55 protein-coding genes (2 of these 55 running past the window's edge) are annotated in these 55,534 nt (G+C 74.7%); 31 read left to right on the plus strand and 24 right to left on the minus strand.

The genetic code is table 11. From position 1 onward, the window contains the following. From AB0469_RS09085 to AB0469_RS09095, 3 genes are all read left to right on the plus strand, one after another. A protein-coding gene (locus AB0469_RS09085; protein WP_366450673.1) for an aldo/keto reductase crosses the window boundary here: on the plus strand, positions 1-646 show its 3' portion. 269 nt of this gene lie to the left of the window's left edge; the window shows 646 of its 915 coding nt (coding positions 270-915); the start codon falls outside the window, past its left edge; the stop codon is at positions 644-646. 63 nt (positions 647-709) lie between these two features. Continuing rightward, a complete protein-coding gene (locus AB0469_RS09090) occupies positions 710-2,767 on the plus strand; it encodes a prolyl oligopeptidase family serine peptidase (RefSeq protein ID WP_366450674.1) in 2,058 nt (685 codons plus the stop codon). Between the two features lie 101 nt (positions 2,768-2,868). Continuing rightward, positions 2,869-4,068 (plus strand): PP2C family protein-serine/threonine phosphatase, encoded by a 1,200-nt coding sequence (locus AB0469_RS09095; protein WP_366450675.1) that lies wholly within the window; start codon positions 2,869-2,871, stop codon positions 4,066-4,068. A gap of 6 nt (positions 4,069-4,074) precedes the next feature. Here AB0469_RS09095 and AB0469_RS09100 read toward each other — a convergent pair whose 3' ends face one another. The 3 genes from AB0469_RS09100 to AB0469_RS09110 all read right to left on the minus strand — a co-directional run bounded on the left by AB0469_RS09100 (position 4,075) and on the right by AB0469_RS09110 (position 7,236). Next, complete coding sequence (locus AB0469_RS09100) at positions 4,075-6,183, minus strand: SpoIIE family protein phosphatase (protein ID WP_366450676.1); 2,109 nt, start codon at positions 6,181-6,183, stop codon at positions 4,075-4,077. Positions 6,184-6,318: 135 nt separating this feature from the next. Continuing rightward, positions 6,319-6,819 carry a hypothetical protein gene (locus tag AB0469_RS09105; protein ID WP_366450677.1) on the minus strand — a complete coding sequence of 167 codons (501 nt, stop codon included), beginning with the start codon at positions 6,817-6,819 and terminating at the stop codon, positions 6,319-6,321. Between the two features lie 165 nt (positions 6,820-6,984). Then, on the minus strand, positions 6,985-7,236 hold the full coding sequence (locus AB0469_RS09110; protein ID WP_366450678.1) for a hypothetical protein: 252 nt from the start codon (positions 7,234-7,236) through the stop codon (positions 6,985-6,987). Between the two features lie 154 nt (positions 7,237-7,390). Here AB0469_RS09110 and AB0469_RS09115 point away from each other — a divergent pair, with 154 nt between their 5' ends. Next, positions 7,391-8,023, plus strand: a complete 633-nt coding sequence (locus AB0469_RS09115; RefSeq protein ID WP_366450679.1) for a pyridoxamine 5'-phosphate oxidase family protein — start codon at positions 7,391-7,393, stop codon at positions 8,021-8,023. A gap of 52 nt (positions 8,024-8,075) precedes the next feature. Beyond that, entirely contained in the window at positions 8,076-8,822 is a 747-nt protein-coding gene (locus AB0469_RS09120; protein WP_366450680.1) for an SOS response-associated peptidase, read from the plus strand. A gap of 43 nt (positions 8,823-8,865) precedes the next feature. Here the strand turns inward: AB0469_RS09120 and AB0469_RS09125 are convergent, their stop codons facing one another. Both AB0469_RS09125 and AB0469_RS09130 read right to left on the minus strand, forming a co-directional pair. After that, the gene (locus tag AB0469_RS09125; protein WP_366450681.1) at positions 8,866-9,483 is read right to left on the minus strand and encodes an HAD family phosphatase; all 618 of its coding nucleotides are present in this window, start codon (positions 9,481-9,483) and stop codon (positions 8,866-8,868) included. Positions 9,484-9,487: 4 nt separating this feature from the next. Continuing rightward, entirely contained in the window at positions 9,488-10,243 is a 756-nt protein-coding gene (locus AB0469_RS09130) for a DeoR/GlpR family DNA-binding transcription regulator (RefSeq protein WP_366450682.1), read from the minus strand. Between the two features lie 72 nt (positions 10,244-10,315). On the opposite strand from AB0469_RS09130, the gene AB0469_RS09135 reads away from it, so the two are divergent. Next, complete coding sequence (locus AB0469_RS09135) at positions 10,316-11,530, plus strand: MFS transporter (RefSeq protein WP_366450683.1); 1,215 nt, start codon at positions 10,316-10,318, stop codon at positions 11,528-11,530. 99 nt (positions 11,531-11,629) lie between these two features. After that, on the plus strand, positions 11,630-12,007 hold the full coding sequence (locus AB0469_RS09140) for a hypothetical protein (RefSeq protein WP_366450684.1): 378 nt from the start codon (positions 11,630-11,632) through the stop codon (positions 12,005-12,007). Between the two features lie 92 nt (positions 12,008-12,099). Here the strand turns inward: AB0469_RS09140 and AB0469_RS09145 are convergent, their stop codons facing one another. The 6 genes from AB0469_RS09145 to AB0469_RS09170 form a co-directional block, all read right to left on the minus strand. Beyond that, on the minus strand, positions 12,100-12,522 hold the full coding sequence (locus tag AB0469_RS09145; RefSeq protein WP_366450685.1) for a GntR family transcriptional regulator: 423 nt from the start codon (positions 12,520-12,522) through the stop codon (positions 12,100-12,102). Positions 12,523-12,599: 77 nt separating this feature from the next. Then, positions 12,600-13,589 carry an ABC transporter permease gene (locus AB0469_RS09150; protein WP_366450686.1) on the minus strand — a complete coding sequence of 330 codons (990 nt, stop codon included), beginning with the start codon at positions 13,587-13,589 and terminating at the stop codon, positions 12,600-12,602. Further along, positions 13,586-14,530 (minus strand): ABC transporter ATP-binding protein, encoded by a 945-nt coding sequence (locus AB0469_RS09155; RefSeq protein ID WP_366450687.1) that lies wholly within the window; start codon positions 14,528-14,530, stop codon positions 13,586-13,588. The genes AB0469_RS09150 and AB0469_RS09155 overlap by 4 nt, the downstream gene beginning before the upstream one ends. 104 nt (positions 14,531-14,634) lie before the next feature. Beyond that, a complete protein-coding gene (locus AB0469_RS09160) occupies positions 14,635-16,539 on the minus strand; it encodes a GAF domain-containing protein (protein ID WP_366450688.1) in 1,905 nt (634 codons plus the stop codon). Positions 16,540-16,552: 13 nt separating this feature from the next. Further along, positions 16,553-17,920: an MFS transporter gene (locus tag AB0469_RS09165; RefSeq protein WP_366450689.1), complete on the minus strand. Its 1,368-nt coding sequence runs from the start codon at positions 17,918-17,920 to the stop codon at positions 16,553-16,555. Between the two features lie 906 nt (positions 17,921-18,826). After that, positions 18,827-19,252: an NUDIX domain-containing protein gene (locus AB0469_RS09170; RefSeq protein ID WP_366450690.1), complete on the minus strand. Its 426-nt coding sequence runs from the start codon at positions 19,250-19,252 to the stop codon at positions 18,827-18,829. 188 nt (positions 19,253-19,440) lie between these two features. Between AB0469_RS09170 and AB0469_RS09175 the strand changes: the two genes are divergently transcribed. The 7 genes from AB0469_RS09175 (at position 19,441) to AB0469_RS09205 (ending at position 26,579) form a co-directional block, all read left to right on the plus strand. Then, a complete protein-coding gene (locus AB0469_RS09175; protein ID WP_366450691.1) occupies positions 19,441-19,887 on the plus strand; it encodes a hypothetical protein in 447 nt (148 codons plus the stop codon). Then, complete coding sequence (locus tag AB0469_RS09180; RefSeq protein ID WP_366450692.1) at positions 19,875-20,321, plus strand: hypothetical protein; 447 nt, start codon at positions 19,875-19,877, stop codon at positions 20,319-20,321. The genes AB0469_RS09175 and AB0469_RS09180 overlap by 13 nt, the downstream gene beginning before the upstream one ends. A 79-nt stretch (positions 20,322-20,400) precedes the next feature. Then, positions 20,401-21,726 (plus strand): MFS transporter, encoded by a 1,326-nt coding sequence (locus AB0469_RS09185; RefSeq protein WP_366450693.1) that lies wholly within the window; start codon positions 20,401-20,403, stop codon positions 21,724-21,726. A gap of 11 nt (positions 21,727-21,737) precedes the next feature. After that, the gene (locus AB0469_RS09190; RefSeq protein WP_366450694.1) at positions 21,738-22,409 is read left to right on the plus strand and encodes a metallopeptidase TldD-related protein; all 672 of its coding nucleotides are present in this window, start codon (positions 21,738-21,740) and stop codon (positions 22,407-22,409) included. Positions 22,410-22,929: 520 nt separating this feature from the next. Then, positions 22,930-23,616 (plus strand): CatB-related O-acetyltransferase, encoded by a 687-nt coding sequence (locus tag AB0469_RS09195; RefSeq protein WP_366450695.1) that lies wholly within the window; start codon positions 22,930-22,932, stop codon positions 23,614-23,616. A gap of 229 nt (positions 23,617-23,845) precedes the next feature. Next, positions 23,846-24,703, plus strand: a complete 858-nt coding sequence (locus AB0469_RS09200; protein WP_366450696.1) for a MerR family transcriptional regulator — start codon at positions 23,846-23,848, stop codon at positions 24,701-24,703. Positions 24,704-25,070: 367 nt separating this feature from the next. Then, on the plus strand, positions 25,071-26,579 hold the full coding sequence (locus AB0469_RS09205; RefSeq protein ID WP_366450697.1) for a CehA/McbA family metallohydrolase: 1,509 nt from the start codon (positions 25,071-25,073) through the stop codon (positions 26,577-26,579). A gap of 38 nt (positions 26,580-26,617) precedes the next feature. Here the strand turns inward: AB0469_RS09205 and AB0469_RS09210 are convergent, their stop codons facing one another. Then, positions 26,618-26,833, minus strand: coding sequence for a hypothetical protein (locus AB0469_RS09210; RefSeq protein WP_366450698.1), 216 nt, complete (start codon positions 26,831-26,833; stop codon positions 26,618-26,620). Positions 26,834-26,964: 131 nt separating this feature from the next. Here AB0469_RS09210 and AB0469_RS09215 point away from each other — a divergent pair, with 131 nt between their 5' ends. The 9 genes from AB0469_RS09215 (at position 26,965) to AB0469_RS09255 (ending at position 35,698) form a co-directional block, all read left to right on the plus strand. Beyond that, complete coding sequence (locus AB0469_RS09215; RefSeq protein ID WP_366450699.1) at positions 26,965-27,915, plus strand: SagB/ThcOx family dehydrogenase; 951 nt, start codon at positions 26,965-26,967, stop codon at positions 27,913-27,915. A 3-nt stretch (positions 27,916-27,918) separates the two neighbouring features. Next, positions 27,919-29,007, plus strand: coding sequence for a hypothetical protein (locus AB0469_RS09220; RefSeq protein WP_366450700.1), 1,089 nt, complete (start codon positions 27,919-27,921; stop codon positions 29,005-29,007). Next, the gene (locus tag AB0469_RS09225; RefSeq protein WP_366450701.1) at positions 29,004-30,368 is read left to right on the plus strand and encodes a YcaO-like family protein; all 1,365 of its coding nucleotides are present in this window, start codon (positions 29,004-29,006) and stop codon (positions 30,366-30,368) included. Before AB0469_RS09220 ends, AB0469_RS09225 begins: the two co-directional genes overlap by 4 nt. After that, positions 30,343-31,056, plus strand: coding sequence for a CPBP family glutamic-type intramembrane protease (locus AB0469_RS09230; RefSeq protein ID WP_366450702.1), 714 nt, complete (start codon positions 30,343-30,345; stop codon positions 31,054-31,056). The genes AB0469_RS09225 and AB0469_RS09230 overlap by 26 nt, the downstream gene beginning before the upstream one ends. Further along, positions 31,053-31,814, plus strand: a complete 762-nt coding sequence (locus AB0469_RS09235; RefSeq protein ID WP_366450703.1) for a CPBP family glutamic-type intramembrane protease — start codon at positions 31,053-31,055, stop codon at positions 31,812-31,814. The genes AB0469_RS09230 and AB0469_RS09235 overlap by 4 nt, the downstream gene beginning before the upstream one ends. Next, positions 31,811-32,815, plus strand: coding sequence for an ABC transporter ATP-binding protein (locus AB0469_RS09240; RefSeq protein ID WP_366450704.1), 1,005 nt, complete (start codon positions 31,811-31,813; stop codon positions 32,813-32,815). The genes AB0469_RS09235 and AB0469_RS09240 overlap by 4 nt, the downstream gene beginning before the upstream one ends. A 1-nt stretch (position 32,816) precedes the next feature. Beyond that, entirely contained in the window at positions 32,817-33,566 is a 750-nt protein-coding gene (locus AB0469_RS09245) for an ABC transporter permease (RefSeq protein WP_366450705.1), read from the plus strand. Positions 33,567-33,631: 65 nt separating this feature from the next. After that, on the plus strand, positions 33,632-34,435 hold the full coding sequence (locus tag AB0469_RS09250; RefSeq protein ID WP_366450706.1) for a class I SAM-dependent methyltransferase: 804 nt from the start codon (positions 33,632-33,634) through the stop codon (positions 34,433-34,435). A 93-nt stretch (positions 34,436-34,528) separates the two neighbouring features. Further along, the gene (locus AB0469_RS09255; RefSeq protein WP_366450707.1) at positions 34,529-35,698 is read left to right on the plus strand and encodes a serine hydrolase; all 1,170 of its coding nucleotides are present in this window, start codon (positions 34,529-34,531) and stop codon (positions 35,696-35,698) included. 30 nt (positions 35,699-35,728) lie between these two features. Here the strand turns inward: AB0469_RS09255 and AB0469_RS09260 are convergent, their stop codons facing one another. The 5 genes from AB0469_RS09260 to AB0469_RS09280 all read right to left on the minus strand — a co-directional run bounded on the left by AB0469_RS09260 (position 35,729) and on the right by AB0469_RS09280 (position 40,214). After that, positions 35,729-36,709: a 1-phosphofructokinase family hexose kinase gene (locus tag AB0469_RS09260; protein ID WP_366450708.1), complete on the minus strand. Its 981-nt coding sequence runs from the start codon at positions 36,707-36,709 to the stop codon at positions 35,729-35,731. Beyond that, positions 36,706-37,170, minus strand: a complete 465-nt coding sequence (locus tag AB0469_RS09265) for a CBS domain-containing protein (RefSeq protein WP_366450709.1) — start codon at positions 37,168-37,170, stop codon at positions 36,706-36,708. The genes AB0469_RS09260 and AB0469_RS09265 overlap by 4 nt, the downstream gene beginning before the upstream one ends. 15 nt (positions 37,171-37,185) lie before the next feature. Beyond that, positions 37,186-37,788 (minus strand): CBS domain-containing protein, encoded by a 603-nt coding sequence (locus tag AB0469_RS09270; protein ID WP_366450710.1) that lies wholly within the window; start codon positions 37,786-37,788, stop codon positions 37,186-37,188. Positions 37,789-37,974: 186 nt separating this feature from the next. Next, entirely contained in the window at positions 37,975-39,474 is a 1,500-nt protein-coding gene (locus AB0469_RS09275; protein ID WP_366450711.1) for a HAMP domain-containing sensor histidine kinase, read from the minus strand. Then, positions 39,471-40,214, minus strand: a complete 744-nt coding sequence (locus AB0469_RS09280; protein WP_366450712.1) for a response regulator transcription factor — start codon at positions 40,212-40,214, stop codon at positions 39,471-39,473. Before AB0469_RS09280 ends, AB0469_RS09275 begins: the two co-directional genes overlap by 4 nt. 184 nt (positions 40,215-40,398) lie before the next feature. Here AB0469_RS09280 and AB0469_RS09285 point away from each other — a divergent pair, with 184 nt between their 5' ends. Genes AB0469_RS09285 through AB0469_RS09295 form a run of 3 tightly spaced genes read left to right on the plus strand, consistent with a single transcriptional unit; the run spans position 40,399 to position 43,035 of the window. Beyond that, the gene (locus AB0469_RS09285; RefSeq protein ID WP_366450713.1) at positions 40,399-41,769 is read left to right on the plus strand and encodes a ferredoxin reductase family protein; all 1,371 of its coding nucleotides are present in this window, start codon (positions 40,399-40,401) and stop codon (positions 41,767-41,769) included. 38 nt (positions 41,770-41,807) lie between these two features. Further along, positions 41,808-42,257: an FMN-binding protein gene (locus tag AB0469_RS09290; RefSeq protein WP_366450714.1), complete on the plus strand. Its 450-nt coding sequence runs from the start codon at positions 41,808-41,810 to the stop codon at positions 42,255-42,257. Beyond that, complete coding sequence (locus AB0469_RS09295) at positions 42,250-43,035, plus strand: FAD:protein FMN transferase (RefSeq protein WP_366450715.1); 786 nt, start codon at positions 42,250-42,252, stop codon at positions 43,033-43,035. Before AB0469_RS09290 ends, AB0469_RS09295 begins: the two co-directional genes overlap by 8 nt. Positions 43,036-43,059: 24 nt before the next feature. Here AB0469_RS09295 and AB0469_RS09300 read toward each other — a convergent pair whose 3' ends face one another. Continuing rightward, a complete protein-coding gene (locus tag AB0469_RS09300) occupies positions 43,060-43,638 on the minus strand; it encodes a hypothetical protein (protein WP_366450716.1) in 579 nt (192 codons plus the stop codon). 10 nt (positions 43,639-43,648) lie between these two features. Further along, complete coding sequence (gene htpX, locus AB0469_RS09305) at positions 43,649-44,563, minus strand: zinc metalloprotease HtpX (RefSeq protein WP_366450717.1); 915 nt, start codon at positions 44,561-44,563, stop codon at positions 43,649-43,651. A gap of 342 nt (positions 44,564-44,905) precedes the next feature. Between htpX and AB0469_RS09310 the strand changes: the two genes are divergently transcribed. Together AB0469_RS09310 and AB0469_RS09315 are read left to right on the plus strand one after the other, a co-directional pair. After that, entirely contained in the window at positions 44,906-45,154 is a 249-nt protein-coding gene (locus AB0469_RS09310) for a three-helix bundle dimerization domain-containing protein (protein ID WP_366450718.1), read from the plus strand. 121 nt (positions 45,155-45,275) lie between these two features. Further along, positions 45,276-47,108, plus strand: coding sequence for a glycoside hydrolase family 15 protein (locus AB0469_RS09315; RefSeq protein ID WP_366450719.1), 1,833 nt, complete (start codon positions 45,276-45,278; stop codon positions 47,106-47,108). Between the two features lie 171 nt (positions 47,109-47,279). Here AB0469_RS09315 and AB0469_RS09320 read toward each other — a convergent pair whose 3' ends face one another. Beyond that, a complete protein-coding gene (locus tag AB0469_RS09320; RefSeq protein WP_366450720.1) occupies positions 47,280-47,837 on the minus strand; it encodes a TetR/AcrR family transcriptional regulator in 558 nt (185 codons plus the stop codon). Positions 47,838-47,842: 5 nt separating this feature from the next. Next, positions 47,843-48,205, minus strand: a complete 363-nt coding sequence (locus AB0469_RS09325; protein ID WP_366450721.1) for a DUF1304 domain-containing protein — start codon at positions 48,203-48,205, stop codon at positions 47,843-47,845. Between the two features lie 213 nt (positions 48,206-48,418). Here AB0469_RS09325 and AB0469_RS09330 point away from each other — a divergent pair, with 213 nt between their 5' ends. From AB0469_RS09330 to AB0469_RS09340, 3 genes are all read left to right on the plus strand, one after another. After that, the gene (locus AB0469_RS09330) at positions 48,419-50,035 is read left to right on the plus strand and encodes a metallophosphoesterase family protein (protein ID WP_366450722.1); all 1,617 of its coding nucleotides are present in this window, start codon (positions 48,419-48,421) and stop codon (positions 50,033-50,035) included. A gap of 128 nt (positions 50,036-50,163) precedes the next feature. Then, entirely contained in the window at positions 50,164-51,660 is a 1,497-nt protein-coding gene (locus tag AB0469_RS09335) for a histidine kinase (RefSeq protein WP_366450723.1), read from the plus strand. Between the two features lie 8 nt (positions 51,661-51,668). Beyond that, entirely contained in the window at positions 51,669-52,319 is a 651-nt protein-coding gene (locus tag AB0469_RS09340; RefSeq protein ID WP_366450724.1) for a response regulator transcription factor, read from the plus strand. A 318-nt stretch (positions 52,320-52,637) separates the two neighbouring features. Here AB0469_RS09340 and AB0469_RS09345 read toward each other — a convergent pair whose 3' ends face one another. The 3 genes from AB0469_RS09345 to AB0469_RS09355 form a co-directional block, all read right to left on the minus strand. Beyond that, positions 52,638-53,501 (minus strand): sugar-transfer associated ATP-grasp domain-containing protein, encoded by an 864-nt coding sequence (locus AB0469_RS09345; RefSeq protein WP_366450725.1) that lies wholly within the window; start codon positions 53,499-53,501, stop codon positions 52,638-52,640. Further along, positions 53,498-54,688 carry a 7TM domain-containing protein gene (locus AB0469_RS09350; protein WP_366450726.1) on the minus strand — a complete coding sequence of 397 codons (1,191 nt, stop codon included), beginning with the start codon at positions 54,686-54,688 and terminating at the stop codon, positions 53,498-53,500. The genes AB0469_RS09345 and AB0469_RS09350 overlap by 4 nt, the downstream gene beginning before the upstream one ends. 171 nt (positions 54,689-54,859) lie before the next feature. Then, positions 54,860-55,534: the 3' portion of an agmatine deiminase family protein gene (locus AB0469_RS09355; RefSeq protein ID WP_366450727.1), read on the minus strand. 474 nt of this gene lie beyond the right edge of the window; 675 of the gene's 1,149 nt are visible here — the last part of the coding sequence; its start codon lies off the right edge, out of view — the gene reads right to left on this strand; it ends in the stop codon at positions 54,860-54,862.

Raw genomic sequence — 55,534 nt, forward strand, 5'->3', positions numbered from 1 at the left:
CCCCGACGACCTGGTCATCGCCACCAAGGTCGGCCCCCGCCGTGACGCCTCCGGGGAGTGGGCCGAACACGCCCGCACCCCGCGCGAGCTGCGCGGCCAGGTCGAGGAGAACCTCCGCCAGCTCGGCCGCGACCACCTCGACCTGGTCAACCTGCGCGTCGTCGGCACCGACTCCGTCGCCGAGCGCTTCGGCGCGCTCGCCGAACTCCGCGACGCCGGGCTCATCCGCCACCTCGGCGTCTCCAACGTCACCCCCGAGCAGCTCGCGCAGGCCCGGGCCGTCGCCCCGGTCGTCTGCGTGCAGAACGGATACGGCATCGGCACAGGGGTCGGGCAGGACGCGTTCGTCCGCTTCTGCGGCGAGCAGGGCATCGCCTTCGTGCCCTTCTACTCGATCGCCGCCGCCGGCGGCGAACACGGCGCCGGCCCCGAGGAGAGCGAGGAGCTGGCGGCCGTCGCCCGGGCCCACGGGGCGAGTACCGCACAGGTCCGCCTCGCCTGGACCCTGCACCGCGGCCCCCACGTCCTGGCCATCCCCGGCACCGGCAACCCCCGCCACCTCGACGACAACGTGGCCGCGGGCGCCCTGCGCCTGACCGAGGACGACCTGGCCCGCCTGGACGCCCTCCACCACGCGCAGGCCTGAACCCTCCCCGGGAAGGGCGGGCGGCGGGCCGTCCTCCCCGGCGGCGTCCGGCACAATCGGCGGATGAGTGATGAAGCCCCCCACCACCCCGCGCCCGGATCCCCCGACGACCCCTACCTGTGGCTGGAGGACGTGACCGGCGAGGCCGCCCTGTCCTGGGTGCGGGAGCGCAACGCGGAGACGGTCGCCGCACTGACCGCCGATCCCGCGTTCAAGGTCCTGGAGCGCGAGGTGCGCGAGGTCCTCGACGACGACGGCCGGATCCCCTACGTCGTCCGGCGCGGCCCCCACCTCTACAACTTCTGGCAGGACGCCGACCGCCTGCGCGGCATCTGGCGCCGCACCGGCCTGGAGGAGTACCGCACCGACCACCCGGCCTGGGAGACCGTCCTCGACCTGGACGCGCTCGCCGCGGCCGAGGGCGAGAAGTGGGCCTGGGCCGGCAGCAGCGTCCTGGCCCCCGGCCACCGCCACGCCCTCGTCATGCTCTCGCGGGACGGCGCCGACGCCTGCGTGGTGCGCGAGTTCGACCTGGAGACGCTGGAGTTCGTCGAGGACGGCTTCACCGTCGAGGAGGCCAAGACCCGGGTCGGGTGGATCGACCGCGACCACCTCTGGATCGGCACCGACTTCGGCCCCGGCACCCTGTCCTCCTCCGGCTACCCCCTCCAGGTCCGCCGCTGGCGCCGCGGCACCCCCCTGCACGAGGCCGAGCTCGTCTACGAGGGCCGCCCCACGGACCTCTCCGCCTCCGGCTGGCGCGACCACACCCCGGGCTTCGAACGGGACTTCGCCGTCCGCAGCGTCGACTTCTGGAACCAGGAGCTGTTCCTCCTCCCCGAGGAGGCCTCCGCCCCGCCGGAGAAGATCGACGTACCGGACGACGCCGTCACCGACGTCCACCGCGAGTGGCTCCTGGTCAACCCCCGTTCGCCGTGGCTGGGCCACCCCGCCGGCAGCCTCCTCGCCTTCGGCTTCGACGCCTACCGGGCGGGTGACAGGAGCCCGCAGGTCCTGTTCACCCCCGACGAGCGCACCGCACTCGCCGGCCACAGCTGGACGCGCAACCACCTCATCCTGCGCACCCGCGCCGACGTCTCCTCCCGCCTGGAACTCCTCACCCCCGGACCCGACGGCTGGACCCGGGCGCCCCTGGGCGGCGTACCGCCCCTGTCGACGGCCACCGTGACCTGCACCGACCCGGACGAGAGCGACGAGTACCTCCTCGACGTCACCGGCTACCTCCAGCCCTCCACCCTCTACCGCGGCGAGGCCGGGACCGCCGGCGGCGAGGTCCTCAAGCAGGCCCCCGCCCTCTTCGACACCGCCGGCCTCACCGTGAGCCGGTACTTCGCCACCTCGCCCGACGGCACCCGCGTGCCCTACTTCGTCATCGGCCCCGAGGACCGCCCCGGCCCCGGCCCCGCCCTGCTCTACGGGTACGGCGGCTTCGAGATCTCGATGGTCCCCCACTACAGCGCCGTCACCGGCCGCGCCTGGCTCGCGCGCGGCGGCACGTACGTCGTCGCCGGGATCCGGGGCGGGTGCGAGTACGGGCCCGCCTGGCACCAGGCCGCCCTCGGCGCGAACCGGGTCCGGGCCTACGAGGACTTCGCCGCCGTCGCCCGCGACCTCACCGCCCGGGGCATCACCACCCCCGCCCAGCTCGGCATCGAGGGCGGCAGCAACGGCGGCCTCCTCATGGGCGCCATGCTCACCCGTGAGCCCGGGCTCTTCGGCGCGGTCGTCGCCCACGTCCCCCTGCTCGACATGCTCCGCTTCCACAAGCTCCTCGCCGGGGCCAGCTGGACGGCCGAGTACGGCGACCCCGACGACCCCGCGGACCGGCCCCACCTCGAAGCCCTCTCCCCCTACCACCGGATCCGCACCGACGGCCCCCCGTACCCGCCGCTGCTCCTGCTCACCTCCACCCGCGACGACCGCGTCCACCCCGGGCACGCCCGCAAGATGGCCGCCCGGCTGCGGGAGGCGGGGCACCCCGTCCTCTTCCACGAACACCTCGGCGGCGGCCACTCCGGAGCCACCGACCACCAGCAGACCGCCTTCAACGAGGCACTCGTGCACACCTTCCTCCGGGAGCGCCTGACCCCGCCGAGGTGACCGACCGGCGCGCTGCCCCGCCCGCCGCGCCCGGCCTGGTGGAATGGACCCGGCCGACGGCCCGCACCGGGCCGCCGGCCGGCGACGGGAGCGGAGGACACGTGTCGGAACGCGACGGCCACCCCGCCGGCCGGGCCCCGTACCGGGCGCCGTCGCCGGCCGAGACGCTGGAGGCGATCGGCACGGGCGACGACGAGGCAGCCACCTGCCGGGAGCTGGCCGCACACCTCCTGGGCACCCTGTGCGACGCGGCCGCCGTCGACCTGACCGCCGGGGGCCGCACCCGGCGCGTCGCCGCGGCCGGAGACGTCCGCCTGCTCCGGGCCCCCGTACCGGTGCCGTCCGGACGGCCCGCCGTCCGCGCGGTCGACGAGGGCCACCCCCTGCGCAGCTGGACCCTCGGCCCGCACGCCGCCCCGGTGCACGGCCTCTGCGCGGCGCTGGCCCGGCACGGCACCTCGTACGGGACCCTCCTCGCGGTGCGCGCCGGCGCCGCCTTCACCGACCACGAGGCCGCCGCCGTGCACTTCGCGGCGCGCGTCGCGGCCGTGCACCTGCGCCACGCCCGCCGGCTCGCCGCCACCGAGCGCATCGCGCTCGACCTCCAGAGGGCCCTCGTCGCCGACCCCGGCCGGCCCCACCCGAACCTGCTGATCGCCGGCCGCTACCTGCCGGTCGGCACGAGCGCCCTGGTCGGCGGCGACTGGTTCGAGACCGTCCGGCTGCACTTCGGGCGGACCCTGCTGGTGGTTGGCGACGTGATGGGCCACGGCCTGGAGGCCGCCGTTGATATGAACGCCTACCGCTCCACGCTGCGCGAGGTGGCCGCCACCGAGCTCGCCCCGCACCGGGTACTGCGCCAGCTCGACACCCTCGTCGCCGACGACGCGGCCCGCCGCCCCGCCACCTGCCTGCTCGCCCGCGTCGACCCGGCGCGCGGCACCGCCCTCTTCGCGAGCGCCGGCCACCTGCCGCCCGCGGTGTTCTCCGCCGACGGCACCGGCCGGCTGCTGGACGTACCGGTCGGCCCCCCGCTGGGCACGGGCCTGGGCGGGTACGAGTCCGTGGCGCACCCCTTCACGGAGGAGGAGACGCTGGTCCTCTACACCGACGGGCTGGTCGAGCGGCGCGGCGAGGACATCGACGCCTCCCTGGCCCGGCTGACGGCCCTGCGCCTGCCGGCCTGCGCCGGGGCGGCGGAGGCGGCGGACGCGGTCGTGGCGGGCCTCGACGCCCGCCACGCCGAGGACGACGTCGCCGTCCTCGCGGCCCGCATCCGCGTCCGGGCGGCGCACCCGTGAGGCGCCCTACGCGTGGGCGCGGGCGATGAGGAGGGCGACGTCGTCGTGCGTGTCGGGGCGGCGCAGGGCGGACAGCAGGAGGTCGCAGGTCTCCTCGATCGGGCGGTGCGGGCCCGCCAGGAGGTCGGTCAGGGTCAGCAGCCGGGTGTCGATGTCCTGGTCGCGGGTCTCGACCAGCCCGTCGGTGTAGAGGACCAGCTCGTCGCCCTCCTCCAGGGTGAAGGCGCTGGTGTGGAAGGGGATCCCGCCGACGCCCAGGGGCACGGCCGTCGTCAGCTGGAGCAGCCTCGGATGGCGCCCGCTGCGCAGGTGCACGGGCGGCAGGTGGCCGGCCGTGGCGATGTGGCACAGCCGGGAGTGCGGGTCGTAGACGGCGTAGACGCAGGTGGCCATGGCCTCGCCGAGGTCGGCGGTCGCGGCGTCGAGGTGGGTGAGGACCGTCGCCGGATCGAGGCCGAGACGGCCCAGTGCCCGGGCCGTGGCGCGCAGCTGCCCCATGGTCGCGGCGGCGTTGATGCCGCTGCCCATCACGTCGCCGACGACCAGCGCGGTCCGGTCGCCGGTGAGCGGGATGACGTCGAACCAGTCGCCGCCGGTCTCGTCGGCCGCCCAGGCAGGCTGGTAGCGGTAGGCGATGTCCAGTCCGGGGGCGTCCGGCGGGTGCTGCGGCAGCAGGTGGCGCTGGAGGGCGAGGGCGGCGTGGCGCTGGCGCTGGTACCAGCGGGCGTTGTCGATGGACACCGCCGCGTGGGCGGCCAGTTCGGAGGCGAGCAGGACGTCGTCCTGGCCGAACGGCGCGGGGTTGCGGGCGCGCTTGAGGTCGAGGGTGCCCAGCACCTGGCTGCGGGCGATCAGCGGGACGGCGAGGTACGAGTGGACCCCCGCCTCGCCCAGCAGCCGGGCGGCCTCCTCGTCGCGGGCGATCCGCGGCAGGTCCTCCGGCGTGACGTGCGGTACGAGGACGGGCCGGGCGGTCCGGGCGCAGCGGGTCACCAGCCGGTCGGTGCGGTACAGCGACACGTCCCCGACGGGGTCGGCGGCGTCCTCGGCGGGGGTGCGGTAGCCCGCCTTCACCGCCAGCGCCCGGAAGCGTACGGCCCCCTCGTCCGGTCCGTCGCCCGGCCGGCCGCCGGTCAGCACGGTGTCGAGGACGTCGACGGCGGCGATGTCGGCGATCTCGGGGACGGCGACGTCGGCCAGCTCCCGGGCGGTGATGTCCAGGTCGAGGGTGGTGCCGATGCGCACCGAGGCGTCCGCGATCAGCGACAGCCGGCGCCGGGCGTGGGCGGCGGAGACGGCGGCCCGGTGCTGCTCGGTGACGTCCACGACCGACACGGCGACGCCGATCACCCGGGAGGACTGGTCCTCCAGCCGGTAGATCGACACCAGCCAGGCGCGCTCGCCCGCGTCCTCGGAGATCCGGCCGGTGGTGAAGTTGTCCAGGACCGGCACGCCGGTCTCCATGACCTCGTGCATCCGGGCCTCGACCGCGGGCGCGTCCAGGAAGGGCAGTATGTCGCCGATCCGCTGGCCGATGTGCCGTTCGGACGGCACCCCGTTGATCCGCTCCAGGGCCGGGTTGACCAGGACGTAGCGCAGGTCGACGTCGAGCACGGCCAGCCCGATGGGGGACTGGTCGACCATCCGCAGGGAGAGCGCCAGGTCGCGCTCGACCCGGCGCAGGGTGGCCTGCTCGGAGGCGAGCCCGAGCGCGTACGTCCCGCCGTGGTCGGCCTGGAGCCGCATGTTGCGGAACTCGACGACGACCGTGTGCCCGTCGCGGTGCCGTATCGGGAAGGACCCGGCCCAGGCGCCCTCGCCCGCCATCACCCGCGCGAACAGGCCGAGGACCTCGTCGCGGTCGTCCTCCTCCACCAGCAGCGTCGCCGCGAACCGGCCCAGCGCCTCCTCGGCCGGGTAGCCGAACAGGGTGGCGGCCTGCGGGCTCCACAGGCGGATGCGGCCCTCGTCGTCCAGCACCACCGCGGCCACTCCGAGGACGTCCAGGAGGCCGCCCGCCGAGGGGGTCCCGGCCGGCGGGGACGGAGCCGGCCCGGCGGCAGGGGGCTCCACCCCGGGGCCGTCGGCCGGCGGGGCGGGCTGCGCATCGGCCATCACCGGCCTCCTCACCCGGACGGAGCTCCTTCCATGCTGGGCCCCCGCATCCGGCCCGGCGACCCGGCGGGGGCCATCGGGGCCGCCGGTGGGGGCCGGGGCACCGCCGCGCCGTGCGGTGTCCCGGCCGGCCGGTCAGTGGAAGAGCATGGAGGCGCCCCCGGCCGCCGTGGTGACGGAGCCCGGGCACAGGAAGCTGCCCGAGACCTTGGTGGCGGTGAAGGCGCGGTTGACGTACTTCCTGGTGGTCCCGTCGCGGTCCCAGACGAGGTTCGAGGCCTTGTAGCGGCAGGAGACGAAGCTCTGCTGCCCGGTGATGTCGATCAGGTCCGTCCGGGCGGTGGCGGCCGCGTCGTCGAACGTGAAGGCCGGGTTGTTGTTGAGGGTGGCGGTGATCCCGCCGTTGCAGGCGAGGTTTCCGCCGGGCTTGTTGATGCTGGTGCGGTCGACGGTGAGGGCGCTGGGGGGATTGGCGCTGGTACGGGCGTCGGTCCAGGTGCAGGTGTTGCCCGAGACCACGATGACGCCGTCGGCCTGCTGGCCGGCGGCGGGGCCCAGGGCGGCGGCGCTGGTCACACTGCCGACGGTGGCCGCGAGGGCCAGGGCCGCTACGGCGAGTTTCGCGCGGTGCATCATGTCGCTCCTCCGTGACACGTCCTTGTGGGGGTGTGGTGCGAGGGCGGTACCGAGTGCGCCAGGGAGCGTCCCACAGGGTCCTCGAGAAGTCATGAGTGATGTCATGCCCGTGTCAAGCATGGCCGGAATGCGGCGGTCCCCGGGTGCCGGGCCGCGGCGCGGGGGTCAGGGGACGTCGGAGTCCGGGGGTTCGGCCTCGTAGGCGTGCGGGGCGTCGCCCTGCCACTCGATCAGGTGCGGTGCGCCGCCCAGGACCACCTCGTCGGGGTCCGGCACCTCGGCGCGGCGCAGGAACTCGATGACGTCGGGGTCCGAGTGCGCGACGCCCAGGACCGACTCGCGGCCCCCGGCGCGCAGGCTCACCCGGCGGCCTCCCGACGGGGAGACGCGGTGGACGACGATCGGCGCGTGCTCCACCCCTCCACCCTGGATCCGGCCCGGGGCGACCGCATCCCGACGCGCGGCCGTCCGGTGGGACGCCCCGAGGAGTGATCATGGGATAGTCGGAGTGCCGCGCCGGTCGTCCGGCGCGCAGAGCCGGCCGTGCGGTCCGACCAGGGGGAGACAGGCAGTGGGGACGACGGGAGCCGTGGAGATCACCTCCGAGGCCGAACTGAGGGAACTGCTCGGCCCGGTGGAGCCGGTGGCCGCCGCGAAGGCGCGGCCGGCCCTGCACGAGCACCACCGGCAGTGGATCGCCCGGTCCCCGCTCTGCCTGATCGGGACCTCGGCCGCCGACGGCAGCTGCGACGTCTCCCCGAAGGGGGACCCGCCCGGCTTCGCCAAGGTCCTCGACGACACCACCCTCGTGATCCCGGACCGCCCCGGCAACCGCCGCGCCGACAGCTACCGCAACGTCCTGGCCAACCCGCGGGTCGGCCTGCTCTTCCTGGTCCCCGGCCGGGGCGACACCCTCCGTGTCAACGGCCGCGCCCGGCTGCTGCGCGACGCGCCGTTCTTCGACACGATGACGGTCAAGGGCCACCGGCCCTCGATCGCCCTCCTCGTGGAGACCGAGGAGATCTACTTCCACTGCTCCCGGGCCTTCCTGCGCTCCGGGCTGTGGCGGACGGAGACCTGGGACCCCGACGCCGCGCCCTCCCGGGCGAGGATCTCCAAGAGCCTGGAGAAGACCGACCGGCCGCTGGAGGAACTGGAGCGCTACTACGGCCCCCAGTACGCCCGGAACGACCTGTACGCCTGACACCGGCCCCGGGCCCGTGCCCGCGGGCGGGGCCGCGTGGCAGGCTGGAGCCATGTGCGGCCGCTACGTCTCCACCCGCAGCCCCGAAGACCTGACGGGCCTCTTCGGTGCCACCCCGCCCGGCCCGGACCTGGTCCTCCCGCCGAGCTGGAACGTCGCCCCCACGGACCCGGTCTGGGCCGTACTGGAGCGCGCCGACCGCGAGAGCGGGCTCGTGGAGCGGCGGCTGCGGCCCCTGCGCTGGGGGCTGGTGCCCTCCTGGTCGAAGACCGCGGACGGCGGCGCCAGGATGATCAATGCCCGGGTCGAGACGGTGGGGGAGAAGCCGGCCTACCGCCGCGCCTTCGCCAAACGCCGCTGCCTGCTGCCCGCCGACGGCTTCTACGAGTGGGAGGCCGTCCCCGCCACCGCGACCGCGAAGGCCTACAAGCAGCCGTACTTCATCAGCCCGCAGGACGGCGCGGTGATGGCCATGGCGGGCCTGTACGAGTTCTGGCGCGACCCCTCCGTCGCCGACCCGGACGACCCGGCCGCCTGGTGGGCGACCTGCACCGTCCTCACCACCGAGGCCACCGACGCCGCCGGCCGCGTCCACCTCCGCATGCCGCTGGCCCTCGCCCCGGCCCACTACGACGCCTGGCTGGACCCCGCGCACGAGGACCCGGCCTCCCTGCGCGCCCTCCTCACCACCCCGGCCGACGGCCTCCTGGAGGCCCGCGCGGTCACCACGGCGGTCAACAGCGTCCGCAACAACGGCCCCCGCCTCCTCAGTGACGCCCCCGCCCCACCGGGCGCGTAGCCGTTCCGCCCGCCCGGTGGGCGCCGGGTGGGTGCCGGGTGGGTCAGGACGGGCCGAGTGCCCCGCGCAGGGCGGCCGCCGAGGTGAAGACGTGGCCGTGCAGGCCGAGGGCGCGGGCGGCGCGGACGTTCTCCTCGCGGTCGTCGACGAACAGGACGGCGTCCCCCGCGACGCCGAGCGCGCGCAGGCACCACGCGTAGGCGGCCGGATCGGGCTTGGCGTGGCCGATGCGGCAGGACAGGGCGCGCACCCGGAAGTGCGCGAGCCAGGGGTGGTGGCGCTCGTAGTGGGCGGCCAGCTCTTCCGGGATGTTCGACAGCAGGGCGACCGTGCGCCCGGACGCGGCCAGCTCCCCGATCAGTTCCACCATCTCCTCGTCCACCGCGCTCCAGCTCGCGACGTCGGCCTCGACGAGCGCGGCCGTGCGGGCCGCGTCGAAGCGGGTGCCGAGGGCGTCGGCGACCAGGCCCCAGTAGCCGGGGCCGGTCACCCGCCCGGCGTCGTAGGGCGGCCGCAGGGACCAGTAGGCCTCCCAGAACGGCGCCTCGGGCACGGCGGCCGTCTCGACGAGCCGGGCCTTCCCCGCCGGGGACTGCACCCGGGCGATGACGCCGAAGAGGTCGAAGAGCAGGGTCCCGGGGGTCACGTCCGTCGCGCTCATCCCGTCACACCTTCCGTACGGTCACGCCGGCCGCCGCCAGCGCGTCGGTCGCGTCCTGCGGGGCCGCCTCGTCGGTGACGACGGCGTGCAGCGCGGAGGCCGGCAGGACATGGGCGAGGGCGGTGCGCGAGAGCTTCTGCGACTCGGTGACCGCGATGACCCGGCGGGCCGAGGCGACCGCCGCCCGCTTGACGGCGGCGTCGGCCAGGTCGTAGGCGGTGAGCCCGTCGGCCGCCGTCAGGCCGCAGCAGCCGATGACCGCCGTGTCGAAGCGCAGCGCCGCCAGGGAGGCCTCCGTGAGCGGACCGGTCAGGGCCAGCTCGCCGCGGCGCGGCGCCCCGCCGGGCAGCAGCAGCGTCAGGCGGGGCGCGTCGGCCAGGGCGTTGGCGGCGTGCAGCGACAGCGGCATGACCGTCATCCTGCGCGGGTGCAGCGCGCGGGCCACCTCCAGGCAGGTGGTCCCGCTGTCCAGGACGACCGACTCCCCGTCCGCCAGCAGGGCGGCGACCTCGGCGGCGAGGCGCCGCTTCACCTCCAGGCCGTCGCGGGCGCGCAGCGGGAAGGGGGTTTCCTCGCCGCGCAGCAGCAGGCTGCGGGCCCCGCCGCGGTAGCGCTCCAGCACCCCCTGTTCGGCCAGGGCCTCCAGGTCGCGCCGGATCGTCATCTCGGAGGCGCCGGTGAGCTCCGCGAGCTCGGCGACGCTACGGCTGCCACGGGCGCGCACGGCGTCGGTGATCTGCCTCAGGCGGTCTGCACTCATCCCTCGATTGAACATTCGGTGTGTTTGAAAAGCAAGTTTCGAACATGCCTGATGTTTGTTATGTTCGAAACCATGGAGATCGGGAACGTCGTGAAGGCCGTGCCGACGGCCGCCGCACTCAGGAGGGCGCGGGGGGCCACCGCCGCCTGCTTCGCCCTCAACGGATTCGTCATGGGGATGTGGATCGTCCACATCCCCGCAGTGGAACGGCGCACCGGCGTCGGACACGCCCTGCTGGGCTGGCTCCTTCTGCTCCTCGGTGCCGGTGCCTTCGCCGGGATGCGGCTCGCGGGCCCGCTCACCGACCGCTTCGGCGCCCGCCTGGTCGTCCCCGCCGGTGCGGGACTGTGCAGCGCCGCGGTGGTCCTGCCCGCCCTGGCCGCCGACGCCCCGGCGCTGGGCGGGGCCCTGCTGCTGCTCGGATTCGGCAACGGCTGCCTGGACGTCGCTATGAACACCCACGCCGTCCAGGTCGAACGCGGCTACGGGCGGCCCGTCATGTCCGCCTTCCACGCCGTGTTCTCCGTCGGCGGCGTGCTCGCCGCCCTGGCCGGGGCCCTCGCGCTCGGCGCCGGCCTGCCCACCGCCGCCACCCTGGGCGCCACCGCCCTCGCCGGACTCCTCGTCGCGCTCCTCCTCGCCCCCGCCCTCCTGTCGAAGGAACCCGCGCCCGGCCCCGCGCCCGCCGCCCGGACCCGTCGCCGTACGCCGCCGCGCATCCGGACGCTCGCCGTTCTGGCCTTCCTCCTGATGCTCTGCGAGGGCGTCGCCAACGACTGGAGCGTGCTCCACCTGAGGGACTCCTTCGACGCTCCCCCCGCCACCGCCGCGCTCGCCTACGGGGCCTTCGCCACCGCCATGACCGCCGGCCGCCTCCTCGCCGACCGCATCGCCGCCCGGACCGGCCCGGTCGCCGTCCTGCGCCGCGGCGCCGCTCTCGCCGGGAGCGGGCTGGCCCTGGCCGTCGCCGCGCCCGCCGTCCCCGTGGCCCTCGCCGGCTGGACCCTCTTCGGGGCCGGCCTCTCCGGCTGTGTCCCGCAGCTGTTCAGCGCCGCCGGCCACGCCGACCCGGACGCCGCCGGAACCAACGTCTCCCGCGTCGCGGGACTCGGCTACCTCGGCATGCTCGCGGGCCCGGCCGTCATCGGTCCGCTCACCCGCCTCGTCCCGCTCGGCCCGACCCTCCTGCTGCCCGTGGCCTGCTGCGCCTTCGCCGCCCTGGCCGCGCCCGCCCTCCGTCCGGTCCCCACCCCGAACTCCTGTATGTCAGGCAATAGTTCGACTTGAGAGTTGTTTCAACGAAAGTCGGACAATCATGTGGCCGGTATGGGAGGGTGCTGCACGCGGCGGCGCACCATCGAGCGCAGCCGTCACTGGGGAGGTCACATGCGTGGATCACTGCTGCGTAAGTCCCGGTCCGTCCTGGCGGGCTCGCTCATGGCGCTGGGGATCGTCGGCCTCGGCGCCGCACCGGCCAGCGCGTGGTCGGGCGGGAACGTCTGGGTCAACTTCGGCAGCTGGAACTGTCCGGCCGGCGGGTCGGTCGTCGGCGTCTACTGGGCCGTCGACACCTATTCGAGCGGGCCGGCCGGCGGGGACTGGGGCGACAACGTCATCTACCCGCGCGTGCGCGTGGGTTCGGGCGCGTTCAACACCCTGAGCTACCAGACGATGTGCAAGAAGTGGGGCTGGTACACCTACCGCGGCGTGGTGTCCCAGCGCACCCTGACCCCGTACAAGTCGGGCCTGAGCTACACCTACTGACGCGGGGCCCCGAGGCCGGCGGCGGCGTCCCCTGTCCGAGGAGGGGGCGCCGCCGTCCTGCCGTCCGGGGGGGGGCAGGGGCCGGGGGCGGGTCATCCCGGAGGCGGGGCGGCGGCTGCGGGGGGAGGCTCGGCGGTCGGGTAGTTCTCGCCGAGCACGGTGTCGAACAGGGTGCTCACGTCGCGGGCGGTCAGGCCCTGTTCGCGCGCCTCCCGCATCCACTCCCCGAGCCGGGTCCGCAGCGGGGACTCCGGTGCGGTCTGCGGGCTGGCGAGGGAGCGGGTGATGAACGTGCCCGAACCCTGGCGCACCTCGACCAGGCCGGAGCGCTCCAGCTCCCGGTAGGCCTTGAGGGTGGTGTTGGGGTTGACCTTCGTGGTGGCGGCGACCTGCGCCGCGGTGGGCAGCTTGTCCCCTTCGGCCAGCGCCCCCATGCGCAGCGCCTGCTCCACCTGCCGGACGATCTGGAGGTAGGCGGGCAGGCCGCTGCGGCGCTCGATGCGAAACACGACCACGGTGCCGCCTCCTTGATCATCGGGGGTGTCGGTCCAGCCTAGGGGGTGTCCGGGCGGTGCTCAGCGCCCGCTCCGGCTCACAGGGCGCCCTTGCGGGTCCACCCCAGGAACACCCCCACGAGGACCGCGGTGAGCCCCAGCAGTACCCCGGCGGCGATCCACTGCATGCCCGCCATCTGGTCCCGGCCGAAGTACTCCCAGACGGTGTTGACGATCCCGTGCGCCGCCCGGCAGTTGTCGGGCGAGGCGTCGTGGACGCAGGTGCTCCATCCGTAGAGCCGTCCGGAGGCGGTTCCGACCCACTGGTCCACCTGCACCACGTCCCACATCCTCGGCGGCGGCCCGTCGAGCGGGGTGACGAGGCGGCGCGGCGTGGCGAGGCCCTCCTTGAGGACGTCGCCGGCGAAGAGGGCGACGCCGGAGACCACGAAGGTGAGGGTCATGGCCGGCACGGCCCGGCGCAGCAGGGCCCCGACGGCGATGCCCAGCGAGGTGGTGAACAGGGCCGTCGCCACCAGGACGGGCCCGCTGGAGGCGAACAGGCCGCCGTTGAGCCAGTCGGCGGCCGCGAGCGGTCCGGCCGACCGCCACCACCAGCCGTACACCAGGCCGAGGACCCCCGTCGTCAGCGCCGCCAGCGCCAGCGCGAAGCCCAGCTTCCACAGCAGCCAGCGGCCCCGGGTGACGGACTGCGTGGTGACGAGCCGGGCGGTCCCCTGCTCCCGGTCGGCGGCGACGAGCGGGGCGCCGAGGAAGACGCCGAACAGCAGGGGCAGCCACCCCAGGGCGTTGCCGAAGGAGTTCAGCTCCTCGGCTGCCCGGGTGCGGACCACCGGGTTGATGTCGGTGTCGGGTGCGGTCGGCCAGTGGGCGGAGTGCAGGATGTCCAGCGCTGCCGAACGCCGGTAGAGCATCCAGGCCGTACCGAGGACGATCGCGGCGGCGCAGAGGACCAGCGCGGTGCGGTGCTGGCGGGCCAGGAGCCAGGCGAGTCCGCGCAGCCGGCGTGCGCGGCCGGGCGCGGCGGCGGGGCGGGTCGCGGCCGGGGCGGGGGAGTGCGTGCTCATGCGGAGGCCTCCTTCCGGTGGCAGGGGACGGCGGTGGGGGAGAGCAGCGCGGGAGCGTCCGGGGAGCGGAGGTAGGCGAGCAGGACCTCCTCCGTGCTCGGCTCCGACAGCTGCCACGCGGGGTCCAGCGGTCCCTCGCGCCGCACGAGGGCGGAGAAGTGGCGCCCGGAGGTGCGCACTTCGACGACGGTGTGCGCGTTCAGGGCGGACGGCGGGCCGTCGTCCGCCGCCACCCCGCTGACCAGGGTGTGCATCGGCACCAGCTCGTCGGTCTCGCCCGCCATCCGCATGCGGCCGCCGTCGAGGACGAGGACGTAGTCGCACATGTCCTCGATCTCGGTCAGCAGGTGGGAGGACATCAGCACGGTCGTCCCGTGCCGGGCTGCCTCCGACAGCAGCAGCGCTCCCAGGTCCTCCCGGGCGACCGGGTCGAGGTCGGCCATCGGCTCGTCCAGCAGGAGCAGTTCCGGCCGCTTCCCGAAGGCCAGCGCGAACGCCACCCGCGTCCGCTGGCCGCCCGACAGGTCCCCGGCGCGCGCCCGGAGCGGAACCTGCCCGGAGAGGACGACCCGCTCGGCCGCCTCCTGGTCCCAGCCCGGGTTGAGCTCCTGGCCCATCCGCAGGTGCTCCGCGACGGTGAAGCGCTTGAACAGCGGCTTGTCCTGCCCGAGGTAGGCCCATCTGGCCATGGTGGCCGGCTCGGTGACGGGGGCCCCGAAGACCCGCACCTCACCGGCCGAGGGCTCCAGAAGGCCGGCTGCCAGGGCCAGCAGGGTGCTCTTGCCGGCCCCGTTGGGCCCCACCAGGGCGGCGACCCGGCCCGCCGGGATCCGGAAGGAACAGTCCTTCAGCGCCCAGTCGCGCCGGTACCTCCGGCCCAGCCCGCGGGCCTCCAGGGCCCAGCGGGTGCCTGCCGCGGCGGATGCGGTCGTATCGCGCACGGCTCCCCCTTTCCGTGAATCCACTAGGGAACTAATGGAATCATGGAGTCATGGTGCGGCCCTGTCAAACAGCGGCCGGACCGCCGGGGTGTCGCGCCGGGAGCTCAGGAGGACGCGGGCCCCGGGGGCCGCGGGACGGACACCTGGTGCAGGCGCAGGGCGAGCTGGAGCTCCAGGGCCCGGTCGGGCGACTGCCAGTCGGGGCCGAGGAGGCGTCCGATCCGCTCCAGGCGCTGCACCACGGTGTTCACGTGGACGTGCAGCGCCTCCTTGGCCCGGGCCTGGCTCATGCCCGAGGCGAAGTAGACCCGCAGCGTGTGGAGCAGGTCGCTGCCGCGCCGGGCGTCGTAGTCCAGGACCGGCCCGAGCGCCGCCCGGACGTACGCCGACAGGTCCGGCCGGTCGCCCAGGAGGACGCCGAGGAACCCGAGCTCGGAGAGGGTGCTGCCGTCTCCGGCCCGACCCAGCGCGCACAGCGTCGTCAGGCAGCGCAGGGCCTCCGCGTGCGCGGCGGGCAGCGCCGCGGGGCCGTCCTCCGCCAGCGCCGCGCCGACCGTCACCGGTCCTCCCACGGCCCGGCCCAGCGCCGCCGCCAGCCCGGCGGCGTCCGCGCCCGGGGTCTGCGAGGGGGCCAGCAGTACGGCGTGGTCGTGGTGCACCCCGGCCAGCCCCCGGCGCTCCCGGGCCTGGTGCGCGGCGGCCGCGAGCAGCCGGGTGCGCGGGGCGGTGTCGCTGTGCAGGACGAACAGGGCGTGCGGGCGGGCCAGGTCGACCCCCAGCCGGCGGGCGCGTTCGGCCAGCCCCGCCGGATCTCCGGACGGGCCGAGGAGGTCTCCGAGCAGCTCCCCGCGGATCCGGTCCTCGGTCTGCGCGACCGACCGCCGCAGGAGCAGCAGCAGGGCGGTGACCATCGCGGCCCGTTCGAACAGGCGCCGCCCGGCCTCGTCCAGCCCGGGCCGGCCGGTCAGCGTGACGCTGCCCAGGAGTTCGGGACCGGCCAGCACGGCGCACACCCAGGACCCGCCCTCCGCGACCGCCCGCCCGCTGGTCCGGGAGGCGGTCACGGCCCGGGCCGGGGGCGCCGCCAGACGGGTCCGCGAGCGGGCCAGCTCCGACCCGTCGGCGTCGTGGACGAGCGTGCCCCCGTCCAGGAGCGCGCCGATGGCCGCGGCCACCTCGCCGAGGTCCCCGCCGCGCAGGACCAGGCCCGTGAGCCGGTCGTGCGCCTCCTCGGCCCGGCGCAGCGCGTCGCTGCTCTCCTGGATGGTGCGGGAGGCGACGCCCAGTTCGGCCAGCGCCCGGCGGGTCTCCTCCAGCAGCCGGGCCCCGTCGATGGCGATCGCGGCGTGGTCGGCGAGCGAGGACAGCAGCGCCACCTCCCGCGGGCTGAACTCGCGCGGGCTGCGGTCGGCGGCGAACAGCACCCCGATCACCTTCGCGCCCAGGCGCAGCGGCACCCCCAGGATGGCGTGCAGGTCCTCCTCGCCGACCGCGCTGTCGATGGGACCGGTGTGCCGGAAGCGCGGGTCGCGCTGGTAGTCGCCCGTGGCGTACGGGCGGGCGGTCTGCGCGACCAGCCCGCCCAGCCCCTCGCCCATGCCGAGCCGCAGCTGCTGGAACGCCGCCGAGACCGAGCCGTCGGTGACCCGCATGAAGGTGTCGCCGGCGGCCTCGTCGTTGAGGGAGAGGTAGGTGACGTCGGTGTGCAGCAGCTGCTTGGCCCGGTGGGTGATGGCCCGCAGCACCGCGTCCAGGTCCCGCAGCGCCGCCAGGTCGCCCGCCGTGTCGAACAACGCGGTCAGCTCCGCCTCGCGCGTCCGGTGCTGGGCCAGCGTCCGGTGGACCTCCAGGGCGACCCCGGTGGCCTCCTCCAGGGCGGCCAGCTCGGCGGCGGAGGCGCCCGCCGCGCGCGCGGACGCCGCCGGCCGGGAGAACTCCTCGGCCGGCGCGCCCTGGGCCAGCAGCCCGAGCAGCTCCCGCAGCCCCGCCTCGCTCACGCCGCCGAGCATACGGGCCCGCCGCTCAACGCCCGCCGGAGGAGCCCGCCGTGGCCGCCGGAACGGCCTGGCGGGATCCCGTGAGGCTGCGGCCCCTCGTTTCACGGGCGGCGACCGCGGCGATCGTCGTGACCAGCGCCGCCGCGCACAGGTAGACGGACACCGGGACGGACGACCCGTACGACTTCAGCAGCTCGACGGCCACGATCGGCGCCAGCGCCCCGCCGAGGAGCGAGGCCAGCTGCGAGCCCATCGAGGCGCCGGAGTACCGCACCCGGGTGTCGAACATCTCCGAGATGAAGGCCGCCTGCGGACCGTACATCGCCCCGTGCAGCAGCAGCCCGGCCGTCACGGCGACGGCGATCACGGCGAAGGACCGCGAGTCGAGCAGGGCGAAGAAGGCGAACGCCCACCCGGCCATTCCGACCGACCCCACCAGGGTCACCGCCCGCCGCCCGATCCGGTCCGACAGCGCCCCCCACAGCGGGATGGTCACGAAGTGCACGGCCGAGCCGATCAGCACGGCGTTGAGGGCGTCCGACTTGGGCAGGTGCAGGTGGACGGTGACGTACACGAGCAGGAACGCGGTGAGGACGTAGTAGGAGACGTTCTCCCCCAGCCGGACCCCGATGGCGGTGACCACGTCGCGCCCGTGGGACCGGAACACCTCGACCACCGGCGTCCGCGGCCGCCGCCCCGCGGCCTCCTCGGCCTCGGCCCGGGCCCGCGCCTCCAGGAACGCCGGCGACTCGGACACCGACACCCGGATCCACAGCCCCACCACCACCAGCACCCCGGACAGCAGGAACGGAACCCGCCACCCCCAGGCGAGGAACGCCTCGTCCGACTGCACGGCGGCCAGCAGCGCCAGCACCCCGGTGGCCAGGAGGTTCCCGCCGGGCGCCCCGGCCTGCGGCCACGACGCCCAGAACCCGCGGCTGCGGTCGTTCCCGTGCTCGGCGACGAGCAGCACGGCCCCGCCCCACTCCCCGCCCAGCGCGAACCCCTGCACCAGCCGCAGCACGGTCAGCAGCACGGGCGCGGCCCCGCCGACGCTCGCATGGGTGGGCAGCAGCCCGATGGCGAAGGTGGCCCCGCCCATCATGAGCAGGCTCACCACCAGCAGCCTCTTGCGCCCGATCCGGTCCCCGAAGTGCCCGAACACGACCCCGCCGAGCGGCCGCGCGGCGAACCCGACGGCGTAGGTCAGGAACGCCAGCAGGGTCCCCACGAGGGGGTCGCTGGCGGGGAAGAACAGGGTGTTGAAGACGAGCGCGGCGGCGGATCCGTAGAGGAAGAAGTCGTACCACTCGATGGTGGTCCCGACGAGACTGGCGGCGACGATCCTGCGTATGCCGGACGGGCTGGTTCTGCTCGCTGCGGGGGAGGCCATGTGCACCACTTCCAGGGGGTCTGCGGGGACGTCGGGTGTCGCCACAACGTAGAAGTCCGCCGATCAGCGGCATATGTGGCGGGCCATCACAATCAACCGCCGTCTTGTGTGCAACGACACCACAGGGCCATGGGTGGCTCATTCACACCCCCGGAGCGACCCCCTCCATATCGCGCCGGATGTGCAGAATTCCACCCGTTTTAGAGGGTCGGTGCGTACTCTCGTGCTGGTTCGGTGCTGGTTACGGAGCGTTGAGGGTGCGGCATTCGTTGGCAGAGAGGGGTACATGGGGATCCGGTCCGGAACCGCAAGGCGGTGCGACTCGGAGGCCCGTCCCGGTGTGAGGTGTGCGCCTCGGTGCCAGCAGTTCTGTGCGGCCGCCGGGTGTCGGCGCGCGGTGGGACGCTTGAGCGTCGACACCGGGGAGGGCGCACGCACGGCGATCGATTGGGTCGTCCACGAGGGCGCTGGAGCACGATCCGGATGGCTGGGTGCTGGTCGGCCCCTGTGTTCCGACGCCGTCGGTGCGAACCTGCGTCAAGGGCCTCGGTGGGGAGTCGGGCGGCCCGTCATCCGTGTCTCAGACGGGGCCTGGCTGGACGACAAGCCCGCATGCGGATTCGGAGAGGGCGCCTCCGGGAGGGGCTGCGGGAGGCTGCCAGCGACTACAGGGGCGGAACTGACCTTTTTCTGGGCGGCATTGACGACATCGACCAACGCGTTGGTGCACTGGGTTGGCGAATCGATGGCCTCGACCTGCACTGGTCCTTCGACGTCGCCTCCAGCAAGGGCACGGTGGTGAAGACCCCGCAGCCGAAGCACCCCCGCGAGGACTGCGGCGCACCACGCTCCCACGACTGCTGCTGCAGGGCGCCTCGGCATTCCGGTCCCGGTAGCAGTGGTCAGTCAAAGGACGACGTCGAGATAGTGCCGGACCGGATCGAAGAGCCCGTACGGGATGTACTGCGGGATCTCCGGCAGCGTCACCCACGCGACCTCGGCGACTTCATCGGAGGCCGCCACATGCGCGGTTCCACCGGCCGCCTCGCAGGCGGTGTACGACACTCGCCAACCGGTGATCGGATGGACCCGCTCGCCCAGTCGAACAACGGCGACCACGTCCAGGCCCGTCTCCTCCTTCGTCTCGCGGACGGCGGCTTCCTCACAGGACTCGCCCGGTTCGACTTTGCCCGCTGGGAACTGCCAGGAGAGTTGGCCCTCAGGGGCTCGTCGCCGGATGAGCAGTACTCGACCCCCGTGAACCACGACGGCCCCGGCGACCCGGCGCACCCATCGGGAATTGCCGCTTGGCGATGTCTCGCGGTCGCTCACGTCAGCCTCCGTCGTTTGGGCCGAGGAGCCGTGGGAGCATCTTTCTGGCTTGCTCCTGTCAGCCCGTGAGGGGCCGCTGTCGTCTGCGCGCATCAGATGCCGGACTCGTCGGACCGCGGTCGAGGCATTCGGGTGAATGTGCCTGCGGCTCCATGTACGCATAGGCGCAGGGCCGGGATTCTTTGTGGATGATCACTGCTTCTTTACAGCGGGCGGCCGTGCTGGTGGCGAGCGCGGCTCTGCTGGGTGCCGCTCCGGCCGGTGCTCCGCGCGAGTCCTGGGACACGACGGAGAGGTGCGTTCAGACGGATTGGGACAGCCGCCGCATCCCCACGCGGACAGGGAACTCCGAGCTCGGATGGCAGCACTTCTCCCGTCCGCACGGCATCACGAGCTGCAGGCTCATCGACGCTGCCCTCAACGGCAAGCCCGACAAGCTGTCCGACCAGCAGCGGAACCTTGAGTACTGGGGGTCGGCGATCAAGAACGGCCGTCAGGTCGACTTCGTGGTCAAGGTCCGCTACGCCAAGACCACCGACGACGGCAGGTACGAAGCGCCCGGAGCGAAGGGGAAGGTCGGAGTCATCACGGCCTATTGCCGGGGGATGCAGAAATGTCCGTCATGGGTCAACTGACCTGCTCCGAGGGCTGCCTCTCCCGCGCGCAGAGTGCCGTTGCCGCGGCCCTGTGGCACTACACGGACACTCCCATTGCCAGGCCGTACTACGTCCGAGGGTGCGTACCCGAGCCGGACGGCGCGGCAGTGATCGTCGCGCTGTGGACCGGCCCGATTGCTCGGGAGAAGAGGAACCTCGTCCTGCTCGTGCCGCTGGTGTCGGGCGGACTGCCTGTCCCGCCGCGGGGCGTGGTCGCGGGGCTGATGCGGCTCGGCCGCGGGACGCACCTGTTCGGCTCCGTCGGGCGGCGTTTCGACGGCAAACCCCTCCTTGACGGCAGTGCCCTGGTGGAAGGCGAGGGCCGGCCCTGCCTGTGTGACGGTGGCCCGGAACCCGAAGGGCCGCGGGGCTTCTACTTCGAGCGCCCCGGCGAACCGAGGCGCTACCCATGACCGACGGACCAGGCTGAGATCGCCCCCCGCCCTGCGGGCACTGCTCCACCACTGGGTCGGTACACGTCGGCTTGGGGCCATGACGCCCGGGCCTCGGACGGACGGCTCACGGAGGGCCTCCTGCACCAGGTTCTGCGGGAGCATGGCGACCCGCTGCCTGGAGATCGCGGTGGCGTGGTGGGTCCTGGACAAGACGGGCAACAGTGCCCTGCTGGGCCTCGTCATGGGGGTCGGCATCGGCGCGGACGTGCTCTCCCGCGGCGCCTTGGGCTGGGTCGGCGACCGGTTCCGTCCGCAGCGGGTCGTCCTGTGCTGCTTCCTCGCCTCGGCCGTCGTCAGCGCGGTGCTGACCGCGCTGGCCTTCGCCGGCGTCTACCACCTGTGGACCGTGCTGCTCGGGGTGGTGCTGCTCGGCGTCAGTCTCGGGCTGCGGGAACCGCTGCTGATGTCCACGATCCGCAGCCTGATGGACGCCTCCGCCGTCGCGGGCGCCGTACGCGTGCGCAGCGCGATGATGTCGCTGTCGTCCTTCGCCGGACCGGTCGTGGCCGGCGTGCTGATCGGCCCCCTCGGCTACTCGGCCGTCCTCGGTGCCACGTGCTGCGCCATCCTCGTCTGCGCGGCTCTCGCGGCCCTGCTGAGGGTGCCGGAGGGCGAGCGGACCGACGCGTCACGGAAATCCGGCCCCACCGGCTGGGCGACCGAGGCCAAAGCCGGGTTCCGGGCGATCCGCCGGGTCGTGCCCGAGTGGCGGCTCGCCCTGCTCACGATGGTGGTCGACTTCGCGCTCTTCCCGGTCTTCGCGCTCGTCGTTCCGGTACTGGTCGCCGCCCACTACCCGGGCAAGACCTGGGTGCTGAGCATCGTGGAGTCGGCGTTCGGCGTGGGAATGATCGCGGGCAGCGCCGTCCTGGTCCGCAAGAGCAACTCCCTGCTGGGGCGGCGCCGTACCGTACCGGCCGGGTTCGCGCTGCTCGGGGCCGGGTTCATCGGGACGGGCCTCGTCTTCGGCGCCACCGGTCCGGCCATGCCCGTGGCCTTCACCGTCGGCAGCTCCGCGCTGTTGATGCTGTCCGGCGCGGGCTTGTGCATGGTCACCGTCAACACCGGTACGGTCCGCCTGCTGGCCACTCCCTCGTCGCACCGCAACCGGATGGTCGCCGCGGCTTCCTTCCTCTCGGGCATCGTGATGCCCCTGGGCTCGGTCAGCAGCGGCCTGATCTCCCGAGTCCCGGGAGAGCGCTGGGCGCTCCCCGTCCTCGGGGGGGCCATCTGCCTCTGCGCCGGCGTCGCCGCGTGCGACAAGGCGCTCACCCGTTTCCTCGCGATCCCGGACGAGGAGCTCGACGGCGCCTACCTCCGAGAGTTCCCGCACGCCTTCCGGGTCTCCGAGCCCCGTACGTAGAAAGCCCGCGCATGAAAGCCTCCTCCCTGTCCTTCCTCCGCTGCCCCGCGAGCCGGTGCGGCCAGTCCCCCCTGACCGCCGACGTCTGGGCCCGGACCCAGCTGCCCACCGGTGAGGACGACGTGCTCGAAGGCATCGTCTCCTGCGCCGACTGCGGGGTGACCCTGCTGGACGACCCCACCGACCCCACGGGCTTCGGCGCCGCCCGCTTCGACGCGGAGGGTCTGGCGACTCGCCGCAACCTGCTCGTCGCCGCGGGCCGCTTCGTCGGCCGCCTGCACGACGCGGCCGGCGGACACCGCGCGGGCGCGGCCTCGAACGGGGCGGCGGTGCGGGCGGGTTACAAGAGCCTGCCGAGGGCCGGGGCCCGCGCCCTCGCCCTCGTCCCTGGGGACATCGACCCCGCAGCGGTGGTCGCGGGCCTGGACCACGGCTTCCTGGTCCAGGGCGTCGGCGGGCTCCAGGCCGGAGCCGGGCCGGGCGGCGCGTTCTCCGCCGCGGTGAGCGGCCGGGTGGTGCGGGGCGGCGAACTGGCGGAGTACGTACCGCACACCACCCTGGCCGCGACCCTCTCCGAACTGCTCCTGGGGGTGCGGGGAGTGGGCACCGACAGCATCCCGCTGCCGGGCAACGCGAAGGGCACCACCCTGCTGGTCTCCGAACTGACGGTCGGCGGGCAGTGACTCCGCCTCGGCCTCCGGTGCGGGCGGCTCCGCCGTCGCGATACAGCTCCGCGCCGCCCTGCTCACCCCGCGGGCCCGGCCATGGTGGGTGCGGGGGAGCGGCGGCCGGTCCGTACCGGCGCTGCGAGGGGTGGAGAGGAGTCCGGCCGCTACGTGTGGACCATGTGCGCCCGCGGCACCCGGATCGCCGACCGTTCCTGCCGCAGGCAGAGCGCAGCCGTACGGGTGAGGTGAGTACCGGATCCTCTGATGACGACCGTGCGGGACCGGGACGGCCACGACGTTCCGACCCGCCACGGCACCACCGCTTTCGGGTGGCAGCATGCCTCCGCCAAGCACACCATGCCCAGCGAGAAGGCGATCGAGGCTGCCCCCTGCGTGCCCTGCCGCCACACGCCCACCGGCGGCTCATTTCCACCCCTGGAATCAGCCTCTCCGAATTGCGCCGGATTCGCGGAGTTCCGCCGCGCCGTCTTCCACCGCGGCCCGGCGGCCGGGGGTTCGGCGCGCCGTGTACAGAATGGGGGCGTTCGACATCCGATGCCGACGGAGAGGGGCTCCCGTGAACCGCCTTCCTGCGGACCCGACGGTACTTCACCCGGTCCCCGGACAACCGCGCGTGGTCCTGCTCAAGCCGCTGGTGACCTCGCCGCTGATCGAGGTCGGGGAGTACTCCTACTACGACGACCCCGACGATCCGACGGCGTTCGAGACCCGCAACGTCCTCTACCACTACGGGCCCGAGAAGCTGGTCATCGGGAAGTTCTGCGCGCTGGGCACCGGGGTGCGGTTCCTCATGAACGGCGCCAACCACCGCATGGACGGGCCCTCCACCTTCCCCTTCCCCATCATGGGCGGCTCCTGGGCCGAACACTTCGACCTGCTCACCGGCCTGCCGGGCAGGGGCGACACCGTCGTCGGCAACGACGTCTGGTTCGGCTGCGACACCATGGTCATGCCCGGGGTCCGCATCGGGCACGGCGCGGTCATCGCCTCCGGAGCCGTGGTCGTGGACGACGTCCCCGACTACGGCATCGCCGGCGGCAACCCGGCCCGTCTCGTCCGCACCCGCTACAGCGACGACGACGTCGCCCGCCTCCTCGCCCTCGCCTGGTGGGACTGGCCCGCGGAGCACCTCACCGACCACATCCGGACCATCATGTCGGGCACCATCGGCGACCTCGAGCGGATCGCACCACGGACCTGATCCGACCGACTCCCCAGGCGCACCACCCGGAGCAGTCCGAACGCTGCCCGGGCCGCCGCGGATGCGACCTCCAGGGGCCGGGGTGCCGGGCCGGCACCTCCAGTGCGACGCCGCCGGCGGCGAGGGACCGTCCGACAGCCCGTCAGGGGCCGGGTGGTGGGCGGTTGCACATGCCGTAGCGTCATGTGGTGTCGTCGGGGGCACCCCAGTACGAGAGGCCCTGTCTGCGATGTACCGCTCCGTCACGCCGCCCCGCGAGGTCAAGATCGGCGATGCCGCCGCATTCGCCGGAACCACCCCGCGCGCGATCCGTCACTACCACCAGATCGGTCTGCTGCCGGAGCCCGGGCGCGGCGGAGACGGGCGCCGCCGCTACGGTTACGACGACATGATCCGCCTCCTGTGGATCCGCAGGATGTCCGAGGCCGGCATCAGCCTGGACGACATGCGGGCCGCCTTCGACGAAGCCCGGGACGTCGAAGACGTCCTGGGCCGGCTGGAGGAGACCCTGGCCGCCCAGGAGGCCGACATCAGGCGTCAGCGCGCGGCGGTCCAGCGCCTGCGGGTCGTGGGCAGCCCACTGGGCCTGCTGTCCCCGTTGGTCACCGACCGGCTCGCCCACCTGCCCTCCGGCGCACTGCGCCCCTCCGACCTGGACACCCTGCTGGTGACGGAACGGATCTTCGGGCCGCTGGGAGCCGCGATCCAGGCCGGCGTCTTCATCATCCTCGCGACCCACCCCGGACTGAGGGCCGAGGCAGACCGCCTCGACGCGGCCGACGCCGCCCTCGACGACACCGTCGACCCCCACGACCCGCAGGTGGAGGAACTCGCCGCGCAACACTGCGCCCACCACGAGGCCGTGCTCCAGGCCATGGAAGCGGCCGGACTGGACGTGGCTGAGGAGGAGCTCTTCGAAACCTGCGACGCCGAAGCCGGCGACGCCGAAGCCGGCGGCCGGGAGGACGCCCGGATGAGTGTCTACGAGGCGGTGACCAAGATGCCCTACGGCTTCTCCCCGGCCCGGACGCGGTGCATGGAACTCACGGCACGGCTCCTTCACGGGGACCTCTCCGCAGGCAGCTGAGCGGTGGTCCGGCCGTGCGTGGGGATCCCGCACCGCGCAGCCGGGTGCGGGTGTTGCGGAGGGGGATCCGCGGGGCCTGCCGCTCCCTGCAGGAGGAGGCGCTCGGCGAGCGGATCCGCAGGCTCGTCCGGGACGAGGCCGAAGAGCGATGCCCCTACGACGGGACGGCCGACAAGGCTTCCTGCTCCCGGGCGGAGCGGCGGGGCGCCATCGCGACCGACAGCGGCCGGCCGCGTACGCACGAACACGGTCGGCGTGGCCGGGCGCGGTGACCGGGGCGGCCCGCCGGCCGGCCGTGTGTCCCGCGCCGCGGCCGGCAGTCGGCGTGTTCATGCCGGATTCATGTCCTCCCGGGAATCTGGTCCCCATGGCCCTCAGCAGACGAGCACTCCTGGCACAGGCAGCCGCGTCGGCCGCCGGCGCCGCCGTCCCTTCCCCCTCGCCCGCCGCCGGTGCGGCCGCGGGATCCGAGCCGACCACGACCGTCGTCCTGCGCGGCACGATCCCGCCCGGTGCCCCGGACTTCGTGTACGTGCCGGTGGACGTCCCCCCGGGCGTGCGCGAGTTACGCGTCTCCTACCGGTACGACAAGCCGCCCGCCCCGCCGGGCACCGCGGGCAACGCCCTCGACATCGGCCTGTTCGACCAGCGCGGTACCGCGCTCGGCGGCCACGGCTTCCGCGGCTGGTCCGGCGGGGCCCGCAGCGAGTTCTTCCTCCGCGCGGACGAAGCCACCCCCGGCTACCTGCCGGGACCGCTGGAACACGGCCGCTGGCACCTGGCCCTCGGCCCCTACACCGTGGCCCCGCAGGGCCTGTCCTACGAGGTCACCGTCACCTTCGCCCACGGCGCACCGGCACCCGCCGCCCCCGTGGCCTACCCGCCCCGGCGCATCCCCGGACGCGGCCGGGCGTGGTACCGCGGGGACTGCCACATCCACTCCGTGCACTCCGACGGCCGCCGCACCCCGACCGAGATCATCGCCCTCGCGCGTGCCGCCGGCCTGGACTTCATCAACACCTCCGAGCACAACACCCACAGCTCCCACACCGCCTGGGCGGGCGCCGACACGGCCGGTCTGCTCGTCCTCACCGGCGAGGAGGTCACCACGCGCACCGGACACGTCCTCGCCGTGGGCACCGACCCGGGCACCTTCATCGACTGGCGCTACCGGTCCCGGGACGGCCGCTTCGCCCGCTTCGCCCGCGCCGTCCGGCAGGCGGGCGGCCTCGTCGTCCCCGCGCACCCGCACGCCACCTGCGTCGGCTGCGCCTGGAAGTTCGGCTTCGGCGAGGCCGACGCCGTCGAAGTGTGGAACGGCCCCTGGACCCCCGACGACGAGGTCTCCCTGGCCTCCTGGGACGCCACGCTGTCCGGCGCGTCCGGCGACCGATGGCTGCCCGCCGTGGCACACAGCGACTACCACCGCGACCCCGACCGGATCGGCGGACCCCAGACCGTCGTCCTCGCCGACGACCTGTCCCGCGAGGCGGTCCTGGCGGGGCTGCGCGCCGGACGCGCCTACGCCGCCGAATCCTCGGCCGTCTCCGTGGACTTCACCGCCGTCACCGGGCGGGGGGCCCATGCGGGCATCGGCGAGACGCTGGCGGTGGCCGCCCCGGACGCGGAGGTCCTCGTACGGCTGTCGGTGACCGGCGCGGAGGGCTGCGAGCTGCGCCTGGTCACGGACCAGGGCACCGTGCACACGGTGCCCGCGGCGACCTCCCTGGAGTGGCGCACGACCCCCGCCCGCACGGCCTACGTCCGCGCGGAGGTCCGTCACCCGGCCCAGGCGCCGCCCCTCCCCGGCCCGCCGGCCGCCCTCACCAACCCGATCTGGCTGTGCAGCAACTCGGTTCCAAACAAAGGGAGTTGAGGCCTCGTCCGGCGGCTTCTCGCCACCCCCGGACGCTGCTACGCTCCAGGCGGCCAGCGCTCAGGGCCCTGTTCTTCGCGTCCTCGATTGGAGGTGAGGGAAACAATGTTGAGCTTCTCCGGCCAGGTCGGCAGCACCGCGACCGGCGGCGCGTTCGTCCAGGTGGCACCGGGAGCCAGCACCACCTGTGGTGGTGGGAACTGCTGCTGCAGCTCGTGCTGCAGCTGGTAGCCGTCCCAGTCGAGCGGGGTCACCGGCCCCGCTCGACGTCCGCGCCTCCCTCCCGCGGGCCGTCCGCCGGCACGTCCCCGAGGTACGGCCGCATCCCGCGGAGCCGTCGTCCCGCAAGGCCCCGTCGCACGCCCCCGTCGAACGAAAGGCCGAGATGTCACTGAAGGACTCGCAGGAAGCCGTCTCCGACCACCTGGAACGCAACGCCCACATGGCGACGGTGGCGGCCTTCGGCCAGCAGCACACCTCCGTGTCGATGTACAGCGCGACGACGGTGGTGCGGGCGCCGGAGTCGGTGGTACGGGGCCGATGGAGTCCGGCCGTGCACGGGTTCGTGGGGGAGGAGTTACTGCTCAACCACCGCCGCGGCGCGCGCGACCTCGGGATGCAGCTGGGGGTGTCGAGGTTCTACGGCCACGACGCCGTCCTCTCCACCGCGCACAACGACCTCCAGGAGCGGGTGGACGGGGCGGTCGCCCTGCCCCCGCACCGCAGGCTGCGCAGCGGCCTGACGGACACGGTCGGCAGCCGGCGCAGCGGCCGCGGGTTCTCCGGGAAGCCGGTGTCGCTGGAGGAGCTGGCCACGGTGCTGTGGCACGCGCAGGGGGTGTCGGGCAGTCTGCCGGTGCCGACGGCCCAGGACGGCGGCGCCGCCGTGGCGTTGCGCAACGCGCCCTCGGGCGGCGGGCTGTACCCGGTCCGGCTGGCGGTGCTCGCCCAGCACGTCAAGGGCCTCGCCCCGGGGGCGTACGCCTACCAGCCGCACAGCCACACCCTCGCCCCGTACGGGACGGGCCCGCAGCCGGTGGAGCTGGGCCGGCGGCTGCAGACGACGGACGTCGACGCCGACCAGGTCGCCCTGGCCCTGGTGTACGTCTACGACCTGTACGCCAACGCGCAGAAGTACGGGGACAGCGGGCTGGTCTTCGCGCTGATCGAGGTCGGCGGGATCTCGCAGAACGTGCACCTGGCCCGGACCTCGCTGGGCCTGATCGGCTGCGACCAGGGCGGCTACGACAAGCAGGGGCTGGAACGGACCCTCGGCTGCGACGGCACCTCGCGCCACGTGGTCCACCTGACGCTCCTCGGACACGGAGAGGCCTGAGCCATGACCCTTGAGCCCTCCGAAGCGAGAGTCCTCCTGGCGACCTCGGTCCGGCTGCTCGCGGTCGAGCCGGGGGTCATCCGGCTGCGCTGGGGCATCTGGAACTTCTCCGAGGTCACCGTCGACCTGCGGGCCGAGTCGCCCGCGGTCCGGGCCGCGATGACCGGGCTGTTCGAGACCCTGGCGGCGGGCGAGGCCGCCGACGGGACGTTCGCGGACGCCGCGGGACTCACGCCGGTCGAGCGGGCCAACCTGCGGCTGGCGGTCGACGAGCTGCGCCAGGCCGGGTTCCTCGCCCACGACCGGGCCTCCGAGCGCGGCGCGGACATGGCCCGGGCGCTGCTCGGCAACCTCGACCTGTACGGCGCCGGCGAGTCGGCCGGGGCGACGGTCGCGTTCGCCGCGGACTCGCCCAGCGCCGCCGCGTACGTGGCCGGCCAGGCCGACGCCCTGGGCCTGCCGCTGGAGCCGCTGCCGGCGGACTTCCTGGACGCGCTGCACGCCGCCGACCTGACCTCCGGAACCGGGGGCCTGGCCGCGGCGGACGCGCTGAAGGGGCTGAGCGCCACCGTCGAGCACTGCGACGCGCTGGTGGTCCACCTCGGGCAGGCTTCGATCCTGGCCCTGCGCGGCCTCAACCGCCTCGCCTGCCACCTGGAGAAGCCGGTGGTGGTCGGTCTGGTCGACGGGCCGTTCGCGACCGTCGTGGGCGCCGACAGCCCGCGCACCGGCTGCCTGGAGTGCTTCGAACAGCGCTCCCTGGCCCGGCTGGAGGACCACATCGGCTACCACACCATGGTGGCGGCCACGGCGCCCGGCGGCACGGGCCGGGCGAACGGCGTGGAGTCGCTGATCTGCGCCCACCTGGTGAACGAGGCGGTGCTGCTGCGCTCCCTCGGCACCTCGCGCTTCCTGGGCCGGGCGCTGAGCATCTACCTGCCGACGTACGAGATCCAGGCGCAGGACGTGCTGCGCATCGGGACCTGCCCGGCGTGCGGACACGTCGCCCGGGACGTCGTCCGGGAGATCAACTTCAGCAGCCGGGTGATCGTCGACCGGCACGTGCGCGAGGCGCTCGGAGGGGGCCGATGAGCGGCATCCCCGTCCTGGCCCACCCCGGAATGGGCGCGGCGCTCGCCCGGTACGCGCGGATCGGCGGCAACCAGGGCGGGATCCTCCCCGGCATGCTGGTCTCGGTCGCCGCGGTGGAGGGCGAGCCGTACCTGCGCTCGGCCACGGCGGCGATGCCCCAGTACCACCGGCTGGCGCTGGACGACCCGCACATGCAGATGCAGTACCACCTGGCCGGCTACGGCTCGACCCACGAGGAGGCGGTGACCCGGCTCACCGGCGAGGCCGTCGAGCGCTACGCGGCGATCATGGCGATGCCGCTGTTCGCCGACCGGATCGAGTACGCCTCCTACCGTGCGCTCTCCTCCCGGCACCGCTGCCTGCCCCTGGAGCTGCTCGGCATCTTCGACGCCGAGCAGCAGCGGCAGCTCGCCCGGATGATGCACCGGTACGCGCCGGAGCTGCCGACCGACGACGACGTGATCGCGTGGATCGCCTGCCCCTCGCTCACCCGGCCCGGGGAGGAGGTGTACCTTCCGGCGCAGCTGGTCTTCCTCGGCTTCCGCAGCGGTCCGGGCGCGGCCGACAAGCTGTTCACCCCGTCCTTCTCGACCGGGACCGCGGCCCACGTGTCGCTCGACAAGGCGCTGCTCGGCGCGCTCGTCGAGGCCGTGCAGATCGACGCCTTCGTCCTCAACTGGTACACCGGGGCCAAGGCGCCGCGGATCGACCTGGACGAGGACGGCCGCGAGCTGCTCGCGGCGGCCGGCCTCGCCCCGGACGGGCCGTACGAGGTGCGCACGAGCCTGCTGACCCGGCCGGAGCTGCCGCTGCCCAACATCGGGGTGACCCTGGTGCGCCGGGACGGCCGCCTGCCCCACATCGCCTTCGGGCTCCAGGCCGACCCGGACCCGCGGCGGGCGCTGCTGCGCGGCGCGGCGGAGGCGACCGCGATCCTCGGGATCGGCATGTTCAGCACCGTCTTCGACCTGCCCAACGTCCACTTCGCGCAGACCGGTTCGGCCTACACCGACCTGGACACCAACGTGCTGTGGTTCGCCGCCCCCGGGGACGCGGAGCGCAAGCTCACCGCGGTGGAGAGCCGCGTCGACGGGCGGGTCGGCTTCGCCGGACTGCCGGGCTACGCCGACGACGACACGACGGCGATCCGCCGGCTGCTGGCGGACCTCGCCGGGGTCAGCGAGTACGCGGGCTACCTGGACTTCACTCCGCCGGAGCTGGCCGACACCCCGTGGCGGGTGGTCCGGGCGGTCGTCCCGGAGCTGCTGAGCATGTGCCTGCCCGGGTTCCCGCCGAAGGGCCATCCCCGGATGCGAGAGCACGGGGGCGTGACCCATGTGGTCCCACACCCGCTCCCTTGAGCTGCTGGTCCTGGCGGCCACCGTCGCGCCCGCCGAACTCATCCGCGTCGCCACGGCGTTCGGCCCCGCGGCGGGGGCGGACCGGGCACGGGCCGCCCGCCGCGGGCTGCTGGGCGCCCCCGCCGCCTACCTGCTGGTGACCGCGGCGGCCCTCGCCGTCGCCGCCGACGGCGGGTTCGTCCCCGACACCCTGACCGGCTGGCGGACCGGCGCGCTCTGGCTGCCGGCCGCGGCCGCGGCCGGCGCCGCGCTGGTCGGCGCGGAGTTCGCGCTCGGCGCGGTGCCCCGGCTGCCGGCCGGGACGGGCCTGCCGCGGCTCGCGGTCCACCGGGACGGCGGCGCGGTGGGCGGCGGATACGCGGCGGCCGTCCTGGTCACCGCGGCCGCCGAGGAACTGCTGTACCGGGGCCTGTGGACCGGTGTCCTGCACGAGGGCCTGCACCTGCCGGCCGGGGTCGCGGTCGCGGCGGCCGCCGCGGCCTACGCGGTGGGGCACCTGTTCTTCGGCGGCCTCGCGGTGGCGCAGAAGGCGCTGTCCGGGACGGTCTTCGGACTGCTCATGGTGGTGTCGGGCAGCCTGGCCGTGCCGCTGGTGGCGCACCTCGCGCAGAACGGGGTGGTCTTCGCCCTGGCCGTCCGTCAGGAGCGCGGTGCCCGCCCGGCCGGCGGACGGGAGGCGGTCGGATGAGCGTGCCCGCCTTCACCGCGCTCACCATCGCCGTGGTCGGCGCCTGGCTGGCCCTGTACCGGCTGCCGTTCAACGATCCGGCGCGCCGGCGGCGGACGGCCCTGTGGCTCGCCGGCCGGACGGGACTGCGTCCCGGGGCGGCCTTCGCCGTGTTCGGCACCGTCGTGTACCTGGCGCTGGGAGCGGTGGCCCTGGCGGTGCTGCTGGCGGCCACGCCGCTCGCGTTCCACCGGCTGTTCGCCGTCCCCGCGCCCGGGACGGCGCTCGCCCTGCTGCTGGCCGTCCTCGGCACGTCCAGTGCCACCGTCCTGTGCGTGTCGCTGCTCTACCGGGCCGACCCGCGGGCGGACGTCCCCGGCGAGATCGCCCGCATCCAGTGGATCGCCTCGATCCTCGCCCTGCCCCGGCACTACCGGTGGATCGTCCCGGCGGCCGCGGCGCTGTTCGAGGAAGTGCTCTTCCGCGGGGCGGTCCTGCTCGGGCTCGGGGCACTGGGCGGCGGCCCCGCCTTCGCCCTGGCGTTCAGCACCTGCCTGTTCGCGGCCGGGCAGGTCGCCCTGGTCTCCACCCGCACCCAGGCGTACGTGCTGGGCACCTCCAGCCTGGTCCTCGGCACGGTCGGCGGCCTGCTGACCACCGCCACCGGCGGCGTGCTGCCCGCCCTGGTGCTGCACATGTCGTTCGCCGGCTTCTACACCCACCTCAGCGCCTCCGCGACCCCCGGAGCGCGCACGGCCCCCGGGAGGCTCAGCCTGTGACCACCAACCAGCCGTCCGCCGACCCGGCCACGGCCGCGCCACAGCCGCCGCCCGGCCCGGACGGCGACGCCGTCGTGCACGCCGACCGGCTGACCGTCGCCTACGGCACCTTCACCGCCGTCCGCGACGTCTCGTTCCGGATCCTCCCCGGGGAGGTGTTCGGGCTCATCGGGCCGAACGGGGCGGGCAAGACCTCGGTCGTCGAGGCGGTCGGCGGCCTGCGGCCCGTCCGCAGCGGCACGGTCACGGTGTGCGGACACGACCCCCGCCGCGACCGCGACGCGGTCACCCGGCTGCTCGGCATGCAGCTGCAGGAGTCCCAGTTCCCCAGCCGGGCCCGGGTCGGCGAGCTGTGCGACCTCTACGAGGCCGTCTACCGGGCGCCCGGCTCCGCGGCCGCGCTGCTGGAGACCTTCGGCCTCGCCGGCCGCCGCCGCAGCATGATCTCCGACCTCTCCGGCGGCATGCGGCAGCGGCTGGCCCTGGCCCTCGCCCAGATCGGCGACGTCCGCCTGGTCGTCCTCGACGAACTCACCACCGGCCTCGACCCGCAGCAGCGCCGGGAGACCTGGCGCTCGGTCCTCGACCTCGCCGCGCGCGGCGTCGCGGTGCTGCTCACCTCGCACGCCATGGACGAGGTCGAGGCGCTCTGCGGCCGGGTGGGCGTCCTGCGCTCCGGGCGGCTCGTCGCGCTCGACACGCCGGCGCGGCTGACCGAGGCGCACGCCGGCCCGTCCACCTTCGCCGTCGACCTCGGGGCCCCGGGCACCGGACGGCCCGCCGGCATCGAGGAGCGGCTCGGCGGCCTCGGGCTGACCCGGCTGCCCGGCGCACCGGACCGGCCGGAGTTCGCCGGAAGCTACCCCGCCGACTACGACCGCATCGTGAGCCTGCTGGCGCACGCCGGACTCCCGCCGTCGGCGGTGAGCCGTCGCACCCCCACCTTCGAGGACGCCTATCTGCGGCTGGCCGGCGGCACCGCCGCGAAGGAAGGGGCCTGAGATGCCGACGCTGTGGCCGATCGTACGGTTCGAATGGCGGCGGATGCGGCGGAACTTCGCCCCGGTCTTCTTCGCCCTCGCGTTCCCGGTGCTGATGCTCTGCATGTTCGGCGGGATCTACGGCAACGAGCCGTCCGCGCAGTTCGACGGCCGCGGGACGGTGGACATGTCGGTGCCCGCCTACCTGGTCCTGGTGGTCGCCGTCACGGGGCTGATGAGCTTCCCGCTCGGGCTCGCCGAGTACCGCGACCGCAAGGTCCTCAAGCGCTTCCGCGCGACGCCGGTCGACGCGTCCGCCTTCCTCGTCGCCCAGGGCCTGGTCAACCTCGCGCTGAGCCTGCTCGGCGCCCTGCTCCTGGTCGTCGCCGGGTACCTGTTCTTCGACCTCCACCTGCCGGCCTCCCCGGCGGCCGCCGCCGCGACGGCCGGGGCCCTGGTCCTCTCCGCCCTGGCCATGTACGCCCTCGGGGGAGTGGTGGCCGCGGTCGCACGGTCCGAGCGGGCGGCGGTGGCCATCGCCAACCTGGTCTACTTCCCGATGATCTTCCTCTCGGGGGCGACCATCCCCCTGCAGGTCTTCCCGCAGGGGATGAAGGACATCAGCGCCGCTCTGCCCGCGACCTACGCGGTCGAGCTGCTCCAGCACGCCTGGCTGGACGGCGCCGCCGACGTCGCCCTCGACCTGGGCGTCCTCGCCGGCGTGGTCGTCCTGGGCACGGCGGCCGCCGCACGCCTGTTCCGGTGGGAGTAGCGGTGCCGGCCGCCCGTCCGCAACCCGCCGGGGAGGCGCCTGCCGGGGAGGTGCCTGCCGGGGAGGTGCCCGGCACGTCGCCGCCCGTCGGGGAGGTGCCCGCCACCGCCTATCTCACCGCGCTGGCCCGGGCCCGTGCGACGGCCGAGCCGGACGGCGCGCTGCGCGACCCCTTCGCCGACCGCTTCGCGCGCCACTGCCCCGACTCCGTCGCCCGCGTCACCCGGCACACCGCGGGAACCTCCGTCGTCATCGCCCGCACCCTCCTGATCGACCGCCTGCTGTCCGGGCTGTTCCGGGAGGGGCCGTGGGACGTCTGCGTCAACCTCGGCGCCGGGTTCGACGCCCGCACGCACCGCCTGGACTGGCCCGGCTCCTGCCGGGTGGTCGAGGTCGACTGCGCCCCCGTCCTCGACCTCAAGGACCGGCTGCTGCCCGCCGCGACGGCGCCCGTCCCCGTGGAGCGGCTGCGCTGCGACCTCCGCGACCCCACCGCCCTGGCCGCACTCCTGCGCCCCCGCACGACCGGACGCAGGACCCTCCTCCTCGCCGAAGGGCTGCTCACCTACCTCACCGAGGGCCAGGTCCGCGCCCTCGCGGGCGCGGCGGCCGACACGGCCGGCGCCGGCAGCGCGTGGATCTGCGACGTCCTCTCCCCGGCCTCCGCACGCACCCTCACCGCCGCCGCCCGCGCCGCCGGAACGGCCCTGGCCCTGCACGGCCTCCCCGACCTCGGCGCCTTCGAGCCCTTCGGCTGGCGCTGCGAGCACCTCGAACCCCTGCCCACGGCCCGTCCGCCCAGCCGGGCCGCCGGCACGGCCCGGCTGCCCGACGGCGTCCTGCAACTGAGGCGGACCGACGCCGTCTGACGGCCCGTCGCGCTGCGCCGACGGGAGGGGGCCGCTACGCCGGTCGGCCGAAGTCCGGCTGCCGACGCGCGCCGGCCTCCCTACCGTGACCGGATGACCCTCAGTCCGTCAGTGCGCAGGCTCCTGTCCCGGGCGGCCGTCCTGGCCGCCGGTGCGAGCGTCGTCCTCGGTCCGCCGTCCGCCGGTGCGGCGGCCCGGGCCGAGCCCGCCCCGCCGCGGGCGCAGGCCCCGCCGGACCCGGCGCTGCTGCACCGCCCCGGGGTCCACCTGAGGCCCCGCCAGGGCGCTCCCGACCTGCCCGACGACCTCTCCGCCCTGTCCTGGCTGGTGGCCGATGCCGGCAGCGGTGAGGTGCTCGCCGCCCACAACGCCCACCTGGGCCTGCCGCCCGCCAGCACCATGAAGACGCTCTTCGCCCTCACGGCCCTGCCGCGGCTGCCGCGGAACGGAACCCACACCGTCACCGACGCCGAACTCGACGACGTCGGCGAGGGCAGCAGCCTGGTCGGCCTCGACGCCGGCCGCACCTACCGGATCGCGGACCTGTGGCGGGGCGTCTTCCTCAGCTCCGGCAACGACGCCGTCCACGTCCTCGCCGCCATGAACGGGGGCTGGGCGCAGACGGCGGCCCAGATGCAGGCCCGGGCCCGCGCCCTGGGGGCCACCGACACCCATGTCGTCTCCCCGGACGGCTACGACGCGGAAGGCCAGGTGTCCTCCGCCTACGACCTGGCCGTCTTCGGCCGCGCCGGGCTCACCGACCCCGACTTCGCCCGCTACGCGGCCCTCACCGACGCCCCCTTCCCCGGGGACACGGACGCCGAGGGCCGGCCGACCTGGACGTACGGCATCGAGAACACCAACCGGCTGCTGACCGGCGAGGACGGAGTGGGCCGCTACCCGGGCATCATCGGCGTCAAGAACGGCTACACCTCCGACGCCGGGTACACCCTGGTCACGGCGGCACGGCGGGACGGCCGCACCCTCCTGGCCACCGTCATGAACCCCCAGCGCGGCGGCGCCTTCGCGGTCTACGAGGAGACCCGGGCCCTGCTGGACTGGGGATTCGCCGCCGCCGGACGGGTGGACCCGGTCGGATCGCTCCGGCCGCCGCCGGCCCGGCCCGTACGGAGCGCCGGGCCGCCGGTCGCCGCCCCCGCGCCCCCCGCGGTGTCGCACACCGGCTACGCGTGGCCGGTGGCCGCCCTCCTCGCGGTCCTCGCCGCGGCCGCGGTGGTCCTGCACCGGCTCCGGCGCCGCTGAGCCCGGCCGTACGGGCGGGGGCCCGCCGGCTCACGGGCCCCGGTGCCGTGCGCCCGTCCGGAGCCTGGTCCTCACCCGGGAGCGCAGGGACCGGGCCACGTCCACGTCGAAGGACTCGGTGCTGGGGGTGAGCATCGCCGCCGCGGCGGTGGCCACCCCCAGCGCGCAGGCACCGACGGGATCCTCCCCGGCGACCAGCCGGGTGACGAGGGCGGCGACCATGCTGTCCCCCGCCCCGGCGTCGCTCAGGGGCCGGCCCGGCAGCGGCGGCGCGTGGAGCTCGGTGTGGCCCCGGCCGGTCGAGCACAGCGCGCCCAGCGCCCCGAGGGTGGTGACGGCGATCTGCGCGGCCCCGGTGGAGAGCAGCCGCTCGTTGAGCGCCTCGGCGTCGTCGAAGCCGCTGACGGGACGGCCGGCCAGGCTCTCGGCCTCCGTCCTGTTGCACCGGAGCAGGAACACCCCGTGCGCGAGCGCTCCGCGGAGCGCCGGTCCGGAGGTGTCCAGGACCAGCCGGGACCCGGCCCCCTCGACGCGGCGGGCGACGGCCGCGTAGAAGTCGTCGGGCAGGCCGCCGGGCAGACTGCCGCTGGCCACGACGTACGGGCACCCGGCGACGGCCCGCTCCAGCACGTCCAGGCACCGCCGCGCCTCGCGTTCGTCCAGGTGCGGGCCGGGCGGCACGATGTGGTAGCTGCGGCGCGGTCCGGCCTCGAACAGCACGAGCGCCTCGCGGGTGTCGCCGCCGATGCCGACGGGGACGTGGTCGACGCCCTCTTCGTCCAGCAGCCGGTTCAGGCGCAGGCCGACCTCGCCCCCGGCGGTGTGGACGGCCGTGGCCCGTCCGCCGAACCGCACGACGTGGCGGGCGACGTTGATCCCTCCGCCCCCGGCGGCCACCGACCTGACCCGGGCGCGGTTCTTGCCGACCTCCTCCAGGTGTCCGACCTCCCAGCAGAGGTCGACCGTGGGACTCATCGTCAGGGTGAGGACCGGGGCCCCGGCCGTGTTCATCGCACCGCTCCGGTGGACGGCAGCGCGTCCGGCGCGGGTCCGGCAGGCTCCTCCAGAACGCTGCACGAGACCGGGCCGAGCAGGTCCGCCACCCGGCGGAAGACGTCCATCAGCAGGTCGTCCACGGTCAGCATGCCCACCAGGCGCCGTCCGTCGAGGACGGGGAGGCGCCGGAGGCCGCTGGTGCGGAACGTCCGGTACGCGGCGTGGATGTCGTCCGCCGCGTCGACGGTCACGGCCGGGGTGCTCATGACCTCCCGTACCGGCTCGCTGCCGTCGAGGCCCGGGGCCATCGCGCGGACCGCGATGTCGCGGTCGGTGACGACGCCCCGCAGCTCCCCGCCCTCCGTCACGACCAGGCAGCCGACGCCCCGGGCGTCCATCACCCGGGCCGCCTCACCGATGGTCGTCGTGGCGGTCACGGACACCGCGGGCGCGGACATGGATGCGGACACGTTCATCGTCCGGCTCCTTCCTCACAGGAGGTCGGCGGCGGCGGGCCGTGACACGGTCAGCCTGCTGTCGACGTCCACGACTCCGTCGACGCTCTGGCAGAGCCGCACGATCACGGGCAGCAGCCCGGGCCGTGACACCGTCCCGCTGAGCGTCACCCGCCCGTCGTCCACGTCGACGGTGATCGAGGACGGAGCGAGGCGCAGGGTCTGCGTGAGGACGTCCTCCACGACCTCCTCCCGGATGGCGTGGTCGCGGCGGAGGAACAGCCGGACGAGGTCGCTCCGGCTCAGTACGCCGACGACCCGGCCGTCCGTGTCGACGACCGGCAGGCGCTTGACGCCGGTGCGCTGCATCACCCGGGCCGCCCGGACCACGCTCCACTCGGGGCGGGCGGTGACGGCCGGGCTCGTCATGAGTCCCTGGGCGGTGGGCGTGCCGCCGCCCCGCCTGCGGAGCAGGTCGGCCTCCGAGACGACCCCCACCGGGCGCCCGGCGTCGTCGACGACGGGCACGGCGGTGATGTCGAACTCCTGGAGGAGCCGTGCGATCTCCTTGAACGCCGTGGAGGGGCGGACCGTGACGACACCGGGTGTCATCAGGTCGGCGACGCTGCGGTGCCTCATGACATTCCTCCGCGAAGGGACCGTCCGTGACGCGACGGCCGGGAGAGCCGGGCGGCGCCGCGTCCCCTCCACCATCCTCCGGCGCCGACGGGCGCAGCGAGGGCCGAACGGCCCCGTCGCCGGCCTGACCGGCCCCAGCGGGCAGTGCTTCCCCGGGATGCGCGGCGTGCGCTCAGCGGGCCGGCCTCAGCGGGCCGGCCCGCTGTCGCCGGCCCCGTCCGGGCCGTCCGCCCCGCCGCCCGCAGGGAGCGGGCCGGCGGGCAGGAGCAGCCGGAACCGGGTGAGGCCGGGGCGGCTCTCGGCCGTGACGGTGCCGCCGTGCGCCTGGGTGATGGCCTCGACGATGGACAGTCCGAGGCCGGTGGATCCGGTGTGGCGGGAGCGGCCGGCGGCGCCCCGGGAGAAGCGCCGGAAGACGTCGGGCAGCAGCTCCGGCGGGATGCCCGGTCCGTCGTCGGTCACCGTGAGCGCGGCCTGCGGCGGGCCGGCGGACAGCGCCACGGTGACGTGGGTGCCCGCGGGGGTGTGCAGGCGGGCGTTGGCCAGGAGGTTGGCGACCACCTGGTGCAGCCGGTGGGGGTCTCCCGGGACGACCACGGGGTCCTCCGGCAGGTCCAGTTCCCAGCGGTGGCCGGGGGAGAGCGCGTGGACGTCGTCGAGCACGTCGAGCACGATGCGGGTCAGGTCGACCGGCTGCCGCTCCAGCGGGCGCCCGGCGTCGAGGCGCGCGAGCAGCAGCAGGTCGTCGACCAGGGTGCTCATCCGCTGCGATTCCGCGGCCACCCGGCGCAGGGCGTGGCGCACCTCCTCGGGTACCGGGCCGCCGTGGCGCAGCGCCAGCTCGCTGTGGGCCCGGACCGTCGCCACGGGGGTGCGCAGCTCGTGGCCGGCGTCGGCGGCGAAGCCCCGCAGCCGCTCCTCGCTGACGTGGCGGCGCGTCAGGGCGTCGCCGACGTGGCCGAGCATGCGGTTCAGGGCGGTGGCCACCCGGCCGACCTCGGTGTCCGGATCCGCGTGCGGAACGGGACCGGGCATCTCCACCTCACCGGTGGCGAGCGGCAGCCGGGTGACCTCGGTGGCGGTCCGGGCGACCTGTTCGAGGGGACGCAGGGAGAACCGGACCCACAGCGCGGCGGCGCACCCGGCCGTGACGAGGGCGGCGCTGAAGACCACGGCCTCCACCGCCTCCAGGCGGTGGACGGTCTCCTCGACGGGATGCAGGGGCAGCCCGGTGATCAGGACGTCTCCGTCGTCGCCGGGAGCGGCGACCACCCGGTAGCGGCCGAGCGCCGACAGGTGCACGCTGCGCCCCCGGCCATCGGGCCGCACCGCGTCCAGGGTGCGGACGTCGGCCGCGCCGAGGGGAACGGACCGCTGGCTGGAGTCGTCCACGACGGCGGCCTGCGTCACCCGGCCGCCCAGCAGGCGCGCGCCGAAGGTCCCCGCCGCCTGGCCCCGGGTGTCGGGGCCGTTGTCCGCGTCGGGTTCGGCCTCGTGTTCCAGGCTGGCCGCGAACCGGCCCCCGCTCGCGGTGAGCTGCTGGTCGACCCGGCCGATGAGGAAGCCGTGCAGCGCGAGGGCGGTGACCGTCCCGACGGCCGCGCACGCCAGACCCAGGAGCACGACCAGCCCGGCCGTCAGCCGGGCGCGCAGCGACCGCGGCGGGCGGAGCCGGACGCGGCTCACGGCTGCTCCGGCTTCAGCACGTAGCCCACCCCGCGGACGGTGTGGATCATCGGGGGGCGCCCCGCGTCGATCTTCTTGCGGAGATAGCTGATGTACAGCTCGACCACGTGGGCGCGGCCGCCGAAGTCGTAGGACCACACCCGGTCCAGGATCCGCTCCTTGGACAGCACCCGGCGGGGGTTGCGCATCAGGAACCGCAGCAGCTCGAACTCCGTGCGGGACAGCTCGACGACCTTCCCGCCGCGGGTGACCTCCCGTGCCTCCTCGTCCATGACCAGGTCGCCCACCACCAGACGGGGGCTGTGGTCACCGCGCGCCATCCCGGCCCGCCGCATCAGCCCCCGCAGCCGGGCCAGGACCTCCTCCAGGCTGAACGGCTTGGTGACGTAGTCGTCGCCGCCCGCCGTGATGCCCGCGATGCGGTCCTCGACCGCGTCCCGCGCCGTCAGGAACAGCACGCACACTCCGGGGCGGCGGGTGCGCAGCGCGCGCATCACGGACAGGCCGTCCAGGTCGGGGAGCATCCAGTCCAGTACGACGAGATCCGGCTCGAACCGCGCCGCGCAGGCCAGGGCCCCCGCGGCGTCGCCCTCGGTACGGACGTCCCAGCCCTCCGCGCGCAGGGCCGCGCCGAGCACGTCGGTGAGGTCGGGTTCGTCGTCGACGACCAGGACGCGGACCGGAGTGCCGTCGGGCCGCAGGAGCGGGGAGGGGAGGGCGGGAGGGGCAGGAGGGTGCATGGTCCGTCCAGCATCGCCGATGGCGGCGGCCCGCGGCGCACCCCCCACCTTTGAGTTTCCTCTGAATCACCTCGGAGCGGGCCCCTTCAAAGGCTTCTCAGAGGAACCTCCGCCACGGTGGGAGCCGTCCCACCGGCCGCTCCCGTCCAAGGCGGCGGCGGGCCCCGACAGACAAGGAGACGCCGTGGCCGTCCACCCCGGCTTCGACGCGGCCCGCACGCCCCCGCGCGGGCCCGTCGGCCCGCCGCTCGCCCCCCGGCTCGTACCGGCGGGCCTGCACGTGCTCGGCTGGGCCGGCGCCGCCGCCGTGCTCGGCCTGTGGTGGGCCGACACCACCGCCGTGGTCGGCCCCGCCGGCTGGCTCACCGGCGGGGGCCGGATCACGGGCCTGCTGGCCGGCTACGCCTGCGCCGTGATCGTCGTCCTCATGGCCCGTGTCCCCTGGCTGGACCGCACGGTCGGCAGCGACCGGCTGGCCCGCTGGCACGCGGCCGGCGGCCGGTACGCGATCTCGCTGGTCCTCGCCCACACCCTGCTGACCGTCTGGGGCTACGCGCTCACCGGCCACACCGGCGTGCTCGACCAGACCGGCCGCCTGGTCCTGCACTACCCGGAGATGCTCAAGGCCACGGCGGCCTGGTTCCTCTTCCTCCTCACCGCCGTCGTCTCGGCCCGCGCGGCCCGGCGCCGGCTCTCGTACGAGACCTGGCAGCTCCTGCACCTGGCCACCTACGCGGCGGTGTTCCTCGCCTTCGGCCACCAGCTCGCCGACGGGGCCGACTTCGTCGGCAACCGCAGCGCCCAGGCCCTCTGGTACGCCATGTACCTGTCGGCCGCGGCCCTCGTGCTCTGGTTCCGCTTCCTCGTCCCGCTGCGGTCGGCGCTCCGGCACCGGCTGACCGTCGCGGAGGTCCGCCCCGAAGGCCCGGGGGTGGTCTCCGTGCTGGTCACCGGGGACCGCCTCGACGAGCTCGCCGCGCTCCCGGGCCAGTTCCTCCGCTGGCGCTTCCTCGCACCGGGCCTGTGGTGGACGGCGAATCCGTACTCGCTGTCCGCGCCGGCACACCCGCGGTTCCTGCGCATCACGGTGAAGGCGCTCGGGGGCCACAGTGCCGCCCTGGCACGGCTCCGTCCCGGGACCCGGGTGTGGGCCGAGGGCCCGTACGGGGCCCTCGTCGCCCGCAACGCCCGGCCCGGCAGCGCCCTGCTGCTGGCGGGAGGCATCGGGATCACCCCGCTGCGCGCCCTGTTCGAGACCATGCCCGGCGACCTGATCCTCGTCCACTGGGCGCGCACCCCGGCCGATCTGGTCCTGCGCGATGAGCTGGACGCCATCGCCGACCGGCGCGGCGCCCGCGTCCACTACTCGGTGGACGAACCCGCCGGATACGCCCTGCCCCTCACCGCCTGCGCCCTCACGGCCCTCGTCCCCGACCTCGCCCGGCGCGAGGTCTACCTGTGCGGGCCGCCGGGCATGACCGCGGCGGCCGGAACCGCCCTGCGCGAGGCGGGCGTCGACCCGCGACGCATCCACCAGGAGTCCTTCGCCCTGTGAGACCCGCCCCCGCCCCACCCGCCCTCCCAGGAGCCCCCGTGCGCCGCATGGCCCTCACCACCACCGCGACCGTCACCGGCATCGTCTCGCTACTCGCGCTCAAGCCCCACCACGGCGACCGTCCCGCCGTCTCCGCGCGCCCGTCGCCGGGTACGGACCCGGCATCCGGCGCGGCCTCCGGCCCGACGGCCGGGTCCACCGGGGCGAACCGCCCGGGTACCTTCACCGGATCCGTGATCGACACGCGCTACGGCCCCGTGCAGGTCGCCGTCACCGTGACCGGGGGCCGGCTGACGGCCGTCGAGGTGCTCCAGGTGCCGTCGGAGAACCGGCGCGACCGCACGATCGCCGCCTACGCCGTCCCCCGCCTCACCGACGAGGCCATCGGCGCCCAGAGCGCGGACATCGACGCGGTCTCCGGCGCCACCTACACGAGCGAGGGGTACGTCCGCTCCCTCCAGAGCGCCCTGGACCGGGCCCGTGGCTGAGGACCCGTCCGGCCCGGCGCAGCGCCTGCGCCACACCGAACACGTCATGGGCACCGTGTTCTCCTTCGACCTGCGCCACCCTCCCACCCGCGCGAACCGGGCCGCGCTGGCGGAGGCGGTCGCCTGGCTGCACCACGTGGACCGGGTCTTCTCCACCTACCGCCCCGACAGCGCCGTCAGCCGCATCGGCGACGGATCGATGAACGTCTGCGACGCCCCGCCGGAGGTCGACCGGGTCCTGAGGATGTGCGAGCGGGCGGAGAGCGCCAGCCGGGGATGCTTCTCCGCCCGGGCCGGCGGCCGCCTGGACCCCTCGGGGCTCGTCAAGGGCTGGGCGGCCGAGCAGGCGTACGCCATCCTGCGCACCGCCGGAGCGCCGAACAGCCTCGTCAACGGGGGAGGCGACATCCGCCTCGGCGGCGAGCCGGCCCCGGGCCGCCCCTGGCGCGTCGCCCTCGCCGACCCCTGCCGGCCGGGCGGAGTGCTCACCACCGTCGAGGGGCGGGACTTCGCGGTGGCCACCTCCGGCAGCGCCGAGCGCGGCCCCCACGTCCTCGACCCGCGCACCGGCCGGCCCGCCCACCGCCTGCTCGCCGCCACCGTCACCGGGCCGGACCTGACCTGGGCGGACTGCTGGGCCACGGCGGCGGTGGTGCTGGGCGCCGACGCCCACGCCTGGATCGGGTCGCAACCGGGCTACGAGCTCCTCACGGTCGGCCTCGACGGCGGGGCCCGCCGCAGCGCCGGATTCCCCCTCCGGGGACCCGACGGGCCGTGAGACGGCGGGCTCCGACGCCCCCGTTCACAGGCCGGGGGCTCCCCACACCGGGAACCAGCGGCTCAACTCGGCCTCGACGCGGAGGTCGTCCTGGACCACGGCCTTGATCTGGAGCTCCAGGGCGTTGTCCCGCTTCCGGCCGGGCAGTGGGGCGAACGGGTAGAAGGTGCCGCGCTTGTAGAGGTAGACCAGCGCCAGGGGGCGCAGCTCGGCGTCGCGGAAGGACACCAGGGAGCACAGGAGCTGCGGGCCGAACCCCCCGTCCTGCACAGCGGTGTTGACCGCGTGCAGGTCCCCCACCAGCGCGGGCAGGTCGTCGGGGGTCCGGCGGGAGAGCAGCCACGTGTATCCGTATCCGTCACGGCTGAACTCCACCGGCGCGCCGCCGCGTGCGGAGTCCGCGTCCAGCAGGGCCCGTACCTCCTGCCGGATCCCGGTGAAGGCGCCGCCCTCGATGGAGGCGAAGCAGACCGAGCCCGCGCCGGTCGGTGTGAAGCCGGCGGCCGCCTGGAGCGTGACGGCGGCCGAGGGCAGGCCGAAGAGCTGGTCGAGGTCGGGTCCGACCGGCTTGGACCGCCCGAGCAGCGCGTCCCAGAAACCCATGGGCTCCCCCTCACGCTTCCCCGCCGCCCGGTCCGCCCAGCTCGGCGGCGACCTCGGCGAGGGCCTCCAGCCGCCGTTCCAGGGTGGGGTGGGTGGCGAACAGGTTGGCCAGCGCCGTGCCGGGGCCGAGCGCGGGGGTGAAGAAGAACGCGTTGAACGCCTGGGCGGTGCGCAGGTCCTCCGTCGGGATGCGGGCGATGTCCCCCGTGACCTTGGTGAGGGCCGATGCCAGCGCGGACGGTTTGCCCGTGAGCATGGCCGCGGCGCGGTCGGCGGCCAGCTCGCGGTAGCGGGACAGGGCCCGGATCAGCAGGAAACTGAGCGCGTAGACGAGGGCCGAGACGGCCATCACGGTCAGGAAGACGACGGCCGTGTTCTGGTCGCGTCCGCGCCCGCCGAACGCCTGGGAGTAGAACGTGAAGCGGACGGTGAGCCCGGCGATCACGCCCAGGAACGAGGCGATGGTGATGACGGTGACGTCCCGGTGCGCGACGTGGGAGAGCTCGTGCGCGAGGACGCCTTCGAGCTCCTCCGTGGTCAGACGCCGCTGGAGCCCGGTGGTGACGCACACCACGGCGTGGTCCGCGTTGCGTCCGGTCGCGAACGCGTTGGGCAGGTCCATGCGCGAGACGGCGACCCGCGGCTTGGGCATGTCGGCCGTGGCGCACAGGCGGTCGACGATCCCGTGCAGTGCGGGCTGTTCCTCGGGCGTGACGATCTGCCCGTGCATGGCGTACAGGGCGATCCGGTCCGCGTACCAGTACTGCACGCCGAGCAGTCCGGCGGCGATGACGACGACCAGGACGGTGGACTTCAGCAGGACGATCAGCGCGGCGACGAACGCCACGTAGACCAGCCCCAGCAGGAACATGGTGACCGCCATCCGGGCGGTCAGCTGACGGTCGGGCTCGAAACGGCTGCGCACCGCCCTCACCTCGGGTCCGGGTCGCCCGGGCCGGTGCCCGGCTCGTCGAGCCGTACCGGCCGCGCTGCGGCGGTCCCGTACCGGCCGCCGCCGGAAATCCACACGCTCATGATGTCGCCTCCGGGTCGGACGGCCCCTCCGGCCGTCCGCGCGGCCGGGGACCGGTCCAGGGGAGTCCCTCCTTCCATAGTCGCGCAGCGGCGGCCGCGTCCGCCCGGCCGGGCGGACGACCGCCGGGGCGGGCGGCCCGGTCCCGGTTGGCGGGAGGTCGGCTTCCGCGCGTGGCCGGGCTGCGTCACAGTGGAGGGGTCGATCCAGGTCCCGCGAAGGAGGCCGTCGCGCATGCCGGAGGACCCCGAGGACGCGGACGCCCTCGCCCGTGTGGCCGACCGGCTCTTCAAGGCCTTCGCCGGGCTCGACCGCGAGACCGTCGAGGGCGCGGTCGGCACCGCCTACGCCGAGCTGCGGTACGCCCGGGTGCGCACCTACCTCCCGATCCTGGTGGAGCGCCGCGCCCGCGACCTCCTCGCCGCGGCGGGCGACGACACGTCCCCCGGCGGGGAGGGGGACACGGAGCCGGGGGGCCGCTGACGGCGCCGCGCGGACCGGCGCCCCGGCGCGCGCCGGAGCGGCACGGCCGTGCCCGGCCTACCATGGAGGACCAGGTCCCTTCGGACCCCGCACCTGCCACGGCACCGGTAGGGAGGCCGGCATGGAGTTCGGGAACGGATCCGGGGCAGTGGACGGCTCGCGCTACCTGCCGATCTCCGAGCACGGCCTGATCGGCGACCTGCGTACGGCCGCGCTCGTCGGGACCGACGGCACGATCGACTGGTACTGCTGCCCCCGCTTCGACGCGCCGAGCGTGTTCGCGTCCATCCTCGACGCCGACCGGGGCGGATCGTGGCAGCTGGCCGCCGACGTGCCGGCGCGGACGCGGCAGTTCTACTTCCCCGACACCAACGTGCTGATCACCCGGTTCTACGCCGCCGACGGGGTGGCGGAGGTCCAGGACTTCATGCCCGTCGTGGACGAGTCGCGCGAGGGGGCCCGGCACCGGCTGATCCGGCGGGTGATCTGCGTGCGGGGCTCCCTGCCCTTCAGGACGCGGGTCGCCCCCCGCTTCGGCTACGCCACCGAGACGCACACCGTGCGCGTGCAGGCCCACGAGGCCGTCTTCGATGCCCCGTCGATCTCGTTGGCGCTGTCGTCCACGGTGTCGCTCGAAACGGACGGCACGGACGTGTCCGCGCACTTCAAGCTCCTCGAAGGCGAATCCGTGGTGTTCGCCCTCGACCGGATCACCGGCGACGTCCGTCCGCGGGCCTGCCCGCACGCCGAGGCCGAGGAGCAGTTCGAGGCGACGGCCCGGTTCTGGCGCAACTGGCTGGGCCGCTCCCGCTACCGCGGCCGCTGGCGGGAGATGGTCAACCGCTCGGCGCTGACGCTCAAGCTGCTCACCTACGTCCCGACCGGCGCGATCGTCGCCGCCCCGACGACCAGCCTGCCCGAACGGGTCGGCGGCGAGCGCAACTGGGACTACCGGTACGTGTGGGTCCGCGACGCCGCCTTCTGCGTCTACGCCATGCTCCGGCTCGGCTTCACCTCGGAGGCCGAGGCGTTCATGGGCTTCCTGTCCGAACGGTGCATCGAGCCGGGAGCCGGCCCCGGCGGTCCGCTCCAGATCATGTACGGCATCGACGGGCGCACCGACCTGCCCGAGTCCGAGCTGCGCCACCTCGAAGGGCACCTGGGATCCGCTCCGGTCCGGGTGGGCAACGCCGCGACCGGTCAGCTCCAGCTGGACATCTACGGAGCCCTGATCGACTCCGTCTACCTGTACGACAAATGGGGGCAGCCCATCAGCAGCGACCACTGGGACGAGGTCGGGGCCGTCGTGGACTGGCTCTGCGAGAACTGGGACCAGCCCGACGAGGGCGTCTGGGAGACCCGTGGCGGCCGCAGGAACTTCGTCTACTCGCGGCTGATGTGCTGGGTGGCGATCGAGCGGGCCGTCCGCATGGCCAACCGGCGCGGCCTGCCTGCCGATCTCGCCCGCTGGCAGCGGAGCCGGGACGCGATCTACCGGCAGATCATGCGCGAGGGCTGGTCGGCCCAGCGCGGCGCCTTCGTCCAGGGGCTGGGCGACGACGTCCTCGACGCGTCCGTGCTGATGATGCCGATGGCCAAGTTCATCTCGCCCACCGACCCGAAGTGGCTCTCCACCCTGGACGCGCTGACCGCGGAGCTGGTCTCCGACTCGCTGGTCTACCGCTACGACCCCGAGGCCAGCCCGGACGGCCTGCGCGGGGCCGAGGGCACGTTCTCGATCTGCTCCTTCTGGTACGTCGAGGCGCTCACCCGCGCCGGACGCCTGGAGGAGGCCCGGCTGGCCTTCGAGAAGATGCTCACCTACGCCAACCACGTCGGCCTCTACGCGGAGGAGATCGGCCGCAGCGGGGAGCAACTCGGCAACTTCCCGCAGGCCTTCACCCACCTCTCGCTGATCAGCGCCGCCTACAACCTCGACCGCGCCCTCGGCTGAGGACCCCTTTCCAGGGATTGCCGCCGGCGAGCCCCGGTGCCCCGCGTCCTGCGGCGCGGCGGGCGGCTGCTGCCCGTGGTGCCCTTCGCGCTGATCGCGGCCGTCACCGTCGTGGACGTCCTGGGAGGAGGAGGCGCAGACGGGGAGGGCGACCCGGCCCCGGCTGAGGGCTCAGGGCAGCGGGGTGCGGTGGAGGCCGATGAGGAGGCGCCAGACGCGTCCGGCGATCTCGGCGGGGGTGGCCTCGACGAGTCCGTGCAGCCAGTCGGCGAGCACCCCGGCGAAGGCGGCGGCCACGGCCGATGCGACCAGGTCGGGCTCCGGCGCGCCGGCCAGGGCGCGTTCGGCCCGGCTGCGGGCGCGCAGGTCCCGGTGGAGGGCGTGGCCGAGCGGTCCGCCGCCGCCGGGGCGGAGCAGTTCCCGGTAGAGCCCGGCGTGCCGGGGGAGGCGGGCGAAGAAGTCGAGCAGGGCGGGCGGCGGGCTCGCCGGGTCGGGGACGCCGCGCCAGGCGTGCAGGGCGTCCACCGCCTCGCGGACGATCTCGGCGCAGGTGTCGACGGCGAGCGCCTCCAGGTCGGCGTAGTGGAGGTAGAACGTGGCCCGGCCGACTCCGGCCCGGCGCGCGAGGGCGGCGACGCCGACCTTGTCCAGCGGGCGGCTCGCGCACTCCTCCAGCAGGGCCTGGCGCAGCCTGGCACGGGTCCGCTCGGTGCGGGGGTCCTCCGGCACGCCCGTCACCCGGCCAGGAGGACGGCGCCGAGCGCCAGGGCGCCGGGCAGGGCCTGCGCGGCCAGGATGCGCCGGTTGGCGGTGAGGCCGCCGTAGACCCCGGCGACCACCACGCAGCCGAGGAAGAAGACCCGGACCGGGAAGCCCACCGGGTCCCCGGCGAACAGGCCCCACACCAGCCCGGCGGCCAGGAAGCCGTTGTAGAGGCCCTGGTTCGCCGCGAGGGAGGCGGTGGCGCGGGCGAGGTCCGCGTCGAACCCGGAGAGCTTGCGGCCGGGCGGCCGCTCCCAGAGGAACATCTCCAGCACCAGGAAGTACGCGTGCAGCGCGGCCACCAGGCCCACCAGCACCATCGCGGTCGTCTCCATCGGTGCGGCCCCACCCTCTCGCCGTGTTCACATTTCCTGGACAGGTGACCAGAATAAACAGACACCCGTCCAGGAAGTCAACCTGTGCGCGTACGGCCCGCGGGGCGGCGGCTCCGGGAAACTTTCGTTCAAGAGTCTTCCCCGAAGGCCGCGGGACGGTCGGCCGCACCTAGGGTGCAGACGGTCGACTTCCCTTCGAGACAAAGGCGTTCCATGCCGATTCCGCGCAGATCGTTACTGGCCGGCTCGACGGCCGGCGCCGCCGCCGCCGTCGTCGGGGGTGCGGGGAGCGCCGGGGCCGTCGGGCGGCCCGCGGCCGCGGCGTCGCCGCTGGTGCAGCGCACGCCCAGCCGTATCGGGGTGCCGGGCGTGGCCGGGCTGCACCTCCAGTTCGGTGCCGATCCCGCCACCGAGATGACCGTCTCCTGGATCAGCCCCCAGTCCGTCCGGCGTCCGCGGGTCCACCTCGGGTCACCGGACGGCGGCGCCGGGCGCGCGGTCGACGCCGAGACCCGTACCTACCGCGACGGGCTCTCCCGGCGGGAGGTGTACGTCCACCACGCGCGCCTCACCGGGCTGCGGCCGGACACCACCTACCTGTACTCGGCCGGGCACGACGGCGCCGCGCAGGAGACCGGGTCGTTCACCACGGCGCCGCGCGGCCGGACCGCGTTCACCTTCACCAGCTTCGGCGACCAGGGCACCCCCAACCTGCGCCGGAGCCTCAAGTGGCCCACGAAGGACACGCCGCCGCCCCTCGGCCCCTTCCCGCTCTACACCAGCACCCAGGGCGGCACCGAGGCGTCCGCCGACATCGTGGCGGCGGTCGAACGGGTCGCCCCGCTGTTCAACCTCGTCAACGGGGACCTCTGCTACGCGGGCGTGGCCGGAGCCATCGGCGAGGACCGCGTCGCGACCTGGGCCGACTGGTTCATCAGCAACAGCCGCTCGGCGCGGCTGCGCCCCTGGATGCCCTGTGTCGGCAACGGCGAGACCGAGAAGGGCAACGGCCCCCTGGGCCTCACCGGCTACCAGACCTACTTCACGCTGCCGGGCCCGACGTCCGCCGCCGAACCCGAGACGGACGGCCTGTGGTACGCCTTCACCGTCGGCGCGGTGCGCTTCATCAGCCTGGCCAACGACGACGTGGCGATCGCGGACACCGGTGACCTCTATCTCCGCGGATACTCCGACGGTGCGCAACGCCGCTGGCTGGAACGGGAGTTGAAGGCGGCGCGGGGCAGTGCCGGCATCGACTGGATCGTCGTCTTCATGCACCATCCGATGGTCTCCAGCCACCGCAGCGGCGGTGGCGACCTCGGGATCCGCGAGGCGTGGGGCCCGCTCTTCGACGCGTACGGGGTCGACCTGGTGCTCTGCGGCCACGAGCACTACTACGAACGCTCGCTGCCGGTCCGCGGCACCCTGCCGAACGACGCCCGCACCCCCGTCCCGGTCTCCACCCGTACCGATGTCGCCGATACCGGCCGGGGCACCGTCCACATGGTCATCGGAGGCGGCGGCAACTTCGCCACCACCCAGGACGACCTCTTCGAGGAACCCAGGGCCCGCGTCGTCGTCGATGTGGGCAAGGAGCCCGAGGGCCGGCACCGCAAGCCGGTCTACCTCACCGAGGACGCCCCCTGGCGCGCCGTCCAGGACCGCGTCCACTCCCACGGATTCGCCGCCTTCGACGTCGACCCGGGCACCCGCGGCGCCGGACGCACCCGGATGCACGTCACGTACTACACCTTCGACGGCCCCTACGGAGAGCTGACCCCGGTGGACACCTTCGTTCTGGAACGCCCCCGCGCGGACGCCCGGCACTGACCGCGGACGCCCGGCACTGACTCGGCCGCGGTGCGAGGCCATGTTGACTGAATCTTCAGTCAGGGGCAGGATGCGGAGGGGCCGCAGGCCGCCCCTCCCCGCCTCCCACCCCTCCGAAAGAGCACCGCATGCCCTCCGCACGCCCCGGCGCGCGGTCCGCCGACCCGCGCCGGCGGCCGCCGCCCGCCCTGCTCGGCCTGCTGGGAGACGTGCTGCTGATCGCCGCCCTGACCCTGACGGTGCCGGCGCTCTTCGAGTGGACCGACAGCTGGGGCGTCGGCGGCCTGATCGGTCCCGTGGCCTACCACGCGGCCACCGGCTGCGCGGCGCTGGCGGTCCTGGCCCGCCGGCGGTGGCCGTCGGCCGCGCTGGCGGCCGCCGCGGCGCTGGTCGCGGTCGAACCGCTGACCGGCGGGGCCCTGGCCGCGGTGGCCTACGCGGCGGGCTCCCGCTGGTTCGATCTGCGCCACCGGTCCGTGCTGCTGGCGGTGAGCGCGGCGGGGCCGTCGGCCGTCACCGCGCTGATCACGGCCGGTGCGTCCGCGCCGGTCCGCGCGTACCAGGCCGTGGTCGTGCTGGTCACCGCGATCGTGTGCGGCGCGCTGCCGGGCCTCGTCGGTGCGCTCGCCGGGCAGCGCGAGCGGCTGCTCCGCGCGCTGTGGGAGCGCAACGCCGTACTGGAGCGGTCCCAGCGCTCGGCCGAGGAACAGGCCCGGGCCCGTGAGCGGGCCCGGATCGCCGGCGAGATGCACGACCTCCTCGGCCACCGGCTGAGCCTGGTGGCGCTGCACTCCGGCGGGCTGGAGCTGGCCTGCCGGGGCGGTGATCCGCAGGTCCGGCGGACCGCCGTGCTGGTGCACGGCACCGTGCGGGAGGCGATGGACGAGCTGCGGGGGGTGCTGGGCGTGCTCCGCGCCGACGACGCCGCCCCGGCGGCCCCGGATCCGCTGACTCCCGCGACCGGCACCCACGCGGACGTCGCGGCCCTCGTCGGGGAGTCCCACGCCGCAGGCGTCCCGGTGGGCCTGAACTGGACCGGCCGGGACCTGGACGACGCCGCCCCGACCGCCCGCCGCGCGGTCCACCGGGTGGTCCGCGAGGCCCTCACCAACGTGCACAAGCACGCCGCCGGCGCCCCGGTGGAGGTGACCGTCCACTGCGACACCGGCCAGGTGCGGGTCGGCGTGCGCAACGGGCCCGGGCCCGTCGGCCCGCCCGTGCGGCCCCCGCGCGGCAGCGGGCTCGGACTGGCCGGTCTGCACGAGCGGGTGCGGCTGCTCGGCGGGTCGCTGCGGGCGGCCCGCACGGGCGAGGGCGGGTTCCTCGTCGACGCCCGCATCCCGCTGAAGGGCGGCCCGGCCGCCCCGCGGACGGACTCCGCCGCGCCGGCCGGCCTCGGCGTCATGGCCGGCGCGCAGACCTGGCCGAGCCGGGCCGCGGCGAGCGCGGTCATGGTCCTGGGCGTGGTCGGCGCGGTCGCCCTCCAGTTCGTCACGCTCTCCTTCGTCCCCTTCCCGGAGGACGACGGACCGCAGGACGCCGACCGGCCGGGGGTCTCCGTCCAGGACGACGCCCCGTACGGTCCCGCCGACCCCTCCTTCCCGATCCCCTTCCCGACACCGTGAGGCCCGCCGTGATCCGTGTTCTCCTCGCCGACGACCAGGACCTGGTCCGTGCCGGGATCCGGCTGGTGCTGGGGCACGCCGAGGACATCGAGGTGGTGGCGGAGGCAGCCACCGGCCACGAGGCGGCGGCGCTGGCCGTGCGGCACCGGGTGGACGTCGCCCTGCTCGACATCCGGATGCCCGGCTCCGACGGGCTCGCCGCCGCCGAACTGATCGCCGCCCGCGCCCCGTCCGTCCGGGTCGTCATGCTCACCACCTTCGGGGAGGAGGAGTACGTCGCCCGGGCGCTGCGGGCGGGCGCGCTCGGGTTCCTGCTGAAGGACGGCACGCCGCAGGAGCTCGTCCGGGCCGTCCGCACGGTCGCGGGCGGCACCCCCGTGGTGTCCCCGCGGATCACCCGGCAGCTCATCGACCACTACCTCGCGGCGGACGAGGAGCCGGCGGACCCGCGGCTCGACCGGATCGCCGCGCTGACCGGGCGGGAGCGGGAGGTGCTCGCCATGGTCGGTACGGGGGCCTCGAACGCGGAGATCGGGAAGCGGCTGCACCTCGGCGAGGGCACCATCAAGGCGTACGTGAGCCGCATGCTGGCCAAGCTGAGCTGCGCCAACCGGGTCCAGGCGGCGCTCCTCGCCCGCGACGCCCGGCTCCGCCCGTAGACCGGCCCCGCGGACCGGCGGCCGGCCATCGGCCGCCGGTCGACGGGGCGGGGCCGTCCCGTCAGGGCCGCCGCGACGCACCCGGTGACGCGGACGGGGACGGTGACCCGGACGGGGACGCGGACGGTGACGGGGCCCGCGACGGGGCCCGCGACGCGGACGCGGTCGGCGGGGTGGACGGTACGCCGGCCGGCGCGTCCCGGTAGGCGTCGTGGTCGGGCGCCGGCCGGGCGGGCCCCGCGCGGACGGCGCTCACCGTGAGGAACGCTCCGGCGAGTCCGGCGACGACGATCTTGGAAGTCAGGGCGAGCCCTCGCATCAGTGCCTCCTGTGCCGGGCGGACGCGGTCGCCAGACCGCGTCCGGTGACGTTCTGGATCTGGAGGCCGGGGCGGGCGTTGACCTCCAGGACCAACGGGCCGCGGTCGGCGTCCACGACGATGTCGGCGCCCAGGTAGCGCAGGCCGGTGGCCCCGGCGCAGCGCCGGGCCGCGTCGAGCACCTCGGGCCAGTGCGGGACGCTCGCGCCGACCAGGGGTTCGCCGGTGTCGGGGTGGTGGCCGGTGGCCGCCCTGCCGATCAGGGCGTGGGTGATGCGGCCGGTGGCCAGGTCGACGGCGGCGCCGATGGCCTTCTGGTGGAGGTTGGCCCGGCCGCCGCTGAACCGGGTGGGCAGCCGCAGCATCGCCAGCTGGGGCCGGTCCCCGCGGCAGATCACCCGGATGTCCGGCAGGCCCTGGTGCGAGAGCCGGTCCAGGTCCGGGTGGGCCCGGATCAGCGGCTCGAACATCGCCCAGTCGTTCGGCCGCGGGGAGAACTCCCCGTCCAGGATGCGCCGCAGGTGGTCGGCGACCGCCTCCCGCGTGATCCGTTTGCCCGAGGAGGAGGACCAGTGGGAACGGCGCCTGCCGAACGACAGCATGATCCCGTTGCCGCCGAGGCTCTGGTTCGGCTTCAGCGCCCAGCAGTCGGGCAGGCCGGACCAGTCGAGGGAGGAGACCTCCGGGCGGGAGCGCAGCAGGGCCACGGTGGGGGAGGTGGGCGCGCCGGCGGCGGTCAGGGCCTCCTTGGTGGCGTACTTGTCGTTGACCAGGCGGATCGCGGCCGTGGGGTTCTGTTCGGCGATGCGGGCGTTGCGCAGGTTCATGCCGAGGACGGGGTCCCAGCCGCGGAGCCGGATCACGCGGCACCGCCCTGGGCCCTGGCGGCGGGCGCGAACCTGAACAGCTCGCTCAGCCGCAGCCCGCGGTAGGTCCCGACCAGTACCGCCCACACCGAGCAGGCGACGGCCAGTTGCAGCGGCACGGCCTCCGCGAGGTGGCGTACGTAGGGGGTGAGCAGCAGCAGGGCCACGAGGACGGCCGTGCCCATGGTCAGCGCGGCTCCGGCGGCGGCCGACCGGGCCCCGTCGAGGTCCCACTGCTCCCACAGCCGCTCGGTGATGATCGCGGTGACGACGACGGGCAGGGTCATGCCCCAGGAGTCGGACAGCCCGATGCCGCCGAGGGAGAGCTGGGCCGCGATCAGGCCGGTGGTGACCACGCCGATCAGCACCCCGAGCCGGGCGACGCGCGGCAGGTGCAGGCGCCGCAGCAGCGGCTGGACGAGGAATCCGAGCGCGAACAGGACCAGGGTCAGGGGAACTCCGAGGAGCAGCCCCGACTGCGCGTAGGCCAGCGCCAGCAGGACCGGGCTGAAGGTGCCCAGGGTGTTCAGTCCGACGACGACCCGCAGCAGGACGATCACCAGGGCGGCCAGGGGCAGCAGGGCCATCATGGACACCGGGTCGATCGCCGGGGCCTTGGCGAACAGGATCCGCAGGGCGGACGGGGCCCGATGGGCGTCGGGCCGGGTCAGCAGCCGCTTGCCGACGGCCACCTGGAGCCCCTGGACGTCCTGCCGGCCGAGCAGGACGGGCGTCTCCCGGCGGGAGCGGTTGTTGACGGTGGTCCTGGCGACGAACGACCGTCCGGCGAGGCGCACGGTGGAGTCGACGACGGGCCGCTGTTCCCGGCCGAGCGCCGAGCCGACGGTGATCTGGGGGGCCTTGGCGAGGTCGAAGCCGAGGTCCTTGGCCAGGCGGGTGTCCATCGAGGAGGCCGACGCGCCGGTGTCGACCATGGCGAGCACCTCGAGCGTCCGGCCGTTCGGTCCGCTGAGCCGCACCATCTCCCGCTCGCCGATCACCTCGGGCGAGCTGCCCAGGGACCGCTCGGGCGAGCCGAGGACCCCGAGCAGCAGCAGGCCCACTCCGGCCACGGCCGCCAGCACCTTGAGGAGCACCGGGGTGCGCGCCCGTCCGCTCCGGTGGTCGCCGCGCGGCGCACGGTCTGCGGCCGGCCCGGCTTGGTTCGTTCGAAGGTCATTCACAGGACCAGCTTGGGCGGGCGGGTGCGGCGCGGAGTAGTGGCGATCGGCCAGGGAGGGGCAACGAAAGTGCACAGTCGTCCGCGTCGGGCGGCGACGACGGCCGGTGACGACCGCGGCCCGGCCCCCCGTCGCACGACGGGGGGCCGAGCCGCGGTGGGGAGCGGGGGCCGCTCAGCCGGCGGGCGCGGGCTGGTCGTGGGTGGCGCAGTGGATGCCGCCGCCGCCCGAGGCGATCGCGTCGATCTTCACGGAGACGATCTCGCGGTCGGGGAAGTGCTCCTTCATGATCTGCCGGGCGCGGTCGTCGGCCTGCGCGTCGCCGAACCGGGGCAGGTAGACGCCCTTTCCGCCGATGTAGAAGTTCATGTACGAGGAGACGAAGGCGTCGCCGCGGCCGGTGATCCGGTCGGGATCGGGCTGGGACAGCTCGATCACCTCGATCTTCTTGCCGCGCGCGTCCGTGGCGTCCTTGAGGACGGACTTCGCCTGGTCGGCCGAGCGCGACCACACGTCGGCGGGAGTACCCGGGAAGGCCTTGTCCAGCAGGACCACCCCGGGTGCGACGAAGCGCATCAGGCAGTCGACGTGCGCGTCGGTGATGTCCTTGCCCTTCACGCCGGCCAGCCAGATCACCTTGGTGACGCCGAGGGCCTTCTTGAGCTCCGCCTCCACCCGCTCGCGGCTCATGCCGGGGTTGCGGTTGGAGTTGACCACGGAGCTCTCGGTGAGCACCAGCGTGCCGAGGCCGTCGGTCTCGAAGGAGCCGCCTTCGGCGACGACCGGCGTCTCGATCCGGTCGATGCCGTACTTCGCCAGCAGGGTACGGGCGACCGCGGCGTCGTTGTC

Source organism: Streptomyces sp. NPDC093801 (assembly GCF_040701585.1).
GTDB lineage: Bacteria > Actinomycetota > Actinomycetes > Streptomycetales > Streptomycetaceae > Streptomyces.

Excerpts from the sequence above, each read along its gene's own strand:
- AB0469_RS09300 (WP_366450716.1), bottom strand. The coding sequence starts at position 43,638 with ATGGGTTTCTGGGACGCGCTGCTCGGGCGGTCCAAGCCGGTCGGACCC.
- AB0469_RS09270 (WP_366450710.1), bottom strand. The coding sequence starts at position 37,788 with ATGAGGCACCGCAGCGTCGCCGACCTGATGACACCCGGTGTCGTCACG.
- AB0469_RS09090 (WP_366450674.1), top strand. The coding sequence starts at position 710 with ATGAGTGATGAAGCCCCCCACCACCCCGCGCCCGGATCCCCCGACGAC.
- AB0469_RS09180 (WP_366450692.1), top strand. The coding sequence starts at position 19,875 with ATGGGTCAACTGACCTGCTCCGAGGGCTGCCTCTCCCGCGCGCAGAGT.
- AB0469_RS09135 (WP_366450683.1), top strand. The coding sequence starts at position 10,316 with ATGGAGATCGGGAACGTCGTGAAGGCCGTGCCGACGGCCGCCGCACTC.
- AB0469_RS09105 (WP_366450677.1), bottom strand. The coding sequence starts at position 6,819 with ATGATGCACCGCGCGAAACTCGCCGTAGCGGCCCTGGCCCTCGCGGCC.
- AB0469_RS09220 (WP_366450700.1), top strand. The coding sequence starts at position 27,919 with ATGACCCTTGAGCCCTCCGAAGCGAGAGTCCTCCTGGCGACCTCGGTC.
- AB0469_RS09255 (WP_366450707.1), top strand. The coding sequence starts at position 34,529 with ATGACCCTCAGTCCGTCAGTGCGCAGGCTCCTGTCCCGGGCGGCCGTC.
- AB0469_RS09165 (WP_366450689.1), bottom strand. The coding sequence starts at position 17,920 with ATGGCCTCCCCCGCAGCGAGCAGAACCAGCCCGTCCGGCATACGCAGG.
- AB0469_RS09100 (WP_366450676.1), bottom strand. The coding sequence starts at position 6,183 with ATGGCCGATGCGCAGCCCGCCCCGCCGGCCGACGGCCCCGGGGTGGAG.
- AB0469_RS09330 (WP_366450722.1), top strand. The coding sequence starts at position 48,419 with ATGCCGATTCCGCGCAGATCGTTACTGGCCGGCTCGACGGCCGGCGCC.
- AB0469_RS09230 (WP_366450702.1), top strand. The coding sequence starts at position 30,343 with ATGTGGTCCCACACCCGCTCCCTTGAGCTGCTGGTCCTGGCGGCCACC.
- AB0469_RS09175 (WP_366450691.1), top strand. The coding sequence starts at position 19,441 with ATGATCACTGCTTCTTTACAGCGGGCGGCCGTGCTGGTGGCGAGCGCG.
- AB0469_RS09150 (WP_366450686.1), bottom strand. The coding sequence starts at position 13,589 with ATGAGCACGCACTCCCCCGCCCCGGCCGCGACCCGCCCCGCCGCCGCG.
- AB0469_RS09315 (WP_366450719.1), top strand. The coding sequence starts at position 45,276 with ATGGAGTTCGGGAACGGATCCGGGGCAGTGGACGGCTCGCGCTACCTG.
- AB0469_RS09185 (WP_366450693.1), top strand. The coding sequence starts at position 20,401 with ATGACGCCCGGGCCTCGGACGGACGGCTCACGGAGGGCCTCCTGCACC.
- AB0469_RS09215 (WP_366450699.1), top strand. The coding sequence starts at position 26,965 with ATGTCACTGAAGGACTCGCAGGAAGCCGTCTCCGACCACCTGGAACGC.
- AB0469_RS09125 (WP_366450681.1), bottom strand. The coding sequence starts at position 9,483 with ATGAGCGCGACGGACGTGACCCCCGGGACCCTGCTCTTCGACCTCTTC.
- AB0469_RS09225 (WP_366450701.1), top strand. The coding sequence starts at position 29,004 with ATGAGCGGCATCCCCGTCCTGGCCCACCCCGGAATGGGCGCGGCGCTC.
- AB0469_RS09235 (WP_366450703.1), top strand. The coding sequence starts at position 31,053 with ATGAGCGTGCCCGCCTTCACCGCGCTCACCATCGCCGTGGTCGGCGCC.
- AB0469_RS09205 (WP_366450697.1), top strand. The coding sequence starts at position 25,071 with ATGGCCCTCAGCAGACGAGCACTCCTGGCACAGGCAGCCGCGTCGGCC.
- AB0469_RS09160 (WP_366450688.1), bottom strand. The coding sequence starts at position 16,539 with ATGCTCGGCGGCGTGAGCGAGGCGGGGCTGCGGGAGCTGCTCGGGCTG.
- AB0469_RS09140 (WP_366450684.1), top strand. The coding sequence starts at position 11,630 with ATGCGTGGATCACTGCTGCGTAAGTCCCGGTCCGTCCTGGCGGGCTCG.
- AB0469_RS09200 (WP_366450696.1), top strand. The coding sequence starts at position 23,846 with ATGTACCGCTCCGTCACGCCGCCCCGCGAGGTCAAGATCGGCGATGCC.
- AB0469_RS09130 (WP_366450682.1), bottom strand. The coding sequence starts at position 10,243 with ATGAGTGCAGACCGCCTGAGGCAGATCACCGACGCCGTGCGCGCCCGT.
- AB0469_RS09325 (WP_366450721.1), bottom strand. The coding sequence starts at position 48,205 with ATGGAGACGACCGCGATGGTGCTGGTGGGCCTGGTGGCCGCGCTGCAC.
- AB0469_RS09190 (WP_366450694.1), top strand. The coding sequence starts at position 21,738 with ATGAAAGCCTCCTCCCTGTCCTTCCTCCGCTGCCCCGCGAGCCGGTGC.
- AB0469_RS09120 (WP_366450680.1), top strand. The coding sequence starts at position 8,076 with ATGTGCGGCCGCTACGTCTCCACCCGCAGCCCCGAAGACCTGACGGGC.
- AB0469_RS09245 (WP_366450705.1), top strand. The coding sequence starts at position 32,817 with ATGCCGACGCTGTGGCCGATCGTACGGTTCGAATGGCGGCGGATGCGG.
- AB0469_RS09260 (WP_366450708.1), bottom strand. The coding sequence starts at position 36,709 with ATGAACACGGCCGGGGCCCCGGTCCTCACCCTGACGATGAGTCCCACG.
- AB0469_RS09335 (WP_366450723.1), top strand. The coding sequence starts at position 50,164 with ATGCCCTCCGCACGCCCCGGCGCGCGGTCCGCCGACCCGCGCCGGCGG.
- AB0469_RS09265 (WP_366450709.1), bottom strand. The coding sequence starts at position 37,170 with ATGAACGTGTCCGCATCCATGTCCGCGCCCGCGGTGTCCGTGACCGCC.
- AB0469_RS09195 (WP_366450695.1), top strand. The coding sequence starts at position 22,930 with ATGGGGGCGTTCGACATCCGATGCCGACGGAGAGGGGCTCCCGTGAAC.
- AB0469_RS09280 (WP_366450712.1), bottom strand. The coding sequence starts at position 40,214 with ATGCACCCTCCTGCCCCTCCCGCCCTCCCCTCCCCGCTCCTGCGGCCC.
- AB0469_RS09310 (WP_366450718.1), top strand. The coding sequence starts at position 44,906 with ATGCCGGAGGACCCCGAGGACGCGGACGCCCTCGCCCGTGTGGCCGAC.